This is a genomic window from Bifidobacterium thermophilum (assembly GCF_037482445.1).
In the GTDB taxonomy this organism is placed as follows: Bacteria; Actinomycetota; Actinomycetes; order Actinomycetales; family Bifidobacteriaceae; genus Bifidobacterium; species Bifidobacterium thermophilum_B.
The window spans coordinates 57,672-108,377 of record NZ_JBBHLY010000011.1 but is presented as its reverse complement, the minus strand read 5'-3'; the positions used below and the strand labels follow the sequence as shown (position 1 = coordinate 108,377).

Sequence of the window (50,706 nt, the reverse complement as noted above, 5' to 3'; positions counted from 1 at the left end):
CCGCGGTGCGACGGACCGGTCGCACAGCGGACAGATAGCCAGGCCGAACGGGATCACGGCGAACGACACTCAGCCACCATGCAACGGACCAGTCACACAACAGGCAGACAGCCGAGCCGAGCAGGGCACATGGCAACGGTATTCAACAGTCGTGCGACAGGTCAGTCACACAACAGGCAGATAGCGTTCCCAGCAGGCGATCAACGAACCATATCCCGTTGCCGTGTAACCCACCAGTCACACAGCGGACAGATAGCGTCCCCGGCAGGCGATCAACGAACCGTACCCCGCCGCGGTGCAACCAGCCAGTCACACCGCGAGCAGATTGCAGGCAGATAGCAGTGGCATCGGCATCAACATCGATTGCACCGAGCGATTGTACCGAGCCGTGGTGCGACCAGCCGATCGCACCACACGCAGATACCGGCGTTACCGCACGCACGACGGTTACCACGCACTTGTAAAGAGCAGGTGCGCGAACACGTCTGACGTTACCACACGCACGACAGCTACCACACGCACCCGTTTTCAAAGTGCAAGTGCAACACCTCGGCTAGGGTTGTAGGTTGAAAGAAAAAAGCAAGCCCTAGAAAGGTGTTGCACCGATGTCATCCTACAGCCACCTGACGGCAAGCGAGCGGGTCATGATCGACAGGCTCCGTTTCCGCGAGCACCGGACGATCCGCCAGATCGCGGAGGTGATCGGGCGCAGCCCGTCCACCGTCAGCCGCGAGTTGAGGCGCAACCTGTGGAACCCGTCCAACGAGAACGAGTCGTACCGCCCGTACCGTCCCGCGCGTCTGAAGACCGGAGCGTGGACCGGCGGGCCGTACTATTGCGCGCTGACCGCGCAACGCCTGGCCGGCAAGCGGCGCGAACGGTGCGTACGCCGGCGGCGCATGTCATGCGACCGGCTGGTCGCGTGGGTCATGGACGCGCTGCGGCGCGGCTGGTCGCCCGCCACGATGGCCGGCAGGCTGCGCCTGGAGTTCCCCGACGACCCGTTGATGCGGGTCAGCCATGAGACGTTGTACGCGTGGGTGTACCGGCAGGCGGCCGACGGGACGCGCGACCTGCGCGCCTACCTGCCGCGCGGCCATCGCAGGCGGCGGACGCGCAAGGGGCGGCGCGGGCGGCGCATCCCCATCCCGGCGCGCGTGTCGATCCACGAACGGCCCGCCGCGGTGCAATCGCGTCGCGAGTTCGGGCACTGGGAGTCAGACACGGTGATCGGCGGCGGGGTCACGCGCCGGTGCATCAACACGCAGGTCGAACGCAAGACCCGTTTCCTGATCGCCACGCTGGTCGATTCGAAGGAGGCGGCCGCGACCGCGGCCGTCGAGGCGCGTGTGTTCGGCGCGCTGCCGCCCGCGGCCAGGATCAGCCGTACATGGGACAACGGCAGCGAGTCCGCGCTTCACCTGCTGGTCGACGAGTCGGCGGGCATGCCGGCCTATTACGCGGACCCGTACAGCTCGTACCAGCGGGGCAGCAACGAGAACCGCAACGGCATGATCCGCCGTTACCTGCCCAAGGGCACGAGCCTGGACGACCTGGCCCAGGACGAGCTCGACGAGATCACCCGGCGGATCAACAACACGCCCCTGAAGGTCCTCGGATGGCTCACGCCGGCGGAAGCGTGGGACGAGCAGATGGAACGACTCGCCGCCCAGGGCACACCCGTCCCCGGGTACTCCGTACAATCAACCCCAACCCACACCCCAAGGCGATGTTGCACTTCAAACTAGAAAACGGGGCACGGCACACGTGTAGCCCCGACACACATCGCGACGCGAACAGCACGACACGAACAGCACGACGCAAACAGGACGACACTACGGACAATTCCCCAAATTCCGCGACATTCCGCGGTATGCTAGCGAACGTACGTACCATCGCATAGGAATACGCGGGCCGTCAGACCGGTCCGGCGGTCGCAGAGCATGACGAAGGGAGAGCCAATGAACCGGCCGGTGCTGTACACCGACTTCGACGGGGTGCTCAACGCGTTCCCCGACAAGGAAATCCAAGACAACGGCGGGGTCGGGCACACACAATGGCTTGACGACGACGATCCCCGTGCACAGCTCTATAGCACAGAACGCGCATTCGTGCTCACCGGCGACGACATCGTGCGCACCCCATGCGGCTACTATCGCATCCGCTGGTCGCGCAACATCGCGCAGACCCTGCACCGACTCGCATCCGAAGGCGATATCGAACTCAACTGGCTGACGACCTGGCAACCATACTGCTCGCGGATTCTCGACCCGCTGCTCGGCTGGGACCCGCACATCGAACACACCGCCATCTGGTACGACCCCATCTCATACGAACGCCGGTACACCGGCAAACTGAGCACGGTATTCTCCCGAGTACGTTTCGAAACCACCCAAGCCAACCCATCACCGGTCATCTGGCTGGATGACGAGGAATGCTACGAAACCGCGGCGGACAGAATCCGCGCACTCTCTCCCAAAGCGCCCGTCCTCATGGTGCGGCCGGACGCCCGAATCGGAATCAGCCGCCGGCAGTGGCGCATCATCCAGAAATTCATCAGGAAGCCTGAGACATTCCCCGAACTGACACTCGACGAGGAGCCGACCATCCGCGAGTATCCGGGACATCTCGGATTCTGATTCCGTCCCTCGGACCAGCGCATGGAGTGTGCCTCGCGGCCACCTGCGATATCTGTAGTACCTGTCTGCCTGCAGCACCTGCCGCAGCGCATCTCGCGCTCAGGGTTCGATGGTTCGACGTGCCAGGTGACAGCAGCAGCATCGTTGATATTCCGCGGTGCATACAACCGGAAACAACCGGCGATCACCCAACATTGAAGCCCGGCTGCGCCATAATAAAACCGCAGAATTTGAGGCGTGTCTGTAAATTTGACACCGTGGTACAACTGTGTATCATGTCAAGTAATGGTACACAGTTGCACCAGGTAGTTACCTACACGATTCCAAGGAGCAGCGTTATGAGGATCCGCTAGGCTGATACAACGATGTATCACACAGGCATTGGCAATCTCTTTGCCAATCAAATCACCAAAGAGATTGCCAATGACACTGCGGCATACACCGTCCATCAACCATCGCCGGGCTGTCATCCTCCCGGCACACGGCAGATCGTCACACGCCCATCCCCGAATCACTGACCGCCAGCCCAACACGCCGGCGGCCCGGCTGCCAAACGAGACATCGTACGTCCCGCCAGGCAGCGTTCCAGCAACAACCACATCAGAAGAAACAGACAGAGCAGTCAGAGGGAAACATCATGAACAACACACAGAAAGCCCTGGCGGCACTCACCGCGGCAGCAACCATCATCGGCCTCGCAGCCTGCGGAGGCGGTGACAGCACCGCAAACAAAGGCGGCACCGGAGACGCCAGCAAGGCGAGCCTCGTCTTCTGGGGCTGGGATACCGGCCACACCATGACCAGCCTCATCAAGGACTTCCAGAAGGAAAACCCCGGAATCACCGTCAAATTCAACAACACCGGCACCGCCTCCGACACCCAGACCGCACTGAGCAACGCCATCGCCGCAGGCAAGGGCGCCCCCGACGTGGTCATGCTCGAAGACCCGACCGTCACCCAGTTCGCCGTCACCGGAGACTTGGCGGACCTCAGCCAGTTCGGCGCCACCAAGCTAGCCGACGACTTCACCGCAGGACCTTGGAACAAACTCCAGTACAACAACAAGCCGTACGCCCTGCCCATCGATTCCGGCCCGGAAATGTTCTTCTACAATGACGCGGTCTTCAAGAAGGCGGGCGTCGACGGCACCAAGATCAAGACGTGGGACGACTATTACGAAGCCGCCAAGAAAGTCAAGGCCATCGGCTCGTACATGACCAACAACTCGGGCTCCTCCATGGAATACCAGCCGTTCACCGCGCAAGCCTGGCAGGCGGGCGCCCAGCCGTGGAAAGTCAGCGGGGAGAACATCACCATCAGCATGACCAAAGACGCCGGCATGAAGAAGTACATCGCCTTCCAGCAAAAGCTCATCGACGAGGACCTTATCGACACGAAGACCGCCAACTGGTCCGACAGCTGGAACCGCGAGCTCAACGACGGCACCATCGCATCGCTGACCATCGGCGGCTGGATGCCCATCAACCTCATGAACGGCGCCCCCGACCAGGCCGGCAACTGGCGGGTCGCCCCGATGCCGCAATGGACTGACGGCGAGAAGGCCGCGGCCGAAGACGGCGGTTCCGCCCTGGCAGTCGTCAGCCAGTCCAAGCAACAGGCCGCTGCCTACAAGTTCGCTGAGTACCTCACCCACGGCAAGGGTGCGCAAACCATGGCCGACACCGGCACCTTCCCCGCCCTCAAGAGCATCCTGAATTCGAAGGACTTCACCGATCCGAACACCGAAGCGAACAAGAAGGTCAACGCGTACTTCGGCGGCCAGAACGTCAACGAAGTCCTTGCTGAATCCGCCCAGCGCAAGGTATCCAAGTTCTCCTACCTGCCGTACAACCCGTTCGCACAGTCCAGCTTCGGCGACCAGATCTCCAAGGCATACAGCAAGGAAATCACCCTCGAACAGGCCTTCGCCAACTACGGCAAGGCACTCACCGACCACGGCAACCAGCAGGGCTACACCGTGACCGACAAGGGCTGACACCCGACTGACACCAGACCTGCCCCGGCGGCAGCCGCACAGCCGCACACGAGAGGCGGGAACAGCCCACAGCCGTCCCGCCTCTCGTCTTCCGCACGCGACACCGTCTTCCAAACCGTTCGCAACACACGGAATCACACGGCATCCCAAACCAAACGCAACGACGCGTGACTCGAGAGCCGCATCAATACAAAAGAAGGAAATCATGACCCAAGCAGCAGCAACCGCAGCCGCAACCGCCCCGGCACAGCAATCCGCGAACGATGCACCGGTCAACAAGCACAAGGCCGATTGGCGCGGATGGAAATTCATGTGGCCATTCGCCGCGGTATTCATCTTCGTGTTCATCATCCCCATCCTGTACGCCATCTACATCAGCTTCTTCCAGAAGCGCATGATCGGCGGCACAAAATTCGTCGGATTCGCCAACTACATCCGCCTGTTCCATGACCAGCAGTTCTGGAGCGCAGTCAGCCGCGTGGCGCTGTTCACCGTCATCCAGGTGCCAATCATGCTGTTCCTCGCGGCAGCCATGGCCTTGGCCCTCGACTCGATGAAACTGCACGGCACGAAATTCTTCCGTATCTCCACCTTCCTGCCCTACGCGGTCCCCGCAGTCGTCTCCACCCTGATCTGGGGCTTCATGTACGGGGCGAAATACGGTCTCGTCGGCTCCTTCAACAGCACCTTCGGCACCCATCTCGACCTGCTCGCCCCGAACGTACTGCTCGCCTCCATCGGCAACGTCGTGACCTGGGAGTTCACCGGCTACAACATGCTGATTTTCTACAGCTCGCTGTCCACCATCCCCCACGCCTTGTATGAAGCGGCATCGATTGACGGTGCAAGCGAATGGCAGACCATCAAATCCATCAAACTGCCGGAACTGAAGAGCAGCCTCGCCATCACCGTGATCTTCTCGATCATCGGCTCCTTCCAGCTGTTCAACGAGCCGTCCATCATGCAGAACATGGTGCCCGGCAACGCCATCAACACGTACTACACGCCCAACATGTACGCCTACAACCTCAGCTTCGCCGGCGGGCAAAGCAACTATGCGGCGGCGCTCGCGATCACGATGGCCGTCATCACCATGGTCATCGCCTACGTCGTCCAGCTCAAGAGCATGAAGGAACAGATGAAGTGACGCCCGCCTGTCCGCGCCCGGCAACGCAGCCTCAGCACGGACCCGCGCCGGCCTCCACTCATCCAAACAACAAGAAGGACCCATCATGAGCAACACAGCTTCAGTCAGCACCGTCAGCACACCAATCCAGCATCAACCGCAACCAGCCCTGACCGCACGACAAGCCGAACGCGCAGCAAGGCAAGCGGAAAAGGCCCGCCAGCGCAGAGTAGCCAAAGACGAAGCCGCGGAACGCAAGCGCGCCGCAAAAGCCGGCTTCGCCAACGTGGCCAACCCGCGCCGAAGCACCCTACTGACCCTCGTCTGCGGGATCTTCGCCGTCTACTGTCTCTTCCCCTTCGTCTACCTCGCCATCAACGCGACCAAGACGCAATCCGACTTCACCTCGACATTCGGCCTCGGATTCGGCCACACCTTCGCCCTGTGGGACAACATCAGAACCGTCTTCACTTACGACGGCGGAATCTTCGGACGCTGGCTGCTCAACACCCTGCTGTATGTCATTGCAGGCGCGGGCGGCGCGACCCTGCTGGCCATCATGGGCGGCTATGCGCTCGCGAAATTCCGGTTCCCCGGCCGCAAAGCCGTATTCGCCGTGATTATCGGCGCGATCTCCGTGCCCGGCATCGCCCTGGCGGTCCCCCAATTCCTGCTGTTCGCCCAGCTCAACCTCACCAACACGCCCTGGGCGATGATCATCCCTTCGCTCATCAGCCCATTCGGCCTGTACCTCATGTGGATTTTCAGCGAGCAGGCCGTACCGACCGAACTGCTTGAAGCCGCACGCGTCGACGGCGCCTCCGAGCTGCGCACCTTCTTCCAGGTGTCCTTGCCGCTGCTGTCGCCCGGCATCGTGACCACCTCGCTGTTCACCATCGTCGCCACGTGGAACAACTACTTCCTGCCGCTCATCATGCTCAAGGATTCCAACTGGTACCCGCTGACCATCGGTCTCAACCAGTGGAAGGACCAGGCATCCACCGCAGGCGGGCAGGCGATCCAGAACCTCGTGATCACCGGGTCGCTGATCACCATCATCCCGCTGGTCATCGCGTTCCTGTGCTTGCAGAAGTACTGGCAGTCCGGACTTGCAGCGGGCGCAGTCAAGGAATAGATGACCGACCCAACCAGCAATACCAGCAAATCAAGCGATACCAGCAAAAACCCGCACAATCAGCACAATCACCAAGGCTGGGGCGCAGCCCAGACCACCGCACCCCAGCCGACCCATCGCACAGCACAGCATCGGAGCGTGATCATATGCGACGCACCTTCCAATGGCCAGCAGTACTCAGCCCAGCCTCGCATGATGGCGAAACCAAGCGAGGCAGGCGCCCCTCCACAGATATGGCAACAGAGAACCGGCGCAACCGCATCATCTTCGGCGGCGACTACAACCCCGACCAATGGCCGCAATCCGTGTGGGACGACGACATCAGGCTGATGCGCGAAGCGGGCGTCAACACCGTCGCTCTGGCAATTTTCAGCTGGGACCGCATCCAGCCAGAAGAACACCGTTGGGATTTCGATTGGCTCGACCTGATTATCGACAAACTCGGGCACGCCGGCATCGCCGTCGACCTCGCATCCGCAACCGCAACCGCCCCTCTATGGCTGTACGAAGCCCATCCGGAGGTCCTGCCGCGAGACAAATACGGGCATGTGGTCGGCCCCGGCGCCCGGCAGTCCTGGAGCCCCAACAGCCCGGTGTTCCGCGAATACGCGCTCACCATGTGCCGCAAACTCGCCGAACGCTACGGCCGCAACCCCTACGTCGTCTCCTGGCATATGGGCAACGAGTACGGCTGGAACAACCGCGAGGACTACTCCGATGACGCCCAGCGCGCCTTCCGCGACTGGTGCCGGCGCACATACGGCTCAATCGACGCACTGAACGCCGCCTGGGGCACCACGTTCTGGGGACAGGAAATCCACGATTTCGACCAGGTGCTCATCCCGCGCTACATGGGCGCGGACGCGATGGTCAATCCCGGTCAGCAACTCGATTTCGAACGTTTCGGCAATGATGCGCTCCTCGACTTCTACAAGGCCGAGCGCGACGCCATCGCGCAAATATGCCCGGACAAGCCGTTCACCACGAATTTCATGATCTCCACCGACCAATGCCCCATGGATTACGCGCAATGGGCGGACGAAGTGGATTTCGTGGCCAACGACCATTACTTCCATGAAGGAGCCCTGCACCTGGACGAGTTGAGTTGTTCAGACGCGCTCGTCGACTCGCTGGCCCTCAACCGCCCATGGTATGTGATGGAACATTCCACCTCGGCAGTCCAATGGAAACCGCTCAACGCGCGCAAACGCAAGGGCGAGCTCACCCGCGACGCGCTCGCGCACATCGCCATGGGCGCCGATGCCATCAACTTCTTTCAATGGCGTGCCTCGGCCTTTGGCGCCGAAGCTTTCCATTCGGCCATGCTCCCCCACGCGGGCGAAGACACCGCGCTCTTCCGGGAGGTCTGCACACTCGGACACACCCTGGAGCAGCTCGCGGACGCAGGTCTAGCGGGCAGCAGACTGCAACGCAGCGACACCGCCATCCTCTTCGACGCGCAATCGCAGTGGGCGACGCGCTCGCAAACCCTGCCGAGCCGCAAACTCGACCATTGGCATGACGTTCGCGACTGGTATCAGGCGTTCCTGAACACCGGCATACGCACAGACGTGGTGCCATTGGCATACGACTGGAGCGGATACCACACCATCGTGCTACCCACCGTCTTGATGCTCAGCGATGCCAACACCCGCAGAATCCTTGATTTCGCGCAAGCCGGCGGCACAGTGGTCGTCGGGTACGCCACCGGGCTGGTGGACGAGCACTTCCACGTCGGACTGGGCGGATACCCAGGGGCCGGTCAGGGATTGTTGCGCTCCATGCTGGGGATTCGCGGCGAGGAGTTCAACATCATCGGCCCCCAAGCCGATGGGGATGCCGACGCGATCGCATTGACGACGGCCGAGGCGGTTTCTGACCCCACCAACAGCCACACCACCGCGACGAGCCGACTGTGGCAGAACGTCATCAGCGTCACCGACCCGCATGCGCAAACGCTTGCCTTCTATCACGGCGACGCCGCCGATGATTGGAACCTGGACGGCGTACCGGCGATCACCCGCAACCGGGCCGGCAAGGGTATCGCGTATTTTCTGGGATGCGATCTTGACGTCAACGACCTCACGACGTTCATTCGTCTCAACCTCGACACGACGAACACACACGCCAATCCGGACGTGCTTCACACCGTGCGTATCGGCGACACCGCTGCCTTTGACTTCTACTTCGCCCGCGGCAAGCAGGGCGCGAAAATCAGCCAGGTATCGGGCGAACCGCTCGTCATATTCCGTGGCTCACCCGGCTCCGACACCGGCTCATACACATTGCAACGCAACGGCGTGCTCATCACCAGAACCAACCATCCGGTATCTGGCTCAAAGGAGTAACCAATCCGCGCGATATCCCGACACATACGTTAGAATCAGACGAAAACGGAGGCGATATGAGCGAATCAGCACAGGGCAAGAAACGCGCGACCTTGCGCGAAGTGGCCGAAGAAGCCGGAGTCTCGCTGAAAACCGCCTCCAACGTCATCAACCATTCGGGACGCATGTCCGACGCCACGCGAGAGAAAGTCCAGAACGTCATCGACAAGCTCGGATACCGCGTGAATGTCGCCGCGCGCAATCTCAACCGCGGCCACACCGGGGTCATCACGCTCGCCGTTCCCAGCCTAACTCCGACGTATCTGTCAGAACTCGCCAATAAGGTCATCGACGCAGCTCGGGCCCGCGGATACTCCGTGTACGTGATCACCTACGCCGAAGACCCTGCAGCCGGCGTGCGCTCACTTCTCGCCAATTTCAACACCACCGTCTCCGACGGGATGATCCTGTCTATTTCGGAAGCCGATGATTTGACCGAAGACGATCTTGACGTGGAATATCCCCTCGTCTGCCTCGGCGCCCGCTCCACCCATGGCAAAGCCGACCATGTCACCACCGACGACGTGCAAGCCGCCAGGCAAGCCGCCGGATTCCTGATTGACCATGGCTCAAGCCAACTCGCCGTAATCGGCGCCCGCAACGGGTCCAAGAATCCGGCGCTCGCATTGGAAGCGACAGAAGGCAACGCCCAGTTGCGGTTGCGCGGCGTACTTGAGGAATGTGCAGAGCGCGGGCTATCGCTCGACCCGCATCTGATCGGCGACACCGGCAACGACTGGTCGATCGGGTCGGGGGCACGGATGGCGCAACACCTCATCGACACCGGCATCCCGTTTGACGGAATCGTCGCATTCAACGACCAGCTGGCGATGGGCGCACTGTTCACGCTCGCTTCCAACGGTATCGCCGTCCCCGACGGCGTACAGGTCATCGGGTTCGACAATATCGACGAAGCCGCGTATTTCCAGCCGCCGCTGACCACCATGGATTCGATGATTGACTGGATTGCGCCCACATCCGTCGAGCGGATCCTCGAGCGGATCGGCAGCGACAAGCTGATCAAGCCGAAGGATATCGTGCGCGCGACCCGGGTAATCCGCCGGGCGACCACCCGGGCGTAAGGCGACAGGCCGCCCGCGCCGCATCACCGTACAAACAGCACGGCGAAATACGCCAGCGTGACCACGATGCCGCCGATCAGACCGCCCAGATGGGCCCACATGTTGATTTCCTTATTCGTCAGGCCTGGTGCGATGCACAACGCCACGTTGAGCAACACCGCTTTGAAGTCAAGGAACTGGTTGAGCCCGGGAACGAATAGCATCGCCACATAGACGCCCAACAGACCGCATATCGCACCGGAGGCCCCTGCGGACACCACATAGTATTCGCCGCGGGATTTCTGGACCCGCCATGTCAGCAGGTTGCCGCACAATCCGGAAACGAAATACACCACCAGCATGAACAGGGACCCACCCAGCAGGCCAGAGCCGAATATTCGCTCAACCAGCACACCCAGATTGAACAGGGACAACATATTGCACGCCAAGTGGGTGATGCCGAAATGCACGAACATCGATGTGATCATGCGCCACCATTGGCCATGTTCGAGGTCCCAGACCGTCATCGCACCAAACCGACGGGCAACGTCGATATTCGTGCTGCCGCCGGCGACGGTTTCGATGATGAACACAATGACGTTGATTGCAATCAGAACGAATGTCGCCAGGGCGATGGTCGCCGCCGTCTGGGCAATAGTGTCCATCGTGGGCCTCCTTCACTACGCGTTTCACCGCAACGGCCCATTACCGGAGCGGTGCGCCCCGTTCCGTACCCTCGGATTTCAGGGACCGCCGGCATTTTCCGGCTGCGGATATCCCAGTGCGGATACCTCGGTTGCGGATACCTCGACTGTACCGCCGGGCGGGGTCAAGGAACGGGCGGTTTGAGCCAGTGTGCCCAGGTCTTGTCCGGACTCGAACCACAGCAAAAGTCGCTGCAATCATGCCACCGCGAACTTCCCGACGCGGGAGTACAGTGTCTTGCACGTCACCGCTTGACGTGCAGGCCATCCACGCCCGTGTCGGCAACGCGAACGGGAATCGTCCAGGTGCAGGGAAGGAGGACGCCATGAACCGCCCGGTCATCTACACCGATTTCGATGGCGTCCTCAATGCCTTCCCCGACAGCAAAATCCAGCGTCGCGGCGGAGTGGGGCACACCGGGTGGCTCAAGCCCGACGACCCACGCGCGTCCTTGTACAGCTGTAATCGCGCGTTTCCGCTGACCGGCAATCTTGTGGTCGAGGTGCCGCCCGGCAGATATCGTCTCCGCTGGTCACGCGAGCTGGCTGACGGTTTTTACAAGCTCGCCGTCGCCGGCATGATCGAACTGGCCTGGCTGACCACTTGGCAGCCGTATTGCCTCAACACTCTCGACCCTGCGCTCGGCTGGAATCCGGACATTGTACATACCGTACGCTGGTACGATCCCGTCACCAATCAGGGACGATTCTCCGGCAAACTCGACACGATATTCTCCCGCCTGCGCTTCGAGACCTACCAGGAAGACCCGTCGCCAATCATTTGGCTTGATGACGAGGAATGCTACCCTGCGCGAGCCAAGTACATCGAAACGTGGAAGCCTGCGGCGCCCCTGCTGATGATTCGCCCGGACGAGCGCATCGGCATCTCACGCCGGCAGTGGCTGATTATCCAAGATTTTGTCCACCATCCGGACGAGTATCCGCCCGTCACTCTTGACGAGGAACCAACCATCCGCGCCCATGCCATGCATCACGGGCTATGAGCCCGACTTCCGACGGCCTCGCCACACCAGATATCCGATTCCCCCGCCGATAACAAGTCCGCCGGCAGCGAGCGCAATCCAGCACCACACCCGCGTCGTCGGTCCCGCATGCGATGTGCGCCCCCGACCAGCCTCCGCCGTAGCGTTCGGCACACGCACCCCGGAGACCAACAGCCGGTGCGTATTGACGCCATAGGGCGTGCAGGTCATCAGGGTCACCCGATCCTCGGTGCTGGAAATCCGCAATATCGCGGTGTCCTCCGGCTTGATCACCGTCACCAGGTCAACGCGGTATGTCATCGTCGTGCCAAGCACCGTCAGGAAAAAGCGGTCGCCGACAGCCATCTCATCGAGCCGAGTGAACATGGACGCCCCGGCAAGCCCGCGATGTGCGGTAATCACCGCATGGGTCGATGAGCCGCCCACCGGCAGGCTCGTTCCCATCAAATGCCCGGCCCCCGAGGACAACACATCCGACGATGTGCCGTGTCTGATCGGTAAATGGATCCCTATCGACGGAATCGAAATGGTGCCCATCACCCCATCCGGGGTTTCAAGCGCCAATCGATACGCTTCGGCGGCTTGGCTGTCTTGGGCGACACCGAGTGTCGGCTGCCCGCTTGCGGCCAGCCAACGGTTGTATGCCTGTGCTTGGGCGAGCGCCCGGTCGCGTTTTGCGCTCGGCCACGCCGCCACGGCGCGTTCATGATCGTCCGCGATTGCGGCGAGGCGTCCCGTTGACCATGCGCGCACAATCGGCGGGAGCAGAATCAGAACTATTGCCGCGGCAAGGAGCATAGCAGCCACAATCCGCATGGCGATGATTCGCCGTTTCACCGGCATGCCCCGCATGTGCAGGCAGCCCGCATGGCTTCGATGGTCCGCTCAAGCTCCACGATTCGCCGGATTTGCTGGGAAATGAGCACGTCACGCAGGTCCTCCGATTGCCGCCTGTCCGGCTGTGATTGCTGGTCGGCGGCCGCACGGGGGTTCATGGCCGAATTCGAATTGCGGGCAACGCCCATGGCTGATGTCGCCGCCGCTGAAACCATCCGCGTCGAGGACGAAGCAGGTATGGCGGATGCGGCTGGCGAGGCAGGCACACCGGACGTGGCATACGCACTAGGCGCCACCGGAGAAGCCGATGCTGCAGCCCTTCTCCCACCGACGCCGGCACCCGTCCGCATATGTGTCTGCGCTTGGCGCCAACGGTCGAGATCCCGCTCGTACGCCTCATCTTCAGCAAGCTGTTCAGGCGTCTCCTCCATGCCGATGTTGCGCCACCGGGCGATGCACCGCTCAATCCGCTTGTATCCGATCAGGGCGGAATCCAAGCCGGCTTCGCGGAAAATCCGCGCCGGCGATTTGCCTTGCCGATATTGGCGCATGCAGACGCGCTTGAATGCTTCCGTATACCGTATTCTGCCTGCACTGACCGCGACTACTGCCGGAAGGGATCGCAGATATCGCAGCTCTTCCGCGGTGAATGTGCCGTCCGGCAGGTCCAGCCGTTGTCGAGCACGGCTGAGTTGTCGCAAAACCAGCAGGCGATGTGGCGCTGTTCGCGTCATCGTCGTCTCCTTTTGTTCACGTTGGTAACGGTGTTCATTTCCGGTTCGGTGCCGGCCGGCTTCCCCCGCCAGCCGGCAACCGTCCCGGAACGGCATTGGGGCAGCATAGTACCTGATGAAGCCTGAATATAAGCCCCGGGCGTACATCCGAACAGCACACCGTGTGCGATTGTGTTCGATTGCATGGCCTCGGCAGTTTCATCGGCTTGGGCCGCCCGCACGCCATCACATGCGTCGTTCCATCCTGCGGACGATGGCAAGCGAGACGCCGGCCAGCGCCAGAAGCACCGCCGCCGAACCCGCGATCACCATGCCGCCTGCCGCACCGGTCAACGGCAGTTCGGTCAACGATTTGACGTTGCGCACCCGGATGGCACCGTCCTCGTCCGCAGTGACCAGATCATACGGGTCGAGTCCGGTGTCGCTGAAGGTGACGACCGTACGCTGGCCTGTGGCATCGTAGGTGAGTGTCACTTTGAACGAACCGGTCACCTGCGCGGCCCCGTCGGCGACACGGGTCTCACGCACGGTGTACGTGCCGTCCTCCAGCCCGGAGAAGGTGACCCGGCCATGCTCATCGACATCTGCCGCGTAATCTTTGTTGTGCATCTGCACCGGCTTACTGTTGTCCGCGTCATACAGCGTGAAACGCGCACCGGTCACGGTGGAGCCGTCCGCGAAATACTTCTCGAATTGGAAGGTGTTGGTGTACACGTTCACCGGGGTGGATTTCCCGGACGCCACGCCGCCTACGGTCACTTGGGCGCAGTTTCCGGCCACTTGGTCGTCAGCGGCATGGTCGTTCACGGTGGCCTTGTAGGTGACGGTGAACGCTTCTCCCGCGGCGCTTTGCATGGTGTCCAGCACACTGCGGGCGATGGTGACGGTGAAGGTCGGGGCGGCCCCGTCCCCCACACCCTTGCCATCGACGGATTGCTCCGCCGGATCGACGGTGTAGTCGGCGGCCGGCAGAGCAGTGCCGTTCTTGCCGTATGTCACGGTGATATTGCTTTTCGATGTGTCGATGCTCAACCCGCGGCTCGCGTAATCCTCGAACACGTAGGTGAAATCATCGCCCTTGCCGGTCGTCGACGGGACGGTTCCGGTGATGCGGTAGGTCAGCTCGTCACCCACCCGAACGGTGCCCTGTTGGTCGCCGGTCACGGTTTTCGTCGGTGGGGTGCGATACGCCTCGTTTTTCACGATGACGCTGCCGTCGGTCTTGAAGATATCGTGCTTCGTGCCGACCAGCATGGTCAGCGAGCGCACGGATGCGGGCATGTCCGTAACGCCGTCAGGGAGTTTCGCGGTGACATCGACAATCGCGTACAGTCCACCTTGCAGACCGGTGATAGTCAAGGGGTCTTGCGTTGCAGTGTATTGTGTGCCATTTGTCTTGACATAGCCGACGAGCGCATTGGCGAACAAGCGCGAACTCGCATCTGCGGCCCACGGGAAGGTGGTGCTCTGGTCAATCGGTGTACCGCTGACGGCCTGCGCCCACATGAGCGGGTCGACGCCCTCGGGCGCTTCCTGTTGCAGCGCCGCTTTGATGGCCTGGCGGACCGCGGAGTCGGCTTGGCTTACGGTGGTCAGTTCGGCGGAATCGTCACCGTTGAATGTGGCGATAGGCGCGACGGCGAAAGTATGACCGATGATTTCGCCTCGCGTACCGGCTTGGATGATGATTGATTTGTCGTTTTCCGCCGCAATGGCCGGACTCGGGGCGAGCGCCGCCGTGCCGAGCCCGATGACGCCGAGCAACGCCACGCCCGCCGCCGCAATCGAGCGGATCGGCGATGGCTTGTCTCCCCACGACGATGATGGATGGCTTGTTCTGGACGAGGCCCTGTTCCAGGCCTGCGAAACGATATGTATCAGGGATGTCATGATTCCTCCTCCTGCGGTGTGTTGCTGGTCACGGTGGGCGTGAACTTGAATATGGTCTGGGTTACAGCGGTGCGAATCCGTGCTGCGGCGGCGAGCGCGGGGCGCCGGATTGGCGTTCCCGACCGGCGTGAAACGCATGGTTCTCATGCATTCGGCTCCTTGTGGACATCCGGTTTAGCGCACTGAGCGCACTCGCCGGGTGAATCGGACGAATCTGGTTCATCGGACGCTCCTTTCGGCGACGCGCCTGCGGGAACGCTTCAGAATCCACACGCCTGTTCCGGCGAGCGGCAATCCGACGGCAAATGTCAGCCAAGGACGGTCCAGATGGATACCGGAGGCGCCGGTAAGCGGAATCTGGTCAGCGAGAGCGAGGGACGCGGTGTTGACTATCGTGCAGGTGGCATGCATGCCGGGCGCGATTGCCACATCGCCTTCGGACGAGACGCTGAGCGGGTTGCCAGCGGCATCCGCGCATGCCCAGCCGCCGGACTCGTATCGCGCGTAATTCTGGTATGGTTTGCCGTCTACGGCGTAGTCGTCGTTGTGCGTTTCCGCCAGACGGTAGGTTCCCGGTTCGACCGTCTTCGCGGGCAACGCAGCGGTATGCTCGTCCTCGCGTTCGGATGGCGCGGCCGGGCCGATTCCGCTCCCGCTTGCCGCGTCCCCAGATGACGCTCCCGGTTGTGGGGCGGAGGCGGAGACCAACGATGCCGACAGATTCCAGGCGGCCGGCTGCGCGGGAGTGTAGGCGGTCGCGTTGGTGTTGTCCACGGTTTTTACGAGCGTCAAACTCGGCGCGGCGACCTGTACGACCGGCCTCGCGTATGCCGCGGTCAGTTCGTCGGACACGCTTTCCTCGCTGCTATCCCCGCTGACGGTGAGCGTGACGGTCTTGTAGCGCAACAGTGCCGAGCCTTCCGCATTCGAGAAGAATCCGGGCTGCCCGGAGCTTGTAGCGTTGCCGGGAACATCGGTCAGTTCGTCTCCGGTGTCCGGGTACTTGCCTGTTTCGATGAAGCTCCGGTATGCCGCCGCGGTCGGTGTGATGTCAATGGATACACGGTAGGTGGTTTCCGGGTCCAAGGTCTTACCATCGGGCATGCGCAAGGTCAGGGTCCCCGTCGCCTGGTCGAAGGCGGCAACCATGCCGTCGGTGGATACCGCCGAGCCGTCCGCCTTGCTGGCGCTGATCTGCGGGGTGACCACCGCGTCGGCACCGGTGGCAGGCGACCCGTCATCGTCCAACGCGACCACCCATGAGGACAGGGTGTCGCTGATACTCACATCACGGTACCGGATGGTGGATGTGATGATCATCGCGATATCGTCGAAGGCATCCGCGAGACTGTCCGGATCCGTGCCCGAATAATGGACACCGTTGGCCGCAGTCGCCAACGCCGCCATATTCGTCTCCGCGGCTTTGCCGGCACTCACCGTGAACAGCGCCGTCCCGTCCGCACGCTTGTTGGCCTCCGCGACGGCCGCATCGAAGCAGCGGCCGTCGGGATCGGAGCTGCCGTTGCCGTAGACGCCGTACCGGTTGTTCCAGTCATCGCCGCCCATGGCAGACGTGCGGAAGGTCGGCGAGCCGTCTGAAAGCATGACGATATATCGGCGATCGGCAGTACTGCCGTTCAGCAGGGCGTTCGCGGCATGCATGCCGGCCTCCCAGTTCGTGCCACCGCCGGTGGACGATGACGCATCCAGCCCTTCAAGCGCCGTGGACAGCGCGGCCGCGTCGCCGGTCCATTGGCTGCCATTCATGGGAACGATGCTTGCGTTGGTATCAAAATCAACCAACGCGATGCGCACATTGCCGCCGGTTGACGGGTCGAGTAGCGTCGTGGCGAGCCGTTGCGCCGCCTGCGTAACCACCTGCCATCGGGTCAGGCACGTGCTTGGCCAATGGCAGTCAGGATCCTCATGTTCCGCCATACTGCCCGAGGAATCCAGCACAAGAACCACGTCGGCGCTTTTATGGTCGACGCTGCCGCTGGTGCTTTCCGCACCGGTAACGCTCAATGTGAGCCGATACCGCTCATCGTCGAGGCGTTCGATGGTTTTTGTATGCTCCGGTTCAGGAAGTTGCGCAGTCGCGCGGTCTGCCGCGGGGTGTGCCGTCGGTTGCGGACCAGCCTGTTGGGAATCGTCCTGCGCCGAGCTTGTTTGCGCCGAACTGACCATCGCCGATTCGGCCTGTGCCGAGCCGGCCTGCGTCAATCCAGACTGTGCCAGCCCGACCTGTTCAGCGGCATTCACGGACGCTTCACCCGGCAGCGCCCAAACCGCCATTGCAAACAATGTCAATACGCATACCGCGAATGCGCAGATGGCGCGATACCGATTATCGGCACGCCGGCTATGCTTCGCGGCTCCCGTCGCACCGCCATCCCGTCGTCGTGTCATGGCTCCTCGCTTTCCCTCCTCAGACGCGGCTTCCATGCCGGAGACCGCCTGTTCAGTGGTCGATAGCGGCAGTGTAAAATTCGCGCCACGCTGCGCGGAACCCCCATATTCACCCCGAATCACGGGGACGGGGAGACCTCTCCCCCGTCAAACTTGCCCACCGGCATGGTTCTGGCGACTTGCGATACTCCCCCGTTCACCCCTTGATTTCGCGGATTTTTCCCCTATCTCACGTATTTGTCCGAATCTTGGACACTTGGCGACGTGGAAGACCTCACGGCAGTCAGGATCCCATCGAAGGCGGGTGCGCGATGACAAACAGAACACGCCGGGCCAACGGCGTCGCCGGCGTCTGCGCTCACAACGCCCAAGGCCGCACAACGCCACATTCCCCATCAATCTTGATCATGGTCGGCAACCGAAGACGGCACCCACGGCCGCAACGCAACACCGAAAATCATCGATCAGAACGGACGGAAAAATCCCTCTCTCCCGACGCCAGCGGCACGACATCAATATCGACATGCTCGACACGGCTCCAGCGTGGCCCCGCTTCCACCGCATTCTCGAAACGCTCCAGGTCGACCCCCTCGCCTTGAGCCTCAAGCTCGACCGAGCCGTCCATACGATTGCGCACCCAGCCGGTCAACCCGTACCGACGCGCCGCCATCACCGTAAAATAGCGGAATCCCACGCCTTGTACCATGCCGGTCACCAGCATGTGCACACGTGAATGCGATGAGGGTCTGTCCGTCTGCGATGCCATACCGAGCCGACCTGGAATCAGATGAACGCGCGCGGGCCGAAAATCGCGGTTCCCACGCGCACGATGGTCGACCCTTCGGCGATGGCGAGCGCCATATCGTTCGTCATGCCCATCGACAGCTCGTGACAGTGCGCTGTACCGGGCGTGCCGGCCTGAAGAATCCGATCGCGCGTCTCGCGCAAGTGAGCAAAGCCACGGCGGATCACCGCTTCGTCGTCCACGTGGGCGCCGATAGTCATGAGGCCTTGCAAATCAAGGCCTTCGAGCGTTCCGATCTGCTGGGCGAGATCGACGGCCTGTGCCGGGTCACACCCCGACTTCGATTCTTCACCGGACTCGTTGATTTCCAGCAGCACGCCGGCGGTGATGCCACGCGCGACGGCGCGACGGGAAATTTTCTGCGCCAAATCAAGGGAATCTACGGATTCGATAGTTTCAACCACCGGCAGCACCTTACCGATCTTGTTGCTTTGCAACTGGCCGATGAGATGGAAGGGGATGTGATGCTCGGGATCGTCATCGTGCATATTCCCTTCACCGGCGGCCGCCCCCAGCGAAAAACCGCGCGCGGCACACTGCCGGGCAAGTCCTTCGGCTTTGGCGACAACCTCCTGTGGGCGGTTCTCGCCAATCATACGGACACCGGCATCGATGGCGGCCATGATCTCGCCAACATCACGCGTCTTCGTGGCGGCGAGCAGCCTGACCGAACCCGGCTCTCTGCCGGCCTCCATCTCCGCCTGGGCGATGCGGTCCAGCACGCGATGCACGCCGTCCGCAATCTGTTGCGCCCGGCCCTCGTCAATGGTCTCGTTCGCCAGATCCTTGTGATCCATATACGCTGTCATGCATGCCTCACATCCGCCCGCGGACACGGCTCGCCCCCGCAGGTTGTCCTGTTTTCCTGGTCCTCATCGTAGTAGGTCTTGTGTATCGCAGCGATGATCGTTCCGATGCTCGGCGATGATGTTCCACGTGAAACCATCGAGCAGGTCGGAGGGACGACAAGGCACAGGCTGCGGCAGCAGCCCCAGCATCCATGCGCAATAGCCGATGATGCGTTCGGGGCTTACGCCTTCCTCGCGCAGCACGCCCAGATCGAGGGCACGATCGCGCTTGGCCAGACGCTTGCCGGAAAGGTCGTCGACCAGCGGCAGATGCGCGAACTGCGGTATTGATGCGGTTACAGGCGATGCGGCGGGAGATGTCTGCGCCGGCGAGACGCTTTCCAACGCGCGGCGAATCCACAACTGAATCGCTGTGGACCGCAGCAAATCGCGCCCGCGCACAATCTGGGTGACGCCCATATCGAAATCATCGACACTGACAACGAACTGATACGCGAACAGCCCGTCAGAACGTCGAATGACGACATCGCCGACCTGCCGCCCCAAATCGATGCGTTGCGGCCCGAACACCTCATCGTCGAAAACGATCGTGCCCGCGGGATTGGCTCGCCCAGGCACCGCAATACGCCAGGAATGGCGGTCGCCGCGGTCGATACGGGTGTTGCGCTCAGCAGCAGACATATGACGACACGTTCCCGGGTAGATGATGAAACCATCGCCCTCGTTTGGGGCGGATGCGGCGCGAATGTCTGCACGCGAGCAGAAACACGGGTAGATGAGCGGCGATTCCTCGTGCGGCTCTCCGTTCGAGTCTGGGCACCCGTCCGCAGGAAAGCTTGGCAGCAAGATATCCTGCGTCAGGCTATCGTCCAGCGTCATACCACGCAGGGCATCAAGTATCTGTCGATATCTGTCAAGTCTTGATGACTGATAGACCGGGTCGCCGTCCCAATCCAGCCCGAGCCAGTGGAGGTCATCCATGATCCACCGGTCGGCATCCCGCACCACGCGCGGGGCGTCGATATCCTCGATCCGCAAAATCAGTTTTCCGTCGCGGGACCGCACGCCCAGCCAAGCGGCGAGCGCCGCATACGCATTGCCGATATGCATGCGCCCGGTCGGCGATGGCGCCAGACGCCCGATAACCGCTGAATGTTCCACGCTTGCAGTCTATCCGCCCGTGTATCCGGCCGTGCAGCCTTTGCCGCCCGATCTGTCGCCGGGTCCGCACAGAACGCATGGAACGCACGGAACGCACGGAACGCACGGAACGGCCGGTCCGTTCAATCCACCCAGTGGAACCAGGCGTCGAAAACATGATGCCCGATGTAGCAGTCTTTTTCGTCCTTGCTGGTCAGCAGGGTATCCACTCCCAAGCCATCAGGTAGACGCAAGCGGCCGATTTCGGGGGCGAGTATCTGATACCCATAGTTCGCCAGGATCTCGGGGATGCGCTGTCGCGTATCCCATGGCACGGCAGAGACCAAATCATCGGCTACCGGAAGGTTGCTAAAGCTACCTTTGCCGTCCAACGCCACCCTCGCCTCTACCACCTTCATCAGCGCGGCCAACGGGGCGATTCTGCATACCACCACAGATGCGTACCGGGTCACCTGGTATCCGTCACGAATCTCAGGCTCCACGCCTCTACGAGCCAGACGAATTTCGACAAAACTCGCCCAGCCACTGCCATAATCACTATCCTCGATAGAGAACACCGTGGACTCGGGCGTGCGGCCCAGTTCGGCGGCAATCCGCCGATAGTCAAGCATGGCCCAATCCTCGAAGACTTCCGCGTCTTCGCAAGCCAGTGCAAGAAGGTTGGGATTTGTGACAAAATCCTGGCCACAATCTGCAAGCATCATGGCATCAGCCTACCATGCACGCCAGCATCACATGGAATCTGGAGCGAGAAACAAAAAACCGCAGCCAAAGCTGCGGTTGAAAGTGCCCCCTCGGGGATTCGAACCCCGGACACGCTGATTAAGAGTCAGCTGCTCTAACCAACTGAGCTAAAGGGGCAAGTTGGCTAGTCGATTTCTCGAACCGAGTGATTACTATACTCGTCTCTGATTCGAACGCAACTTATGCGCTGTTCCGGCGTGTCGTTTTCTGACCGGTCTGTGGAAAACCTCGCATCAGACAGCCAAGACCATGGTTCCCGCTACACTGGCACTCGCGCCGACGTCCGGCGCATCCATCCGCGAACCCTGCCACGGGCCAATCATGCCCGAAGCTGGCAGCGCGATGACCACCGGCTCCACGCGTTGAGAGCCGCGCGGCCAATGGAGGCACAGACGCCCTGGCACGCGAATCCATTCGTTTCGTCGCGCAAGCGCAAGAAAACCAGAGAACACAAGACACAAATACGAGAGAGAAGCAGAGCAGTGACTTACTCACTTTTCGTCAAACTGGCTGCCGAATTCGTCGGCACCGCCATCCTTATGGTGTTCGGCAACGGCTCCGTCGCCAACGTCGAACTCAAGAACACCAAAGGCCATCATGCCGGCTGGCTGAACATCGCCATGGGCTACGGCTTCGGCGTGATGTTCCCGGTGCTCATGTTCGGCGCGGTCTCCGGCGCCCACATCAACCCGGCCATGACCCTCGCCCAGGCCGTCAACGGCTTGTTCCCATGGAACGAGGTGCTGCCGTACATCATCGCCCAGCTGCTGGGTGCGGTCGTCGGCCAGCTCATCGTCTACGTCACCTACTACCCGCATTACCGCGACACCGAAGACGCCGAAGCGATCCTCGGCACCTTCTGCACCACCGACGCCGAAAACGACCGCGTGAACTACTTCCTCAACGAGTTCTTCGGCACCTTCATGCTGGTGATCGGCGCGCTGTGCTGCCTGTCCATGCCGTGGGGTCAGAAGGATCCGGCGGCCGCATCCATCGTGGTCGGTTTCATTGTGTGGGGCTTGGTCACTTCGATGGGCGGCCCGACCGGACCTGGCCTCAACCCGGCCCGCGATCTGATGCCGCGTCTGCTGCATCAGCTGCTGCCGATTCCGCACAAGGGCGGTTCCCGTTGGGGTGAGGCCTGGATTCCGGTGGTCGCGCCGATTCTGGGCGCAATTCTGGGCGCGTTCCTGTTCAAGACGATTTTCGCCTGAACGACTGCCTAGCACACAGCCCGGCGGTGGCACGGCATCCCAGTCCGTGCCGCCGCCGGGCTTTCCTGTATCCGGCGTTTGAATCCGGATTCGGTGAAAACCTCGCAAACCGTTCCGCGAGAATCCGGCGATAGGGATACGTGGGACTAGACTGAACCCCAATGGTTCCCGCGCGGGGACGGGAAACTGCACATGGCGTCATCTGGGCGCCGGCAGCGGTTCCGAAGAGCAGAAAGGCAAATATGGACGCGGATCTGGTAATCGTCGGCGCAGGCTTGTTTGGTCTGACCGTGGCGCAGCAGGCGGTCGAGAAGCACGGCGCGAAGGTGGAAATCATCGACGTGCGCGATCACATCGGCGGCAACGCATACTCATACATGGACAAGGAAACGGGCGCGGAAATCCACAAGTACGGCGCCCACCTGTTCCACACCTCCAACCCGCGCGTCTGGGAATACGTGAACCGCTTCACCGAGTTCACCGACTACGTTCACCGCGTGTACACCACGCATAACGGCGAAGTGTTCCCGCTGCCGATCAACCTCGGCACCATCAACCAGTTCTTCCACGCACACTACACGCCGGCCGAAGCCAAGGCGCTGATCGCCGAGCAGGCGGGCGAACTCGCCGGCACCGACCCGGCCAACCTCAACGACAAGGGCATCTCGCTCATCGGTCGGCCGCTGTACGAGGCGTTCATCAAGAACTACACGGCCAAGCAGTGGCAGACCGATCCGAGCGAACTGCCGGCAGGCATCATCAAGCGTCTGCCCGTGCGTTTCAACTATGACAACCGCTACTTCCGCGACACTTGGGAGGGCCTGCCCAAGGACGGTTACACGGCGTGGATGGAGCGCATGATCGACGATCCGCGTATCCACGTGACCCTGAACACCGATTTCTTCGACGAATCCCAGCCGCTGAACAAGAAGGCGCTCGTCGGCAAGGTGCCGGTCGTCTACACCGGCCCGGTCGACCGGTACTTCGATTACGAGCTTGGCGATCTCAAGTGGCGTACCGTCGATTTCAAGGAAGTCCGCTACGATGAGGGCGACCATTTCGGCTGCCCGGTCATGAACTTCGCGGATTCCGACGTGCCGTACACCCGCGCCATCGAGTTCAAGAACTTCAACCCCGAACGCAAGGATTCCCAGAACCCCGACAAGACGGTGGTCTGGGAGGAGTACAGCCGCTTCGCCACCCGTGAGGATGAGCCGTACTACCCGGTCAACACCGCGGAAGACAAGGCGCTGTACGAGCAGTATGCCGCCAAGGCCGCGCAGGAGCCGAAGGTCGTGTTCGGCGGCCGTCTGGGTACGTACAAGTACTACGACATGCACAATGTGATCGACACCGCGCTCACCGCCTACGAGGAGCAGGTGGCGCCGCTGCTCGGCTGAGACAGGACGGGTGGCCAACCTGGGAGCGGACTGAGGGCTGACTTTGGGCTGACCGAAGTCTGACCTGGACTGTCTGAGGATCGACTTGGGCTGGCCCGGGCTGATCGAAGTCTGGCTGAGTGCCTGAGAATTTACTCGGACCAACTCAGACTGCCCCGGGCTGACCGAAGTCTGGCTGAGCGCCTATTTGGAACCGGCGAAGGACTGGCTGTTCCGAGCCGCCCGACTGCAACATCTGAACGCCGACATGGGGTTGCTGATTCCATGCCGGCGTTCGCGTATTGTGCCACGGTGGATACTGGGCGTAGGACGTATCTCATCCCAGTGCGACTGGCCAGTCACATCACTGACAACTACGGCCCGCTCGCACCGGAAAACCGACCCAATCGCGTCGCCGTGCAACACAGCAGTCGCACCGCGGGCAGATACCCCTGCCAACCACCCAAATCATCCCGACACCTCGCCGCCATGCGACCGGCAGAGCGCACCGCACGCGAATACTGCCACTGGGAGGCCTCCTCGCCCCCGATACTCACCCACCGTGCGACAGACCAGTCACACAACAGACAGATACCACCGATATACGCCACTCCTACACCAATACCCGCACGCCATGCGACACAGCAGTCGCACTGCGAGCAGATACCCGGACGGACAGCACCAGAAGCACCGGTATCCACCCGCCGTGCGACCAGACAATCACACCACACGCAGATACCACCGAACCCCAACCGGCAATCCAAGACAACTCTGCCGCCGTGCAACCAGACAGTCGCACCGCGGGCAGATACCCCGGCCAACCACCCAAATCATCCCGACACCTCGCCGCCATGCGACAGGCCAGTCGCACCGCACACGAATACTGCCACTGGGAGGCTTCCTCGCCCCCGATACTCACCCACCGTGCGACAGACCAGTCACACAACAGACAGATACCACCGATATACGCCACTCCTACACCAAAACCCGCACGCCATGCGACACAGCAGTCGCACTGCGAGCAGATACCCGGACGGACAGCACCAGAAGCACCGGTATCCACCCGCCGTGCGACTGGCCAGTCACATCACTGACAGCTATCGGCCGCACACGCCGGAAAACCGACCCAATCGCGTCGCCGTGCAACACAGCAGTCGCACCGCGGGCAGATACCACCGAACCCCAACCGGCAATCCAAGACAACTCTGCCGCCGTGCAACCAGACAATCACACCGCAGACAGATACCCCTGCCAACCGCCCCAATCATCCCGACACCTCGCCGCCATGCGACAGGCCAGTCGCACCGCAGACAGATACCCTGGCGGCTGCCCCCTTCGCGCCGGCAATCTCCCAACCATGCGACAGGCCAGTCGCACCGCACGCGAATACTGCCACTGGGAGGCTTCCTCGCCCCCGTATCCGCCCACCGTGCGACACAGCAGTCACACCGCACAGGCAGATGAGCAGTCGGACAGCACCCGCAACGTCGATACCCACCCGCCATGCAACCAGACAATCACACCGCAGCCAGATATCGCACCCCAGCCACACTACCGCAGCAACGAAAAACCGTCTGCCTGCACCGAGAAATCTCTCAGCGTCGGCAGACGGTTATCAATAACGGGTAATCACGGCATCTGGCGGCACATATCGACAATCATCTGTCGCCAGACACGCAACGCACCCAATCAGGCGTGCCACACGTCCTTGCCAGCGGCCTTCGCAGCCGCGACATCGGCGTCAAGCTGGGCCTCATTGGCCTCGGATTCGCCAGTGATGAACTTCTCGACGAGGGCCTTCGCCTCGCCATCCTCGTGCTGAACGGCCGGGGACTTCATGAAGTACGCGGAAGCGGACAGCACCGGGCCGGCCAGATGGCGGTCGAGCGCAATCTTGGCAGCACGCAGCGCGTCGATGACCACACCAGCGGAGTTCGGGGAATCCCACACCTCGAGCTTGTACTCAAGATTCAGCGGAACATCGCCGAAGGTGGTGCCCTCAAGGCGCACGAACGCGAACTTGCGGTCCTCAAGCCACGCGACATAGTCGGACGGGCCGATGTGCACGTTGTGCGGATCCATCTCGTGAGGAACAATGGAGGTGACGGCGCGGGTCTTGGAAATCTTCTTGGATTCCAGACGCTTGCGCTCAAGCATGTTCATGAAGTCCATGTCGCCGCCGACATTGAGCTGGTACGTGCGGTCGAGGCGCACGCCACGGTCCTCGAACAGGCGGGCGAGCACACGGTGCGTAATGGTCGCGCCGACCTGGCTCTTGATATCGTCGCCGACGATCGGCAGACCGGCCTTGCGGAACTTGTCAGCCCACTCCGGGTCGGAGGCGATGAACACCGGCAGGCAGTTCACGAACGCGCAGCCGGCATCGATGGCGGCCTGGGCGTAAGCCTTGTCAGCCTGCTCGGAACCGACCGGCAGGTAGCTGATGAGGATGTCGGCCTTGGTGTCGCGCAGCACCTGGGCAACGTCCACCGGCTCGGCGTCAGATTCGGTGATGACCTGACGGTAGTACTCGCCGAGGCCGTCACCGGTCGGGCCGCGCTGCACGGTGACACCGGAGACCGGCATGTCCTTGCAGAACTGGTACGTGTTGTTCATGCTGGCGAAGATTGCCTCGTTGAGGTCCTTGCCGACCTTGGCAGCATCAACGTCGAATGCCGCGACAAACTCGATGTCCTTGATGCGATAACCACCGAACACGTTGTGCATGATGCCGGGGATCTTCTCATCGTCCTTGGCATCCTTGTAATATTCGACGCCTTGAACGAGAGACGAGGCGCAGTTGCCCACGCCAGCGATTGCCACGCGAATGCTCATTTGGACTCCTCTTAACTAAGCGTTGCGTTATTCCAAACTTCAAGCATACCGTTTCGTTTGGAGAATCACACACGAAATCAGGAAGAAACATCGCCAATCGGGGTGGACATGCTCCACCTGCCTGCCTTGTACAGACAAATCTGCGCTTGTTGATGGTTTTTGGAGGGCCTGGACGGCATGGATGCGGGCGCGGGTAGCGGCGGCTTGCACACAGCTTTGGTCTCGTCCCGGTTCATCCGTCCGCGCCCCGGCCTGAACCAATAATCATCGGCAAGACACCAACGCAAGCGATACGCGCTCTTCCCCAACCGGCAAACATCGCCGGCGAGTCTCAAGTTTGTAAGAGTTCCGGTCACAAGGAGCGGTTTTTCAGGTGCTCCGGCTACGGTTGCAACCATGGCTTCACAGAAACGTAGTGCTTCATCACGCCCACGCAGCGCGCGCAGCGCATCATCCACGCGCAGCGCCGGGAGCGACGCATACGATTCCAACAGCTCACAACGGGCTTCAAACTCGGCATCACACAGCTCGAGCGGCACACGCGCCTCCCAACACGGTTCCCATCGCGCACACGGCTCGCACAGCCAGCGCAACAGCCGTTCCTCATCCGCTGCATCATCGCGCCGAGTCGCGGCAACACGCCACAGCGGGCCGGGAACCCACCGCGCCGAGGGCAAAGGCCCGAAAACACGCGTCAAAGGCCGCCATCTGATTCTCAAATGGTCGCTCGGCTTAATCCTCACATTCATCGCGGTCGCTGTGGGCGCATTCGCGTACTTGTATGTGACCACAGAAATCCCGCAGCCCGAAAAAGTCGCCATGGCCGCGAAAACCACCGTCTACTATTCCGACGGCACCACGCCAATCGGCAGCTACGCCGCTCAGAACCGCGAAATCATCGACTGCTCGACGCTGCCGAAATACGTTGGGCAAGCCATCGTCGCCTCGGAGAACCGCACCTTCTATCAAGACAAAGGCATTGATTTGCGCGGTATCACCCGAGCCCTGATCACCAATCTGCGCACCGGGTCGCGGCAGGGTGGGTCGACCATCACCCAGCAATATGCGGAACGGTATTATTTGGGCGAAACGACCACATACAAAGGCAAGTTGCGCGAGGCAATCCTCGCTATCAAAATCGCACAGACCCAGTCCAAGGACACCGTGCTGTGCAACTATATGAACACGATTTACCTCGGACGCGGCGCGTACGGCATCCAGGCCGCAGCGAAAGCATACTTCAACAAGGACGCGAAAGATCTGACCGTGTCCGAAGCCGCGATGCTCGCCGGCATCATCCCCGCGCCGAGCACTTGGGACCCGGCGATCAGCCCCAAACAGGCGACCTCGCGATTCAACCGCGTGATCCGCATCATGAAGGCGGACGGATACATCACTTCGGCGCAGGCCGCGGAGGCCGCCATGCCGCAAACCGTCGCCCAAACCACGGAAAACACCTATCAAGGGTTCAAAGGCTACCTGCTGACCATGGTCGAACAGGAGCTGGTCAATTCCAAGGCATTCACCAAGGATGAGCTGGAAACCGGCGGATACAAGATTGTGACGACTTTCGATCAAACCTTGCAGAACGAAATGCAATCCGTAGGAGACAACCGGGCGTCCGGCATGCCCGACGGGATGCAGATCGGCGCACTGGCGGCGGACCCGCGCGACGGCAGCATCAAATCGATTTACGGCGGCACCGATTATCTGACCCACCAACTCAATAACGCCACGCAGGCCACCTATGAGCCGGGTTCGACGATGAAACCCTTCGCTCTGCTCGGAGCCGCACAGGCCGGCGTCAGTTTCAACACCATGTTCAACGGCAACTCGCCGCAAACCTTCAAAGGTCTGGTCAGTTCGGTGGCCAACTCCGGCAACGTCAGCTACGGATATGTGAACCTGTACAAGGCGACCGCCTACTCCATCAACACGGCGTTCATGAATCTCAATGAGAAGCTCACACCGCAGAAAACCGCGGAAATCGCGCATTCCGCGGGTATCACGAGCGATATCGACGAAACCTCGCCGTACAACGTGCTCGGCATCAACTCGGTGACCGTCAAGGAACTCACGCAAGCCCACGCGACCATCGCCACCGGCGGGGTCAAGCACACATTGCATTGCGTGTCCAAAGTCCTCAGCTCCGACAACAAGGAGCTGTACTCCGCGAAAACCGGCGATGAGCGCGTGTTCGAGGAGAACGACTGCGCTTTGGTCATCAAAGCGATGGAAGGCACCGTGCAATACGGCACGGGCAAGGAAGCACGATCCATCGGACACACCATCGCCGGCAAGACCGGTACCGCAAACGATGCGTACGCGGCCTCCTTCGTCGGGTATACGCCGCAATTGATCAGCACCTGGGCCATGTGGTACCCGAATGAGAACGGAAATCCGCAAGAAATCCCCGATTTCAACGGGTACACGCATTCGGAGTATCCGGTGCATCTGTTCACCGAATTCATGAAGCAGGCGCTTAAGGGCACCGAGGACACTGCGTTCCCGACCGCCACCGACGACGGCAAGGTCGGCGGGCCGGACGGGACATGGGGAACGGGCGGCACCGCCACACGCCGCCCCTATTCGGGCTCATCCAGTTCGAGCAGCCCGTCCCCCTCTGCATCGGCGACCACGGGCACCGCGCCTTCGACCGGTTCCACCGATGAGGGGAACACCGGCGATACGACCTCTGGCGGTTCCGGCGCTGGGACAGGCGGCGACGGTTCGAATACCGGCACTGGCGGCACGGGAACGGGAACGGATGGTACTGGTGGAGACAGCACTACCGGCGGCAACGGCACAGCAACCGGGCAGTGACTTCTCCCATCGTTGCTGAGACAAGAACCGTCTCTCTTTTATACAAACTGGCTACGCTGAGCGGCTTCTCAGCGTAGCCAGTTTGTTTAAGAGGGGAAGGTGGAGCCGTCCGCCGTCAGCCGTCAGCCGTCCGGCACGGCACGGCACAACCCGTTCGGCACAGCGCAAGCGCAATCCAGATAACAACGGGCCCGGCCACCATAAAACACAGTGACCGGGCCCGAAGCTTCCGAGCCGATACGCGTCCCGGCGAATCAGCTCAGGCTGCTGAACTCAAGCTCAGCGCTCGGAGCGATTGATCGCGGAGATAATCGCCTTGAGCGAGCTCGTGATAATCGAGGAATCGATGCCGACACCCCAGATGACCTGGCTGTTGTCGCCCTCATCGCTGATCTGGCACTCCACATAGGAAGCAGCCATAGCATCGGCGCTTGCGGTCATCGTATGCTCGACATAATCCTTGACGGACACCTTGATACCAAGCGTGCCGATGACGTTGATGAACGCGTCAATCGGGCCATTGCCGGTACCGGTCAGCTCGCGAATCTGGTCATCGCCGCTGTTCGCGAGATCGGTGCCACGGTCGAGCATCTTCACCTTGATCACCGTGTCGGAACCGTCCTCGCCAGAAGAAACGGACACGTTGAGCAGCTTGAGACGACCCCACTGCTTCAGGGTATCGTCGCCGTGGTCGCCAACAACCGCACCCGCGGCGGTAGCGCCGGAATCCTCAACCGGCAGGTACTCGTCCTTGAACAGACGCCAGATGTCCTCGTCCTTGACTTCGCGCTTGGTTTCGTCCGCGTAGGCCTGCACGACCTTCTCGAACTCGATCTGCAAACGCTTGGGCAGATCAAGATTGTGGTTCGTCTTGAGCAGGTAAGCCATGCCGCCCTTGCCGGACTGGGAGTTGACGCGGATGATCGCCTCGTAGCTGCGGCCAATGTCCTTCGGGTCAATCGGCAGGTACGGCACCAGCCACACGAACTTGTCAAGGTCGGCACCGGCACGCTCAGCCGCCACCTGACGAGCTTCCAGGCCCTTCTTGATGGCGTCCTGATGAGATCCGGAGAATGCGGTGAACACGAAGTTGCCCGCGTACGGGTGACGCTCGGAAATCTTCAGCTGGTTGCAGTATTCAACGGTCTTGCGGATTTCCGGCACGTTGGAGTAATCAATCTGCGGATCGATACCCTGGGTGAGCATGTTGAGCCCGAGCGTGACCAGATCCACATTGCCGGTACGCTCGCCATTGCCTAGCAGGCAGCCTTCCACGCGGTCGGCGCCGGCGAGCACGGCCAGCTCGGTGGCGGCCACACCCATGCCCTCGTCGTTGTGCGGATGCAGGGACAGCACGACGGATTCGCGATCCTTGAGGTGATTCGACACGTACTCAACCTCGTCCGCGAACACGTTCGGCGTGGTCATTTCGACCGTCGCCGGCAGGTTGATGATCATGCGATGGTCCGGTGTCGGCTTGATGACGTCAATCACCGCGTTGCACACCTCAACCGCGTAATCCGGCTCGGTGCCGGTGAAGGATTCCGGGGAATATTCGTAGTAAAGGTCCGTGCCCTTGGCTTCGCCCTCGAGCTGCTTGCACAGCGTGGCGGCGTCCGTGGCGAGCTTCTTGATGCCTTCCTTGTCCTTGCGGAAGACGACCTCGCGCTGCAGCACGGAGACGGAATTGTAGAAGTGCACGACCGCGCGCTTGGCGCCGCGCAGGCATTCGTACGTCTTGCGAATCAGGTGCTCGCGCGCCTGGGTGAGCACGATGATGGTCACGTCGTCAGGAATGAGCTCGCGCTCGATCAGCATGCGGATGAAATCGTAGTCGGTTTCCGAAGCACTCGGGAAGCCGACCTCAATCTCCTTGAAGCCCATGGACACCAGCAGGTTCCAGAAACGCAGCTTACGCTCGGAATCCATCGGGTTTACCAGCGCCTGGTTGCCGTCGCGCAAATCGACGGAGCACCAGCGCGGGGCGCGGCGCAGCTTCTTGTTCGGCCACGTGCGTTCAGGGAACTCGAACGGCACCTGCTTGTCGTAGGCGACGTACTTGTTGTAGGGCATATTGCTCGGCTTCTGCGGGCCGCCGATGAATCGCGCCGGAGGCAGCAGCGGGTCGTTATTCCCTCCGTTGGACGCTGCGGCGACTGCCGCGAGATCAAATACTGATGATTGATCCTGACCCATCACTCCTCCTTATCTTGGTTGTGCCGCAAACCACGGCATCGTTTCGTGCGCGGTGTACCGCGTCGATGGGCGCCGTGCTGCGCGTTTACCTCCGCGTAACACGGACGGTTTCATCCTACCGGGAGGTATCCATATTCCATCGGCAGGTTTCGGGATATGACCATGAAACGTCGGGGACAATCCTGCATTGCACACCCACCTCCTGCGTGTCGGCCATTGCAGGGTATCCGGGCGGTGTCACGTTCATGGGAACGCCGCGTGTACCGCAGATGAACAATCGGGATATTCCGCGCGCGACGCGTTTTCGCCCCGAGATACCGCCGTAGAGTGGGATGCATGACGCTTCGATTCCGTGATGACGGCACGTTCCGCATCCTTCAAGTCTCCGACATCCAGGACGGCCCGCACGTCAGCGAGGACACCTTGCAGCTAATCGGCGACGCCGTGCGGGAGGCTGACCCTGATCTGGTCGTGCTCACCGGTGATCAGATCCGCGGGTACGACCCCGCATACATCGACACGTTCATCTCGCGCCGCGGCGACAGGCCGGGCGACCATGTGCGCGTCGTCAGCCGTCTGGAAGCCGCTATCGAACACGTGCCATCGCAGCGGGAGCTGTGCCGTAGCAATGCCTTACCGGCGCCGGATGAGGACACGCTTATGGAGCACACACGGCAGAACGTGAGGTCAACATTCTCGCAGTTCCTCGGGCCGATTGTGGCCCATGGCGTGCCATTCGCCGCCACCTACGGCAACCATGATTTCCAGTGCGGCATCGACGTGGACGAGCAGGACGACCTGTACCGCGAAATCGACGGATGTCTCAACCCGGTCGCCGGCAGCGGCCCGCTCGCGTTAGAGCCCGGCACGTTCGCGCTTCCGGTGCTCTCGAGTGGCGGCGAGCGCATCGCGATGGGTGTGATGATGGTCAATTCCGGCGATTACGCGCTTGATGGGGACGCCTCGCGGGCAGTGCCGTCCACCGGCCCGGTCAGTTCCGGGGCGCATCCGGTTGTGCAAGGACGCGGGCTCGATCTTGTGGATTCCGACGGGTATGGCGTACCGTCCGCCGCTGCGATTGACTGGCTGGCCGATGCCGAATACGAGTTGAGCGCGCGAAACGGTGATGGCATGCCTGTTCCCGCCATTGCCCTCCAGCACATTCCGACACAGGAGTTCTACGATTGCCTACGCGAAGTGCCGTGGTGGACCATGAACGCCGTCGAGGGGACGCGGGCATTCTCCGGGCGGTGCTTCCTGCTCGATGAGACGGTGTGCCGACCGGGTTCCATGCTTGGTGAATCGGTGAACTGCGCGGATATCAATGTCGGCGAAGTCGCCGCGATGAGACGCGCGGGCGGGTATTTCGCGCTGTTCGCCGGGCACGACCACAAGAACGCGTACGTCGGGCACGCAGGCGGGCTTGATTTGGGTTACGCACCGACCTGCGGATTCGCCAGCTATGGTCCCGATGCTGATTTGCGCGGGGTGCGGCTGCTGACTTTCCGTGAAGATGATCCCGCCGCCTACCACACGCGCATGATTACATGGGGTGAGCTTGGTGGCGGTGCCGTGCACGACAAGCTGCGGGTGTTCCTTGGCGATTATGGCGCCGCCGATGCCGCGACCGTGCGCAATCAGCTGCGCCGGCCGAAAGTCGCGGGGGCGATTGGGGTTGCGGCAGCGGGCCTGTTGGGTGCCATCGCCGCACACCGGCGGAGGCAGTAGGGTCGGCAGGCGGCCGGGCGGCAGCTGGGACGACGGCCAGGGCGACGGGTACTTGCTGCCTCGGTATCTGTCTGCCATGTACGTGAGCAGTCGCACCGCGGACAGATAGACCGACAGATTCCCCTGCTCTGCCGGTCTATTTGTCTGCCGTGCGACTCAGCAATCACACCGCTAACGGATACCCCGACTCGCCCAGCCACCACAACGTGTAACCCGGCCGCCATGCGATGGCCAGATGACATGACAGGCAGATACCCGACGAATCCTCCTGTCCCGCCGGTCTATCTGCCCGCCATGCAATCCAGCGGTCACACCGCAGACAAATACACCGCAAATCCCCCGGCCATGTCACTCAACCCGACCGCGGTGCAACCACTCAGTCGCACCGCAGGCAGATACCTGGCAGATTCCTCCGTCCCGCCACCCAACCTCGCCGCGGTGCGACCTCCCAGTCACACCGCAGGCAGATACCTGGCAGATTCCTCCGTCCCGCCACCCAACCTCGCCGCGGTGCGACCTCCCAGTCACACCGCAGGCAGATAGCCAGCCAACCAGGCAATCACACCGGCCTATCTATCCGCCATGCGACACGTCGATCACACCGCAGGCAGATATCCGCTCGCAACACTAGGCTGACGGCTCGCACGCACGCGCCGACCGCGCTGACGCCGCTGCCAATCCGCATTCGCTTGCAGCCGCCGCTCCCAAATCCGGCGTTCCCATGTCACCATCGTGTCTGCCGCCGACTGTCCGCTTGCCACACCATGTCCTTCATATTCCTGATATTCCACTATCATCACCTCTTCGTCGCGAACACCGCCATCGGCAGATTCGCCATCAATGAATTCGTCGCTTTCCTTCGGATTGCCCCAGCCATCGCTCAGACTCCCCGGATTTTCACGCGCTCCGACGAACGTCAAGCCGAGAGCGCCAAGCCGCCACAGCAGGCAACAACCTGAATATCAACAGCAGCCAATCGCCGCTATTCCACGATTTCGCCCACCGCCGCAATGTCAGCGGACGGCCTTATTCCCGGCCATCGTCAGTAAACAGGAACCCGCCATGCGACACATTTGGCTGATTCCTTCAATGGAACGCATCATCGGTCGAGACATTTCAGCAGGCTCCTTTCTGTTGTTCATTCGATTCGATCACCAATCGACCGCCGCCCGCAGCAAGCAAACACCGCCGGGACTCGAGGCATCCGCCGCTTTCCAAACGATGAACCGCTGCAGTACAGCCATCGTAAGCATCAGAAAAGCGAACACGCAAGACCCCGGTTAGAGCCGCGACCAATACCCGGTCATCAAACGGCCTTACACCGTCCAAACGACAGCACCCGCATGTACACTGTCAAATAAAGGGGATGTGATGGCGGCCGGCAACACGGCCGCTCGTGTCTGTCAGCCGCAGGCGCGAACGATGCACAGCTCACGGAAACCGTCGGCACAAACCGTTTGCGGGAATCGCCTACAGGAACCGTGCGATGCGCGATACACATCAGACAAGGTAATCATGTCAAACAAGACTGCGAAGAAATCAGCGTCCAACAAGTCCAGCGAAAGCTCCAAAGCCGCCAAGGAATCAGCGTCCACCGAACGGAAACGGCATGTCCGGCTCGGCGTTCTCGATATCGGGTCGAACACCATCCACATGCTTATCGTCAAAGCCGCTCCAGGCGCGCGCCCGGAGCCGGAAGCACAGACCCGCGTAGTCGTCAGGCTTATGCAATACCTCAAAGACGACGGTTCCATCCGCAAATCCGGCGTCACGGCGATTCTCGACGCAGTAGATGAATGCATGAAACTCGCGCGGAAATCGGATGTCACCACCATCGTGCCAATCGCGACATCCGCGATACGCGAGGCACCTAACGGCCCCAAGATCCTCACCGAAATCAAACACCATATCGGCATGGACGTCACCGTGCTGTCCGGCGCCGACGAGGCCAGGCTCACATTCCTTGCGGCACGACGCTGGTACGGCTGGGATGCGGGGCGACTGCTCGTGCTCGATATCGGCGGCGGCTCGCTCGAGGCGGCGGGCGGCGGGAACGAAGACCCAGATATCGCCATCAGCGTGCCGGCGGGCGCCGGGCGCATCACCCACGAGTTCCTGCCTGACGGCACGAGCGACGCGAAGAATCTTGAACGCGTGCACCGCAAAGTCGCCCAGATTGTCGACCCGCTGGCCAAAGCGTTTACCGATACCACGCGGCCGAACCATGTGGTCGCCACATCCAAGACGTTCCGCTCCCTCGCCCGCCTTGCCGGCACAAAAGTGAAAACCGTCGGTAACGCGGAATCGTGGCATCTGAAGCGTTCGCAACTGGAGGATTGGATTCCGCGACTGGCGGCGATCGACCCCGACCAGCGTGTCGCGCTTCCTGGAATTACACCGGAACGCACCTTGCAGATTGTCGGCGGCGCGGTCGCTGCGGACGAAGCGATGAAAGCGCTTGACGTCGACGAGGTGGAAATCTGCCCGTGGGCTTTGCGCGAGGGCGTGATTCTGCATTGGCTCGACCAGCATGGGCGCGCGAGTTTCGACTGGTGAGTAGACGCGTTCGATAGACGGCGTGTCTGGGACATATCTGGGACATATCTGGAGCATGCCTAACAAATCGGTGGAAGCGGCGACGCCACTTGAAGCCGGTCGCCGCTCCTAGCGGCATCCCACGTACCGCAATATCAAATCAGTATTAACCCAGAAAACCCGCAATAACAATGATGGGGGCGGAGGCTCGAAACCTCCGTCCCCATCATCAGGTCTAGGCTATGTGTCGCCACCCGCCATCAGTCAGCGTAGGCAACGTAGCAGCGGGCGACGTGAACACTCGCCATCGTGCACAATCGCCATTGATTCACGCGACCGGCGAACGCGTACCGCACATAGCGTCAACCAACGTGCACCGGCCGTCAGCCCTCAATCGCGATGCGATGAGCCTGCTCGACCTGCGACTTGGCCTCCTGCTTCGGCATCTGCAGATGCAGCGTGCCGTCCTTGTACGAGGCGTGGATATCGGATTCCTTCATATCGTCGCCGACATAGAAGGTGCGGCTGCACGTACCGGCGTAGCGTTCGCGACGCAGCCACTTGCCTTCCTTGTCCTTGTCTTCCTTGGAATCATTGCGATGCGCGGAGACGGTCAGATACCCGTCCTTGAGCTCGACGTTGATGTCGTCCTTGTTGAAGCCCGGCATATCCATCGCGACCTCATAGCCGTGATCGGTCTCACGCACATCCGTGTTCATCAGGCTGCCCGACTGTGCGGCGGCAAGCTGACGGCCTTCATCAGCCGCGTCACGCCAACCCGCGAAGAACGGATCGTCGAACAGATCAGAGAACATCGTGTCATTCATCAAAGCCGGAAACATAGCCATAATCGGTACTCCTTCATATTTGGAGCCAACGCGGCTTGGCAGCCGACCGTATCGACACCCAGATGCCGCCGGCCGGTTTCGTATACCCGCGTCCGGAACCCTCCCGGGCTCCTGACCTTGACCTTTCACTTCACCCAACTTCCCGCGGCGAAGTTCATTCCGGATTTTCACCGTGGGGAAACATGCGGGTGCGGGAGGATTCAGGAGCTTGATATGGCGCCATATTCAGCCGCTTGCGACTGCGGGAGAGCTGGAGCGACTGCGGGGCGGGGGCGACTGTGGGAGATTGCGACCGATTCGTCTCTATCGCAAGAAACTCCCGGGAGAATTCGGTGGAAACGACGATTTCGGAATGATCTCCCAACGACATCGTTGATATTCCGCGACCCATGAAATCAGCCCGATGGGAGTTTATCGGTAAATCTGCAGCAAGGCGATAAACTCCCACGCGGCACCGGGACTTTCGTCAATCATAGCCACCGACGACATAAACTCCCGCCCGGCTCAGTCCACCCAATCCTCGATTTTCGCAGCCTTGACCGGGTCATACGTGTCCGGCTCCACAACAATATCCAGCGTGTAATACGGAATGGCGGCGCGCAGCTGTTTCTCCAGTCGGTTGATTGCGGCGGCGTCATCCAGCTCGGTCTCGTTGCGGAACTGCACCTTGAGCAGCACGAGGATGCGCTTCTCGGACAAGTGCATGGCCGCGGGATCGGCGAGCACCCGTTCGACATCGGGATTCTCCGCCAGCACTTGCGTAATCACGCGATACGTGTGGTCGCTTGCGCCTTCGCCGATCAGCAGCGATGAGACCTGCACGCCCAGCAGCAGAGCGCCCACAATCAGTAGGATGCCGATGCTGGTGCCGCCGATGGCATCCCAGATTTCATCACCGGTCAGAATCGCCAGCAGCGACCCCAAAAACGCGAAAGCCAGACCAATCACGGCCAGCGTGTCTTCGGCAAGCACAACCGCCAAATCACTGGATTTCGTGCCTTTCCAGAATTTGATGAGACTGAACGGACCCGGGTCGTGTGTCTCCTCGAAGCGCTCCTTCGCTTCCTTGATGCCGTTGTGCAAGCTCCACGCTTCAATCGCCATGCAAATCAAAGTCACGACCAGCACAATGGCCATATTGTGCGCATCCACGGCATGGGCTTGCGGTCCGCCGGACACGACTTCGCGGATTTTTGCGATGGATTCGCTCGCCGAATACACGCCACCGATGGCGAACAGGGAAACTGCAACGATGAACGAGGCGAGATACCGTGCCCGCGACCAGCCCAGCGGATGCTTGCGGCTCGGCGGCCGGTGCGACAGCTTATTGCCGATGATCAGCGTGAGCTCGTTGCCGGAATCGGCAAGGCTGTGGACGCTTTCGGAGAGCATCGAAGCCGAATGCGTGACCATGAACACCACGAATTTCACGACCGCGACCATCACATTCGCCAACAGTGCCGCGATGACGGCGATGCCGATTTTCGCACTGTGTTTTTCGGTGCCGTCCGGGGCCAGATCGTGGTTCATTGCGGCGTTGCCGTTGGGCTGCGGCCGGTTGCGCGGCACATCATGCGCGATGCCGGCAGCCAAAGCCCGTCGTGTATCGTCCTGGTGGTCTTGTGTGGTCATCTTCGTTCTCCTTGGCCCGGTATCGCAACACTCCGAAACCGGTTCCTGTTCCAGCATAGCCCGGGAACGGCTGTGGACGCCCGCAGTCTTCATGCGTGTCCGATAAGATGGTGTTGGTATGCCGTCCCGCGACATTCCGGGCGAAATACCGACAGCGACGGCGCAAAAGGCAAAAGGAGGCAGTTTCGTGAGCGACGTGAGGGCGCAACTGGAACGGCTGCGGCCAGTCTATGAAACGGGCGTGCTTCGGCTGCTGCTACGCAACCATGCGATGACGTATGTCGCCCTACTGCGCACCTGTTTCAAACCGTTGACCGCCGAACTGCCCAAAGAGACGCTTGAGGTGCGGCTCGCCGGCGCGCTCGAGGAGCTTGCACACGATGGCGAATGGCAGTTCAAAGACGGCGAAACCGCGCAGGACAGCGCCCATCAGACGCTTGTCGAACTCACCCGCGAAGGCGAAGACGATTACGCGTGGCTCGCGAACTCGTATGATTCCGCTTCCCACCATTATCTGTACCGTTTGACGGCCCGCGCCCACCGCGCGATCGACGCGCTGTCCCAGCTTGAGGACACAACCCGCGCGCTGTCCGGCGCCCAGGCGAATTCCATCATCATGGAGGTCGAGAACGCCCGCAAACGTCTGACCGTCGATCCAAGCGAGCGCATCGCCCTGCTTGAGGCCGAAGTCAAGGAACGCGAGCAGGAAATCAGCCGGCTCCGCAACGGTGAATCCGTGGAGTCCCTGAGCGACAAGGATGTCGAGGATATCATCGCCGTGGTGCACAACACCTTGCGCGGCGTACCGGTCGACCTGCATGAGCTCGCGCTTGAGGAACGCGACAACGGCGACGCGCTGCGCCGACGCATGCAGGAAAACTCAATGAGCGTTGACGAGATTCTTACCGCGTACCATGAGCGCTACCGCCGCTCGATGCGCGAGTCTGACAGCGGGCGGCGCTTCGAGGACGCGTTCCAGGTGATTGTGACCGACGAGGGTCGGCGGCAGATCGATGACGCGGTGCAGGATATCGCAAAAAGCCCGTACCTGCACGGTGAGCCGAATCAGCTGCTCAATCAGGTGCGGGCGGAATTGAAGCGGATTTACGAAGGCATCGAGGATGTCCGCCATCAGGTGCGCGTCTCGGACGAAGCGGTGAGCCGTCTGGTCCGGCAGCGCAGCGACACCCGGTATCGCACGGCGTTGGACACGTTCAACCGGCTGTTCGCGACAATCAGCCAAGAAATCAAGGCCGGCATGCCTTCTCCCAGCCCGTATTCGTTTGATGTGGGCGACGCCACGCTGCTTGCGCTGCCTACACGGCCGGCACGCCCGATGGCTTTCGCAGCGCCGCCGAGTCTGGAGGCCATGTCGTCGGTTCAGGATGATGACAATCCCGGGTTCGCCGATGTGGATTTGCGCGCGATGGTCGAGGCGGGCGGACCGCGGTTGCGGCATATGCTGTCGCTGATTGTACAAGACCCGATCATGCGCGACGGGCGGGTTGACGTCGCGGCGAGCTTCAACCAGTTGAGCGATACGGAACGCCGCGAAAGCGAACTGATCGGTTTCCTGGGGGCCTTGCGCGTGGACGATGACGGGCAGTTCTCGACATGGCGATGCGTGTCCGCGGACGGTACGACACGCGCGTGGCGTACACGGCCGGTACTTGCAGACGTTGGCGTGTTGCATGAGATTATCGAAGAGGACGCATGACGGATGCCGGCTGGTGACGGGCGGTGACCGCGAGACGGGCGAGGAGCATAGGCCGAATCAGCGCGAACGGCATGTACGCGAATCCGGCGACACGGAACTTGTGGAAAGGGCGGGACGATGACCGACGAACTTGATGACATGATGGCCGCCATGGGCACTGCTCGCATGGACGGCGACGCCGATGCCATGGTGGATGCCCATGAAGACGGCTCCGGCGAGACCGACGGTGTGCCGAATGCCGGCGGGGACACTGACACCATGGGGGACACTGACACCATGGGGGATATCGACCCTGCGGACAATCCACATGCGCTGTTTCCCGGGGACACGAGCACGATGGACGCCGACGCACGCGCGGTCGCCATCGCGCTGAAACGTGACCGGTTCATCACCAGTGACGCGTATGAGACGGCGTTGGACCATGTTGACGAGGTACGCCGCTCACTCAACGACGATCTGCTTGAACTGGTTGATGTTCCGCGATACCAAGTGATGTACGCCAGACCGGTCACAGCGGACGGATTGGGGATGCGATCCTTGAAAACCCGGGCGTCGCTGACGCGCGAGGAGGCGGCGATGCTGGCTCTGCTGCGCATTCGCGTGCTCGGCTATGAGAGCTCGCGCGAATCGTCCAAAGACTGGATCATCAGCACGGACGACATCCGCGCCGCGCTGACCACAGGCGCCGGCTGGCTGGCCGCACGCAACGACGAAGAAGGCGTGATGAAACGCATCGGCATCGCGATTTCACGGTGCGTGACCTACGGATATCTCGCCCCCGTTGAAGACACCGATGACATGTACCGCATCACGCCGCTGGTCCCTGCCGTACTCACCACCGAGCTTGCCGAACAGTGGCTTGGCGAAAGCGAGAACAGCGCCGCTGACAGTGCGAACACCCCTGAAGAAGGCGTCCAGGTAACCGCAAATACCGATACGTCTGATATTGCCGACACGACATACACGAATACCGCTGACGGTTTGAATGCCGGCGCTACTGCCGCCCAAACCGGCGAAGAAACGAGGTTGTGATGACCGACGAAGCGCTGATGGCCGACCACTGGATGCTTGCCAGCCGCCAACTGGTCAATTGGGGGTCCTACGAGGGCTACCACGTGTTCCGCCCGTCCATGGACCCGGACATGCCGATTACCTTGCTCGCGGGTGCCAGCGAATCCGGCAAATCCACGCTGGTGGACGCGCAGAATTCCCTGCTCTACCCTGCTGGCACGGCGTTCAACAAGGCCTCGAATTCCGGGCGTTCCGAACGCAGCGACTACACATATTTGCGTGGCATGACCGCCGTGGCGGATGACGCGGAAGGCGGGACGGCCGTCTATCTGCGCGGTTCGGCCGAGGACGGCACGCCGAGTGCGGTGTGGGGCGCGATTGTGGACACCTATGTCAACCGTATGGGCGGCGAGATGCTCTCATGCGCGAAGTTCCTGTACCTGTCCCCCGGCGACGAGCGCGGCAGCGTACGGCGCCAATACGTGTCCTGGAACCATGAAATCGACCCGCGAAAGATGGACGGCTACCGGTCCTCACCATTCACCGCAGACCAATTGCGCAAGGTGTATCCGGGGTGCGCGGTGTATTCGAACGCGGAAAACTTCCATGAATCCGTGTGGACACGCATGGGCTTGAAAGCCGCCGCATGCCGGTTGCTGTACAAAATCCAGTCGGCGGATGCGCCTTCGCGGCTTGACGATATTTTCAAGCAAGGTGTGCTCGATGTCCCGAACGCCCTGACCAAGGCGCGCGAGGCGGTTGAGGATTACGACCGGTATGCCGAGAACTTCCGCAGTATGGAAGAAAATACCCGACAGATGGACGCCTTGCGTGAAATCCGCGACGAACACGCCGAATACGATAAAGCGGCCAGGCAGGCGCGTGATCTGCGGGTCACCGATCCGCAAGATGACACCGGATTGGCCACCTTGCGCTCGTGGGTGTTCTCCCGGTTGGCGTCCGCGGTACGCGACCAGCTGCCGCAAGATCGCCGCGAGCTGGAGAGGCAGCAGGAGCAATGTCGCAAAGCCGATACGACAGTCGAAAACGTGCAACGCGAACTCGGCGAAGTCACCGAGATGATGCACGGCGCCGGCGGCGACACCCTGACCCATCTGGAAAACGAGCATGAGCAGGCGCTGCAGGAGCTGGAACGGATGCGTCATACCGTCGGGCGCATCCGGCAGGCGTTCGCTCGGGCGGACGAGCCGATGCCCCAATCCGAGGCATCGTGGGAACAGCGCCGGCAGGAAGCCCAGGATTTCATTGAGGACGCGAACGTGCAACGCGATGAGCTCCAACGCCAGCGGGACGCTTGCGTGGTCCGCCGCAAAGGCATCACCGACCGTCTTGACCCGATCAAGCGCGATTTCGAACGGCAAAGCCGCAAGCGCACCCGTATCACGCAAGACATGGAAGACGACCGCGCGGCGATTGCGCAGGCGACCGGGCTGAGCGAGCGCGATCTTCCCTATGTCGCCGAGCTGATGGACGTGCGCAAAGACGAAGAGCGGTGGCGTACCGCGATGAACGTGGCTTATGGCCCCATTGCGCAGATTATTTTGGTCGACCGCCGTTACGAGCGGGGATTCGCCCGAAAAGTCAGCACCATCGACCCGTCAACCATGTTCCGCCGCACTTGGCAGTTCATTGATATCGACAATATCGACTATCAAAGCGGCACCCAGGAACACGGGGAGGACGGCGAGCACGACGACCGGCTGTCCGGAAAACTGCGGTTCCGTGAGGATTCCCCATTCTTGGGATGGCTGCGCGAGCAAACCACATCCCGGCGACTTGACGCGCTGTGCGTCGAACATATCGACGACGCCGACGCCACCCGGCAAATCCAACCGGACGGGCAGATCAAAGCCGGTCAGCGTGGTTCGTATGGCACCAAAGGCATCAACCAGGTCATCGGTTTCGCCGACGAAGCGTACCTGCGCGGGCTCAAACAGCAAATCGACCGCCTGTCCGAACAGCTCAGGCAGTGCGAGTTGGATGGGGAGGACATCAAGCGCCAGCAAAGCCATCTGGACGAACTGCGTACCTTGTCGTCGCAAATCGCCGATCTTTCTTGGACAGAAGTCGACGAAGCCGGCACCGAAGCGAAGGTGGAACGCCTTGAGCGCGACATCGACACGCTGCGCAACGACCCGAAACTCGCCCAGCTCGCCGAGCGACGCGACCAACTCCAGCACGCGCTGCGGGACGCGTTGGACTCGCAGGCGAACGCCCGATTCGCCGCCGCCAACACGCAGCAGGCCGTCGACGCCGCCGAAGCGTGGCTGACTGAACGCGCTGGGCAGATTGCCGACACCGCGGAACAGCCGACGCTACCGGATACCGTCACCGAACTGCTGTCCACCGCGTACAGCGCGGCGACCGGTTCCGTGGCCGGCGAACTGGCCCATATGACTGTTCTGCCAGGGCAACCCGGAATCCGCCGATTCGACGAGCGGGTGCTCGGCATGGTAGGCAACGCGATCACCAAGCGCATCAGCGAGGCGGCCACTCAAGCCAACAAGGCACGGGCATCCGTCGAACGGCGCATGTCCGACTATCTTGCCCGCTGGGCCGCAGACGACACGACTGTCACCCCCACGGTGGACGACTACCGGTATTACGAGGACGAGTTGAGAGACCTGTCCAAAATCGTGGCGAAGGCGGCAACCCCTGAGGAAATCACCAACAGCGTGGACAAGATGCAACGCGACTTCAATGAGCTGAGTATGAGCCTCGAGAATGACCAGCGCGAAGTGCGTGAACAGCTCGACCGTATCAACTCCATGCTGCGCGACCAGCAGTTCGGGCCTCGCCACGGCAGTCTCACCCTCGACGTCACTATCAGACAACGCAGCACGGCCTTCAACGGCACGTTACGCCGGACCATCGAACGGCTCAACAGCTGGCAGGCAGAGCAGCCATCCGGCGGCGCTTCCGACAGCCGCACCGCGAAACGGGCGTTCGACAGCTGCAAACCGATAGTTGAACTGTTGCGTAGCGAGCTGGGCAAAGTGCGCGATACCGCGGGAATCCGCCAATATGGCGCCCGCGATCTCGATTCCCGTGCCCGCAGCTCCTTCTACGCGGTCGTGCACCATGATGATGGCCCCGACGAACGCATTTCCTCGACTGGCGGCAAATCCGGCGGCGCCTTGCAGGAGCTCACGTCCTTCGTGTACGGGGCTGCGCTCATCTACCTGTTGGGCGGCGATATCAGCGGACACCCCACCTACACCACGCTGTTCCTCGACGAAGCGCTCATCAAGGCGGACGGCCGGTACACACAGCGCGCACTTGCGGTGCTGCCACGGCTGGGATTCCAAGTCATCGTATCCGCGCCGGAAAGCAAAACCGGCGAAATCCTTGAGATGGCGACACGCGGCTATGTGGTGCTGAAAGACGAGCGGCTCCATTCGCATCTGCAGGAACTCGATCTGGTCGGCGCGCACGCGGACGGCGGACCATTCGAGCAGCGCAATCCGTCAGCCGGCAAATCGCCGACAGGCGCGGCGGCTTCCAGAATTCCGGCTGACACCGGGAGCGCCGACGATACCGCGGAAACCAGCGATGTTACAAACAGCGGCGATTCCACGGCCTCAAGCAGCGGAAGGCCACAGTCATGACCGGCATACGCGCACGCGGCGTGAACGCCCGAACAGCGCCCATGGAAATCGGCGATGCCGTCACGAGATATCTACAGCGGCGTCGATATGATGCCGAACCGCGATGGCCGTTGGTTTTCTCTGTGAGGTGGCCGGACCAGCGCACACTGACCGCCCAAGCGCCCGACTGGCATAAGGCCAACAACGCGTTGCGCGAATGGGCGCAACGTCAAGGTTGCCCGGTTACGAACAAGCACCGGCTGATGGTCACGCCGGTGGAGTTGATCGACACGGTCACGGTTGCGGATGAGCAGACCGCGTTGCACATCGCAGACCGGGCGAGCGCCCGGCACTACCGCAAGGCGCGCCAGCGCATCGACCTGTTGGCCGATGAGTGCTCAATCTCCCGCGACACCGCGGCATCCGTGGCGAAAATACTGGACAGTGAATCGGATGTGGATGTCACACTGGTGATTCGCGCCGCGCAGTTCTTCGGTACGCACGATGCAACCGGGTTGACTCCACGGCAAGTCCCGCTCGCGGGGTTCAGCGCGAAATGGCTTGATCAGACGCATCGCCGCAATGTCATCTGCACCTTGTGCGGCAAGGATTCGCTGGGATTGTCTGACCGCCCGCCGGAGCTACGTATGCGCTGGCTTGACCCGGCCTACTCGGACGAACCAGAAATGATGATCACCAGGCCGTGGCGGCCCGGTGGCGAGCGCGATATCCGCTATGTCATCATCGTGGAAAATAAGGATACCTACCAATCCATGCCCGACATCGCGCACGGATTGTGCGTTTGGGGAGCCGGCAAGGCGATTTTGACATCAATCGCGCTGCTACTGCCGTGGCTTACCACCGCAAGACCGGACGACGGGGATGATTCCAGTCCGCAGGTCGTCTATTGGGGCGATATGGACGCCGACGGCTTGGAAATCCTCGACGCCGTGCGGCACACCGGGGTACGATGCCAATCGCTATTCATGGATTTGGAAGCCTACCAGCGCTACTCATGGTTCGGTACCAATCTCACCTCAACCAGTACGCCGATCACTGCGCGCGAGCCCAAGGCGACGCCCACGCTTGACTTTGGCGAGCGTGAGCTCTATCTGCTCACATGTGGCGAGGCCGTCGGGCAATCCGACGAATCCGGTTTGTCCGACGGCCCAACCCATCTGCGCGTCGAACAGGAGCGAATCCCGCTCATTGACGCGGCCGATGCGCTCCGCTCGCTTGGATGGCCGATCGCCGCCAATAATGACAAGGAGACACAATGACAGACAACGCGCACCCGACGCCAGTACGGCTCGAAGCCGGGCAGACGGCCCCGGATTTCACGCTTCCCAGCGACACCGGCGAAACCGTCACCTTGTCCGCACTACGATGCCAGAACATCGTCCTATATTTCTATCCAGCGGCGATGACCCCAGGATGCACGACGGAAGCCTGCGATTTTCGCGACAATCTTGCGCGCCTGTCGGCACTAGGTTTCACCGTGCTCGGCGTGTCGAAGGATCCGCTCGACAAGCTTGCGCGATTCCGCGAACGCGACCATCTGACGTTCCCGCTGCTGTCGGACCCCGATTTGACTGTGCATCGTCTCTACGGCGCGTACGGCGAGAAGAATCTGTACGGCAAAGTGCGTCTGGGCGTAATCCGTTCGACCTTCGTGATTGACGGCGATGGCATCATCCGCGTCGCGAAATACAATGTGCGGGCGAAAGGACACGTCGATGTGTTGTTGCGGGCGCTCGACAAGCTCGATGATCAGGAGTGGATGCGACAGTAGAGCGGGCTGATCATGGGTCGGTCACGGGCTAATCACGGGCTAATCACGGGCGCGCAATGCCCGGTAATCATGTCCAATGACTACGCCCAGTAGCCGTACCCAGTCACGCCTATTAATCACGCCCAGTGGAAGAGCGAAACCCCGCAGCGCGAACGGCAGTAGGCGTTTCCCAACCATGTGTGCCGCGAATTCGGCCACACGGCTCCCAGCCTTGGAGCGTTCTGGCTCATCCAGATGCTGGGCGCGCGGCCGTCGGCACTGCGCGAACCGAGCAGGTTGAACCCGTTTTTCTCCACCAGCCAGTCCGGATGCTGGGTGGCGATGGCGAGCCCCTCCTCAAGTGTGAGCGGCAGGCGCTCGTCGGAGTCGATAAGTTTGCGCGCGACATCCGGTTCGCGGTTGATATACGCGGTGCCCGTGTGTGGGTCGATGACCAGGTAGAACGGGCCTTCCGGCGGCTCGAAACCGTCTTGCGGCAGGAAACTGGCGATATCGCGCGGCGGCATCGTTGTGAAACCGGCCATGCGGTTGATGCTGGTTCGTGCAATCAGGGATTCCGGCGATACCAGCTCGCGCGTAGGCACGAGCAGGATATTCGAACCGAGGTCGCTGTCTTCGAGCGCGCTGATGAGCGGGCGGGCAAGCGCGCGGAATGCCTCCGCGCTCATATCGGCCACATCAGGGTAGCCGAGCGCGACAATACGGTCGAGCTGCTTAAGTGCTTCCTGTGATGCGATGGACATACCTCCAAGTGTAGGACATCCGCGTGAGGGGCGGCGCATCGTGCGCGACACACCCACGCGGGTTTGCATGTCCGATAGTTCGTGGTACTCTATTCGAGTTGCCCGGTTACGCGCGCAGGCGCGTTTCCACAAGCAATGGAGGATTCGCCTAGTGGTCTATGGCGCACGCTTGGAAAGCGTGTTGGTGTAACAGCCTCACGAGTTCGAATCTCGTATCCTCCGCACAGGTACCCCGGAAGCCAAGCATTGCAAGGCATCCGGGGTTTTGCATAACATGCGAAATGGGCGCTAGATATGGGGCTATCGGCCAATTCGTACACCCACAGCAAGTCTCTCGGCACGAGCATAATCCCAAACCTTCTGCCGACACTGACAGGCACCTCAGCGTCGACAGAAGCAGAAAACAGACCGTCTGTCGACACCCGTCACCAGCACACCGCCGGCAAAACAGAGAGCGACTGCCTCCACCGACACCCAGCACCGGCACAATCCGCTCGCCCCACAAACCCGGCGTTTCAGTCCGCGCGCCGCCTGTTTCGACCGCTAGACTTGGCAATACGACCTCACAGCACGGCCGGTAAGCCCTTGCAATACCTCTTGCTCGGCCGTCGACGGAAAGGAACGACGATGTTCACTCTCTGGCTGCGCCGAGCCGCAGCGTATATCCTTCGCATCGTGCTGCCAGCATCGTTGCTCTCGCAGCTCATCGGCACCCTGCTGTTCGGCAAATCCTCACCGGGCGGAGCCGCTGAAACCTGGATTAGCTGCGCCAGTCTGCTTGTCGCCGGCGTCATCTCCGCCTTATCCACACGCAACGGGCAATCATGGGCGCACCAGCTTCTGCGTCTGCAAGTGCTCGATCAGGAATCCGGCGCCCCGATATCAGCCTTGAGAATGGGATTGCGAGAACTGGCGCATCTCGCTGATTTCGCGTCGTTGTGCATCGGCTTCCTCTGGCCGCTGTGGGACAGTCAACGGCAAACCTTCGCCGACAAAATCGTCAGCACCGTTGTCGTCAGCGTTGATCGACCACAATGACGTTCTGCCTTCCCAGCACTCCCTCTGCTGCGGTGTGAGCCGTCACTCAGTTTGAATCTGTTCGGCCTTGCCCGCATTGTCATCTTGCTTGGTGTTCTTTTTGGCGTTGCCAGTTATCATCATGGTGATGTTGAGCAGCATCAGCACACAAATGAACGCCATGAGGACCCACTCGCCTCTTGGAATCATCGATACAAGGAGGATCAGCAGGAAAATAATGTTGACAAGCGCAAAATTGATGTCATCAAACGCCTTTTTCGTGTTCTTGTTCTTTGCCATCATCGCCTCTTTCCATCGATTCGTTCGGATTTCACGATTTCGAATGTCCACGAAACCGAGCTGTATCATGCATCAGGCTGCATGACGTAGCATCAGTCTATCATCATGCAAATGTTTGCAAGAGTAGGCACGCCGCTGTAAGAGGAGATTTCAGGCTTCGCTCGCAATCTTGCGCACGACGCATGATAACGATGGCATCCGCGCGCTTACAGCATGGCCACCTGCCGCTGAAAGTCACATCGGCGCACGATTTCTCCGCCAACATCAGCCGCGCACGACGCCGCATCCGAAGCGGTAGAGCGCCCAGCCATGCCCGTATTGGCCAAGATCACGCACTTTGACGAGCGTGCCGTGACGCTCATATTGTGCAATCAGCCCTTCGTCGTGGAACGGGTCGAACTGCTGGCGGAACGTGAACAGTTGCAGGCTCGGTGCCTGAGGACCCATCGTCAGGAAATATGTGGGCGTGTCGTCACCGCCCAGCGGGCACACGGTATTGAGCAGCCGCGTGTCATCCCCCGAGGCGAAGGACAGCTCGGTCTGCTCGAAAATCGCTCCGTTCTTCTCTTTCATCGGGTTGTAAATCGGGTACAACATGTTGGCCCCGTACAGGCTTACCGCGTACATCGAGCCGTTCAGCGGATCGGATATGACGACCGCGCGCGTACCGGTCACCTTCACGACCTCGCCGAGCGCCCGATACTTGCTGGATGTCAGCTGCTCTTCCGGCCGCTCATCAGTCAGTTGCACATTGTGATACACCGATTGCGACAACGCCGCCCGTTCCGTATTGCCGAACTGGCAGGTGACGGCGAGCGCCGCCAGCACGACCACAACGATGCTCTGCCGGGCGGTACGCGTTAGTCGGATGTCGCTGCACACACGCCCACCGCTTCGCACACGGTCACCGCCCTTCCACGGCATCGGGACCGACACCGATCCGTCTCCGCTCGCCACCGCACACGCGGCGAAGACCAGCAGCGGAATCACGCCGAACGGAATCATGCTCAGTGGCCGGGTCTCCGCCCGGTACCAAGCCGCGGCGACGATATTCGGAAACCACCCAGTCAACGAGGTCGAGCAGACGAACAGCAACATGAGCAGCAGCCATGCGATAACCAAAGCGATCGCATCCCTACGGGTGTTGCGGTATCCGCTTTCACCGGGATGAGCAGCGTCGGAATCAGCACGCTTGAACACCTGCTGCGGCCGTGCAATCACGTAGCCGATGACGACCAGCGCAAGCACGGTCACGCCCGCCATCAACCATCCGCCCGGGCCCGAGATGTTGTCCGTGATGAAGGTGCGCAACGCTTGAGGCACCGTGCGCGACGGCACGAAGGTGTGGAACCATGCCGCCGGATTGCCGTATCTGTTGGATTGGTAGGAGCCGCGCATATAGACGAACAGCGCGGCCGCCCCGCACACGACCGCGCCGGCGAGCCCTGCGACGACTTTCCACGGCATGCGCAGCACGATGAACGGCGCCATGAGCAGCAGCCAGGAGAAGACGATGCGCGGGTGGGCGAACATGCACAGCCCGCCCACGGCGATGAAACCGAGAATCCACGGCCATACGCGCGTCCGCGTCCCCGTCTGCGCCTGCGCCCATGCCCCCGCGGGCCGTTCCGTCCCGTCACCCCCGTCATCGTCTGCGGTATGCCCCACCTTGCGCTGCCGCCAACGATCGGTCAGGGCGTCACACAAACGCAGCGTGACATACAGCCAGTACGGCAGGAGCGAGGTCGCCAATCCGTAGGCGAACAATGGCCCGCGGGCGAGCATCAGGAACGGGTGGCTCGCCGAGGAGACGGACAGCACCGGCACGATGATCGCCATGGCGCAGGAGAACGGCCGCCAGCCCCGTCCATCCACCAAACGTGTCCA

Annotated in this window: 37 protein-coding genes and 2 tRNA genes (1 of these 39 cut by a window edge); 20 read left to right on the top strand and 19 right to left on the bottom strand. The window is 61.4% G+C overall.

Annotation, left to right across the window (positions count from 1 at the left end; genetic code table 11):
* Positions 1 to 605 precede the first annotated feature (605 nt).
* The 7 genes from WD012_RS07020 to WD012_RS06990 all read left to right on the top strand — a co-directional run bounded on the left by WD012_RS07020 (position 606) and on the right by WD012_RS06990 (position 10,365).
* Positions 606 to 1,748, top strand: a complete 1,143-nt coding sequence (locus tag WD012_RS07020) for an IS30 family transposase (protein WP_339563047.1) — start codon at positions 606 to 608, stop codon at positions 1,746 to 1,748.
* Positions 1,749 to 1,961: 213 nt separating this feature from the next.
* Positions 1,962 to 2,639: a hypothetical protein gene (locus WD012_RS07015; protein ID WP_339563046.1), complete on the top strand. Its 678-nt coding sequence runs from the start codon at positions 1,962 to 1,964 to the stop codon at positions 2,637 to 2,639.
* Positions 2,640 to 3,276: 637 nt separating this feature from the next.
* Positions 3,277 to 4,635: an ABC transporter substrate-binding protein gene (locus tag WD012_RS07010; RefSeq protein ID WP_339563045.1), complete on the top strand. Its 1,359-nt coding sequence runs from the start codon at positions 3,277 to 3,279 to the stop codon at positions 4,633 to 4,635.
* Between the two features lie 205 nt (positions 4,636 to 4,840).
* Positions 4,841 to 5,782, top strand: a complete 942-nt coding sequence (locus tag WD012_RS07005; RefSeq protein ID WP_339563044.1) for a carbohydrate ABC transporter permease — start codon at positions 4,841 to 4,843, stop codon at positions 5,780 to 5,782.
* Between the two features lie 85 nt (positions 5,783 to 5,867).
* Entirely contained in the window at positions 5,868 to 6,896 is a 1,029-nt protein-coding gene (locus tag WD012_RS07000) for a carbohydrate ABC transporter permease (RefSeq protein ID WP_339563043.1), read from the top strand.
* A gap of 146 nt (positions 6,897 to 7,042) precedes the next feature.
* Complete coding sequence (locus WD012_RS06995) at positions 7,043 to 9,244, top strand: beta-galactosidase (protein WP_422614379.1); 2,202 nt, start codon at positions 7,043 to 7,045, stop codon at positions 9,242 to 9,244.
* Between the two features lie 56 nt (positions 9,245 to 9,300).
* Entirely contained in the window at positions 9,301 to 10,365 is a 1,065-nt protein-coding gene (locus WD012_RS06990) for a LacI family DNA-binding transcriptional regulator (protein ID WP_339563041.1), read from the top strand.
* 23 nt (positions 10,366 to 10,388) lie between these two features.
* Here the strand turns inward: WD012_RS06990 and WD012_RS06985 are convergent, their stop codons facing one another.
* Positions 10,389 to 11,009, bottom strand: a complete 621-nt coding sequence (locus WD012_RS06985; protein ID WP_339563040.1) for a rhomboid family intramembrane serine protease — start codon at positions 11,007 to 11,009, stop codon at positions 10,389 to 10,391.
* A gap of 365 nt (positions 11,010 to 11,374) precedes the next feature.
* Here WD012_RS06985 and WD012_RS06980 point away from each other — a divergent pair, with 365 nt between their 5' ends.
* On the top strand, positions 11,375 to 12,052 hold the full coding sequence (locus tag WD012_RS06980) for a hypothetical protein (RefSeq protein ID WP_339563052.1): 678 nt from the start codon (positions 11,375 to 11,377) through the stop codon (positions 12,050 to 12,052).
* Here the strand turns inward: WD012_RS06980 and WD012_RS06975 are convergent.
* The 9 genes from WD012_RS06975 to WD012_RS06935 form a co-directional block, all read right to left on the bottom strand.
* A complete protein-coding gene (locus tag WD012_RS06975; protein ID WP_339563039.1) occupies positions 12,047 to 12,895 on the bottom strand; it encodes a class C sortase in 849 nt (282 codons plus the stop codon). The two genes, WD012_RS06980 and WD012_RS06975, sit on opposite strands and share 6 nt — an antisense overlap.
* Positions 12,886 to 13,623: an HTH domain-containing protein gene (locus tag WD012_RS06970; protein WP_339563038.1), complete on the bottom strand. Its 738-nt coding sequence runs from the start codon at positions 13,621 to 13,623 to the stop codon at positions 12,886 to 12,888. The genes WD012_RS06975 and WD012_RS06970 overlap by 10 nt, the downstream gene beginning before the upstream one ends.
* Before the next feature lie 225 nt (positions 13,624 to 13,848).
* Positions 13,849 to 15,513 carry an isopeptide-forming domain-containing fimbrial protein gene (locus tag WD012_RS06965; protein WP_339563037.1) on the bottom strand — a complete coding sequence of 555 codons (1,665 nt, stop codon included), beginning with the start codon at positions 15,511 to 15,513 and terminating at the stop codon, positions 13,849 to 13,851.
* A gap of 219 nt (positions 15,514 to 15,732) precedes the next feature.
* The gene (locus WD012_RS06960) at positions 15,733 to 17,808 is read right to left on the bottom strand and encodes a DUF7604 domain-containing protein (RefSeq protein ID WP_339563036.1); all 2,076 of its coding nucleotides are present in this window, start codon (positions 17,806 to 17,808) and stop codon (positions 15,733 to 15,735) included.
* A 571-nt stretch (positions 17,809 to 18,379) separates the two neighbouring features.
* Positions 18,380 to 18,688, bottom strand: a complete 309-nt coding sequence (locus WD012_RS06955; protein ID WP_339563035.1) for an acylphosphatase — start codon at positions 18,686 to 18,688, stop codon at positions 18,380 to 18,382.
* Positions 18,689 to 18,705: 17 nt separating this feature from the next.
* Entirely contained in the window at positions 18,706 to 19,536 is an 831-nt protein-coding gene (locus tag WD012_RS06950; RefSeq protein WP_339563034.1) for a YggS family pyridoxal phosphate-dependent enzyme, read from the bottom strand.
* Positions 19,537 to 19,599: 63 nt separating this feature from the next.
* Positions 19,600 to 20,697 (bottom strand): glutamyl-Q tRNA(Asp) synthetase, encoded by a 1,098-nt coding sequence (locus tag WD012_RS06945; RefSeq protein WP_339563033.1) that lies wholly within the window; start codon positions 20,695 to 20,697, stop codon positions 19,600 to 19,602.
* Positions 20,698 to 20,819: 122 nt separating this feature from the next.
* Entirely contained in the window at positions 20,820 to 21,401 is a 582-nt protein-coding gene (locus WD012_RS06940; RefSeq protein WP_339563032.1) for a hypothetical protein, read from the bottom strand.
* Between the two features lie 83 nt (positions 21,402 to 21,484).
* A tRNA-Lys gene (locus WD012_RS06935) sits at positions 21,485 to 21,558 on the bottom strand.
* A 365-nt stretch (positions 21,559 to 21,923) separates the two neighbouring features.
* Between WD012_RS06935 and WD012_RS06930 the strand changes: the two genes are divergently transcribed.
* Entirely contained in the window at positions 21,924 to 22,655 is a 732-nt protein-coding gene (locus WD012_RS06930) for an MIP/aquaporin family protein (RefSeq protein ID WP_339563031.1), read from the top strand.
* 242 nt (positions 22,656 to 22,897) lie between these two features.
* Positions 22,898 to 24,055, top strand: a complete 1,158-nt coding sequence (gene glf / locus WD012_RS06925; RefSeq protein WP_026503348.1) for a UDP-galactopyranose mutase — start codon at positions 22,898 to 22,900, stop codon at positions 24,053 to 24,055.
* A 1,668-nt stretch (positions 24,056 to 25,723) separates the two neighbouring features.
* Here glf and WD012_RS06920 read toward each other — a convergent pair.
* Positions 25,724 to 26,869: an inositol-3-phosphate synthase gene (locus WD012_RS06920; RefSeq protein ID WP_015451151.1), complete on the bottom strand. Its 1,146-nt coding sequence runs from the start codon at positions 26,867 to 26,869 to the stop codon at positions 25,724 to 25,726.
* Positions 26,870 to 26,946: 77 nt separating this feature from the next.
* Positions 26,947 to 27,408, bottom strand: a complete 462-nt coding sequence (locus WD012_RS06915) for a hypothetical protein (protein WP_339563030.1) — start codon at positions 27,406 to 27,408, stop codon at positions 26,947 to 26,949.
* A 280-nt stretch (positions 27,409 to 27,688) separates the two neighbouring features.
* On the opposite strand from WD012_RS06915, the gene WD012_RS06910 reads away from it, so the two are divergent.
* Complete coding sequence (locus WD012_RS06910; protein ID WP_479686357.1) at positions 27,689 to 29,692, top strand: transglycosylase domain-containing protein; 2,004 nt, start codon at positions 27,689 to 27,691, stop codon at positions 29,690 to 29,692.
* A 279-nt stretch (positions 29,693 to 29,971) separates the two neighbouring features.
* Here the strand turns inward: WD012_RS06910 and leuA are convergent, their stop codons facing one another.
* Positions 29,972 to 31,888: a 2-isopropylmalate synthase gene (gene leuA, locus WD012_RS06905; protein WP_339563028.1), complete on the bottom strand. Its 1,917-nt coding sequence runs from the start codon at positions 31,886 to 31,888 to the stop codon at positions 29,972 to 29,974.
* A gap of 336 nt (positions 31,889 to 32,224) precedes the next feature.
* Here leuA and WD012_RS06900 point away from each other — a divergent pair, with 336 nt between their 5' ends.
* Positions 32,225 to 33,616: a metallophosphoesterase family protein gene (locus WD012_RS06900; RefSeq protein ID WP_339563027.1), complete on the top strand. Its 1,392-nt coding sequence runs from the start codon at positions 32,225 to 32,227 to the stop codon at positions 33,614 to 33,616.
* A 596-nt stretch (positions 33,617 to 34,212) separates the two neighbouring features.
* On the opposite strand, the gene WD012_RS06895 is transcribed toward WD012_RS06900, so the two are convergent.
* A complete protein-coding gene (locus WD012_RS06895) occupies positions 34,213 to 34,536 on the bottom strand; it encodes a hypothetical protein (RefSeq protein WP_339563026.1) in 324 nt (107 codons plus the stop codon).
* Positions 34,537 to 35,131: 595 nt separating this feature from the next.
* Between WD012_RS06895 and WD012_RS06890 the strand changes: the two genes are divergently transcribed.
* A complete protein-coding gene (locus WD012_RS06890) occupies positions 35,132 to 36,172 on the top strand; it encodes a Ppx/GppA phosphatase family protein (protein ID WP_479686356.1) in 1,041 nt (346 codons plus the stop codon).
* 362 nt (positions 36,173 to 36,534) lie between these two features.
* Here the strand turns inward: WD012_RS06890 and WD012_RS06885 are convergent, their stop codons facing one another.
* Together WD012_RS06885 and WD012_RS06880 are read right to left on the bottom strand one after the other, a co-directional pair.
* On the bottom strand, positions 36,535 to 36,999 hold the full coding sequence (locus WD012_RS06885; RefSeq protein WP_339563025.1) for an Hsp20/alpha crystallin family protein: 465 nt from the start codon (positions 36,997 to 36,999) through the stop codon (positions 36,535 to 36,537).
* 504 nt (positions 37,000 to 37,503) lie between these two features.
* Positions 37,504 to 38,631 carry a cation diffusion facilitator family transporter gene (locus tag WD012_RS06880; protein WP_339563024.1) on the bottom strand — a complete coding sequence of 376 codons (1,128 nt, stop codon included), beginning with the start codon at positions 38,629 to 38,631 and terminating at the stop codon, positions 37,504 to 37,506.
* 187 nt (positions 38,632 to 38,818) lie between these two features.
* Here WD012_RS06880 and WD012_RS06875 point away from each other — a divergent pair, with 187 nt between their 5' ends.
* The 5 genes from WD012_RS06875 (at position 38,819) to bcp (ending at position 46,759) form a co-directional block, all read left to right on the top strand.
* Positions 38,819 to 40,348 (top strand): DUF3375 family protein, encoded by a 1,530-nt coding sequence (locus WD012_RS06875; protein ID WP_339563023.1) that lies wholly within the window; start codon positions 38,819 to 38,821, stop codon positions 40,346 to 40,348.
* A gap of 117 nt (positions 40,349 to 40,465) precedes the next feature.
* Positions 40,466 to 41,380: a DUF4194 domain-containing protein gene (locus tag WD012_RS06870; RefSeq protein ID WP_339563022.1), complete on the top strand. Its 915-nt coding sequence runs from the start codon at positions 40,466 to 40,468 to the stop codon at positions 41,378 to 41,380.
* Positions 41,380 to 44,988 carry an ATP-binding protein gene (locus tag WD012_RS06865; RefSeq protein WP_339563021.1) on the top strand — a complete coding sequence of 1,203 codons (3,609 nt, stop codon included), beginning with the start codon at positions 41,380 to 41,382 and terminating at the stop codon, positions 44,986 to 44,988. Before WD012_RS06870 ends, WD012_RS06865 begins: the two co-directional genes overlap by 1 nt.
* Positions 44,985 to 46,247, top strand: a complete 1,263-nt coding sequence (locus tag WD012_RS06860; protein WP_339563020.1) for a Wadjet anti-phage system protein JetD domain-containing protein — start codon at positions 44,985 to 44,987, stop codon at positions 46,245 to 46,247. The genes WD012_RS06865 and WD012_RS06860 overlap by 4 nt, the downstream gene beginning before the upstream one ends.
* Positions 46,244 to 46,759 carry a thioredoxin-dependent thiol peroxidase gene (gene bcp, locus WD012_RS06855; protein WP_339563019.1) on the top strand — a complete coding sequence of 172 codons (516 nt, stop codon included), beginning with the start codon at positions 46,244 to 46,246 and terminating at the stop codon, positions 46,757 to 46,759. The genes WD012_RS06860 and bcp overlap by 4 nt, the downstream gene beginning before the upstream one ends.
* A 116-nt stretch (positions 46,760 to 46,875) precedes the next feature.
* Here the strand turns inward: bcp and WD012_RS06850 are convergent, their stop codons facing one another.
* Positions 46,876 to 47,502: a DUF5701 family protein gene (locus WD012_RS06850; RefSeq protein ID WP_026503340.1), complete on the bottom strand. Its 627-nt coding sequence runs from the start codon at positions 47,500 to 47,502 to the stop codon at positions 46,876 to 46,878.
* Between the two features lie 137 nt (positions 47,503 to 47,639).
* Here WD012_RS06850 and WD012_RS06845 point away from each other — a divergent pair.
* Both WD012_RS06845 and WD012_RS06840 read left to right on the top strand, forming a co-directional pair.
* A tRNA-Ser gene (locus WD012_RS06845) sits at positions 47,640 to 47,724 on the top strand.
* A 405-nt stretch (positions 47,725 to 48,129) separates the two neighbouring features.
* Positions 48,130 to 48,540 (top strand): RDD family protein, encoded by a 411-nt coding sequence (locus WD012_RS06840; RefSeq protein ID WP_339563018.1) that lies wholly within the window; start codon positions 48,130 to 48,132, stop codon positions 48,538 to 48,540.
* 42 nt (positions 48,541 to 48,582) lie between these two features.
* On the opposite strand, the gene WD012_RS06835 is transcribed toward WD012_RS06840, so the two are convergent.
* Together WD012_RS06835 and WD012_RS06830 are read right to left on the bottom strand one after the other, a co-directional pair.
* Complete coding sequence (locus WD012_RS06835; protein ID WP_339563017.1) at positions 48,583 to 48,822, bottom strand: hypothetical protein; 240 nt, start codon at positions 48,820 to 48,822, stop codon at positions 48,583 to 48,585.
* Positions 48,823 to 49,083: 261 nt separating this feature from the next.
* Positions 49,084 to 50,706: the 3' portion of a DUF6541 family protein gene (locus WD012_RS06830; RefSeq protein WP_479686355.1), read on the bottom strand. Its footprint extends 327 nt past the window's final position; 1,623 of the gene's 1,950 nt are visible here — the last part of the coding sequence; the start codon falls outside the window, past its right edge; the stop codon is at positions 49,084 to 49,086.

What these genes read in the sequence shown, in the direction of transcription:
- WD012_RS07020 (WP_339563047.1), top strand. Translation starts at nt 606, where the DNA reads ATGTCATCCTACAGCCACCTGACGGCAAGCGAGCGGGTCATGATCGAC.
- WD012_RS07015 (WP_339563046.1), top strand. Translation starts at nt 1,962, where the DNA reads ATGAACCGGCCGGTGCTGTACACCGACTTCGACGGGGTGCTCAACGCG.
- WD012_RS07010 (WP_339563045.1), top strand. Translation starts at nt 3,277, where the DNA reads ATGAACAACACACAGAAAGCCCTGGCGGCACTCACCGCGGCAGCAACC.
- WD012_RS07005 (WP_339563044.1), top strand. Translation starts at nt 4,841, where the DNA reads ATGACCCAAGCAGCAGCAACCGCAGCCGCAACCGCCCCGGCACAGCAA.
- WD012_RS07000 (WP_339563043.1), top strand. Translation starts at nt 5,868, where the DNA reads ATGAGCAACACAGCTTCAGTCAGCACCGTCAGCACACCAATCCAGCAT.
- WD012_RS06995 (WP_422614379.1), top strand. Translation starts at nt 7,043, where the DNA reads ATGCGACGCACCTTCCAATGGCCAGCAGTACTCAGCCCAGCCTCGCAT.
- WD012_RS06990 (WP_339563041.1), top strand. Translation starts at nt 9,301, where the DNA reads ATGAGCGAATCAGCACAGGGCAAGAAACGCGCGACCTTGCGCGAAGTG.
- WD012_RS06985 (WP_339563040.1), bottom strand. Translation starts at nt 11,009, where the DNA reads ATGGACACTATTGCCCAGACGGCGGCGACCATCGCCCTGGCGACATTC.
- WD012_RS06980 (WP_339563052.1), top strand. Translation starts at nt 11,375, where the DNA reads ATGAACCGCCCGGTCATCTACACCGATTTCGATGGCGTCCTCAATGCC.
- WD012_RS06975 (WP_339563039.1), bottom strand. Translation starts at nt 12,895, where the DNA reads ATGCCGGTGAAACGGCGAATCATCGCCATGCGGATTGTGGCTGCTATG.
- WD012_RS06970 (WP_339563038.1), bottom strand. Translation starts at nt 13,623, where the DNA reads ATGACGCGAACAGCGCCACATCGCCTGCTGGTTTTGCGACAACTCAGC.
- WD012_RS06965 (WP_339563037.1), bottom strand. Translation starts at nt 15,513, where the DNA reads ATGACATCCCTGATACATATCGTTTCGCAGGCCTGGAACAGGGCCTCG.
- WD012_RS06960 (WP_339563036.1), bottom strand. Translation starts at nt 17,808, where the DNA reads ATGGCGGTTTGGGCGCTGCCGGGTGAAGCGTCCGTGAATGCCGCTGAA.
- WD012_RS06955 (WP_339563035.1), bottom strand. Translation starts at nt 18,688, where the DNA reads ATGGCATCGCAGACGGACAGACCCTCATCGCATTCACGTGTGCACATG.
- WD012_RS06950 (WP_339563034.1), bottom strand. Translation starts at nt 19,536, where the DNA reads ATGACAGCGTATATGGATCACAAGGATCTGGCGAACGAGACCATTGAC.
- WD012_RS06940 (WP_339563032.1), bottom strand. Translation starts at nt 21,401, where the DNA reads ATGATGCTTGCAGATTGTGGCCAGGATTTTGTCACAAATCCCAACCTT.
- glf (WP_026503348.1), top strand. Translation starts at nt 22,898, where the DNA reads ATGGACGCGGATCTGGTAATCGTCGGCGCAGGCTTGTTTGGTCTGACC.
- WD012_RS06920 (WP_015451151.1), bottom strand. Translation starts at nt 26,869, where the DNA reads ATGAGCATTCGCGTGGCAATCGCTGGCGTGGGCAACTGCGCCTCGTCT.
- WD012_RS06910 (WP_479686357.1), top strand. Translation starts at nt 27,689, where the DNA reads ATGGCCGCGAAAACCACCGTCTACTATTCCGACGGCACCACGCCAATC.
- leuA (WP_339563028.1), bottom strand. Translation starts at nt 31,888, where the DNA reads ATGGGTCAGGATCAATCATCAGTATTTGATCTCGCGGCAGTCGCCGCA.
- WD012_RS06900 (WP_339563027.1), top strand. Translation starts at nt 32,225, where the DNA reads ATGACGCTTCGATTCCGTGATGACGGCACGTTCCGCATCCTTCAAGTC.
- WD012_RS06890 (WP_479686356.1), top strand. Translation starts at nt 35,132, where the DNA reads ATGTCAAACAAGACTGCGAAGAAATCAGCGTCCAACAAGTCCAGCGAA.
- WD012_RS06885 (WP_339563025.1), bottom strand. Translation starts at nt 36,999, where the DNA reads ATGGCTATGTTTCCGGCTTTGATGAATGACACGATGTTCTCTGATCTG.
- WD012_RS06880 (WP_339563024.1), bottom strand. Translation starts at nt 38,631, where the DNA reads ATGACCACACAAGACCACCAGGACGATACACGACGGGCTTTGGCTGCC.
- WD012_RS06870 (WP_339563022.1), top strand. Translation starts at nt 40,466, where the DNA reads ATGACCGACGAACTTGATGACATGATGGCCGCCATGGGCACTGCTCGC.
- WD012_RS06865 (WP_339563021.1), top strand. Translation starts at nt 41,380, where the DNA reads ATGACCGACGAAGCGCTGATGGCCGACCACTGGATGCTTGCCAGCCGC.
- WD012_RS06860 (WP_339563020.1), top strand. Translation starts at nt 44,985, where the DNA reads ATGACCGGCATACGCGCACGCGGCGTGAACGCCCGAACAGCGCCCATG.
- bcp (WP_339563019.1), top strand. Translation starts at nt 46,244, where the DNA reads ATGACAGACAACGCGCACCCGACGCCAGTACGGCTCGAAGCCGGGCAG.
- WD012_RS06850 (WP_026503340.1), bottom strand. Translation starts at nt 47,502, where the DNA reads ATGTCCATCGCATCACAGGAAGCACTTAAGCAGCTCGACCGTATTGTC.
- WD012_RS06840 (WP_339563018.1), top strand. Translation starts at nt 48,130, where the DNA reads ATGTTCACTCTCTGGCTGCGCCGAGCCGCAGCGTATATCCTTCGCATC.
- WD012_RS06835 (WP_339563017.1), bottom strand. Translation starts at nt 48,822, where the DNA reads ATGATGGCAAAGAACAAGAACACGAAAAAGGCGTTTGATGACATCAAT.